This window comes from Bacillus pinisoli (assembly GCF_023036475.1).
GTDB classification, from domain to species: Bacteria; Bacillota; Bacilli; order Bacillales; family SA4; genus Bacillus_BS; species Bacillus_BS pinisoli.
Genome location: NZ_JAJQKI010000001.1, coordinates 345233 through 401960 on the forward strand (window position 1 = coordinate 345233; position 56728 = coordinate 401960).

General features: G+C 36.9%; 65 protein-coding genes, 1 pseudogene and 2 riboswitches (2 of these 68 cut by a window edge). Of the genes and pseudogenes, 17 read left to right on the forward strand and 49 right to left on the reverse strand.

The genetic code is table 11. From position 1 onward, the window contains the following. The 3 genes in view from LT143_RS01800 to LT143_RS01810 are tightly spaced (at most 60 nt apart) and all read left to right on the forward strand, a layout consistent with a single transcriptional unit that may run on beyond the window. Window positions 1-679 carry the 3' portion of a YheC/YheD family endospore coat-associated protein gene (locus LT143_RS01800; RefSeq protein WP_246938891.1) on the forward strand. 488 nt of this gene lie to the left of the window's left edge, so the window shows 679 of its 1167 coding nt (coding positions 489-1167); its start codon lies beyond the left edge, outside the window; the stop codon is at window positions 677-679. 60 nt (window positions 680-739) lie between these two features. Next, window positions 740-952, forward strand: a complete 213-nt coding sequence (locus LT143_RS01805) for a YheE family protein (protein WP_246939152.1) — start codon at window positions 740-742, stop codon at window positions 950-952. 49 nt (window positions 953-1001) lie between these two features. Further along, entirely contained in the window at window positions 1002-1181 is a 180-nt protein-coding gene (locus LT143_RS01810) for a hypothetical protein (protein WP_246938892.1), read from the forward strand. Between the two features lie 97 nt (window positions 1182-1278). On the opposite strand, the gene LT143_RS01815 is transcribed toward LT143_RS01810, so the two are convergent. Continuing rightward, window positions 1279-1455, reverse strand: a complete 177-nt coding sequence (locus tag LT143_RS01815; RefSeq protein ID WP_246938893.1) for a hypothetical protein — start codon at window positions 1453-1455, stop codon at window positions 1279-1281. 298 nt (window positions 1456-1753) lie between these two features. Beyond that, complete coding sequence (locus LT143_RS01820; protein WP_246938894.1) at window positions 1754-2077, reverse strand: hypothetical protein; 324 nt, start codon at window positions 2075-2077, stop codon at window positions 1754-1756. 251 nt (window positions 2078-2328) lie between these two features. On the opposite strand from LT143_RS01820, the gene LT143_RS01825 reads away from it, so the two are divergent. Continuing rightward, window positions 2329-3219: a PucR family transcriptional regulator gene (locus LT143_RS01825; protein ID WP_246938895.1), complete on the forward strand. Its 891-nt coding sequence runs from the start codon at window positions 2329-2331 to the stop codon at window positions 3217-3219. Between the two features lie 122 nt (window positions 3220-3341). Beyond that, window positions 3342-4439 (forward strand): ABC transporter ATP-binding protein, encoded by a 1098-nt coding sequence (locus tag LT143_RS01830; RefSeq protein ID WP_246938896.1) that lies wholly within the window; start codon window positions 3342-3344, stop codon window positions 4437-4439. Window positions 4440-4484: 45 nt separating this feature from the next. On the opposite strand, the gene LT143_RS01835 is transcribed toward LT143_RS01830, so the two are convergent. Further along, window positions 4485-4727, reverse strand: a complete 243-nt coding sequence (locus LT143_RS01835) for a hypothetical protein (protein ID WP_246938898.1) — start codon at window positions 4725-4727, stop codon at window positions 4485-4487. Between the two features lie 331 nt (window positions 4728-5058). Here LT143_RS01835 and LT143_RS01840 point away from each other — a divergent pair, with 331 nt between their 5' ends. Both LT143_RS01840 and LT143_RS01845 read left to right on the forward strand, forming a co-directional pair. Then, window positions 5059-5271, forward strand: a complete 213-nt coding sequence (locus LT143_RS01840) for an alpha/beta-type small acid-soluble spore protein (protein ID WP_246938901.1) — start codon at window positions 5059-5061, stop codon at window positions 5269-5271. 95 nt (window positions 5272-5366) lie between these two features. Next, window positions 5367-6689 carry an alkaline phosphatase gene (locus LT143_RS01845; protein ID WP_246938903.1) on the forward strand — a complete coding sequence of 441 codons (1323 nt, stop codon included), beginning with the start codon at window positions 5367-5369 and terminating at the stop codon, window positions 6687-6689. A gap of 42 nt (window positions 6690-6731) precedes the next feature. Here the strand turns inward: LT143_RS01845 and phnE (LT143_RS01850) are convergent, their stop codons facing one another. The 6 genes from phnE (LT143_RS01850) to fumC all read right to left on the reverse strand — a co-directional run bounded on the left by phnE (LT143_RS01850) (window position 6732) and on the right by fumC (window position 12539). Beyond that, window positions 6732-7520, reverse strand: coding sequence for a phosphonate ABC transporter, permease protein PhnE (gene phnE, locus LT143_RS01850; protein ID WP_246938905.1), 789 nt, complete (start codon window positions 7518-7520; stop codon window positions 6732-6734). Then, a complete protein-coding gene (phnE, locus tag LT143_RS01855) occupies window positions 7520-8329 on the reverse strand; it encodes a phosphonate ABC transporter, permease protein PhnE (protein WP_246938907.1) in 810 nt (269 codons plus the stop codon). The genes phnE (LT143_RS01850) and phnE (LT143_RS01855) overlap by 1 nt, the downstream gene beginning before the upstream one ends. Next, on the reverse strand, window positions 8301-9098 hold the full coding sequence (gene phnC / locus LT143_RS01860) for a phosphonate ABC transporter ATP-binding protein (RefSeq protein ID WP_246938909.1): 798 nt from the start codon (window positions 9096-9098) through the stop codon (window positions 8301-8303). The genes phnE (LT143_RS01855) and phnC overlap by 29 nt, the downstream gene beginning before the upstream one ends. 118 nt (window positions 9099-9216) lie before the next feature. After that, window positions 9217-10149 (reverse strand): phosphate/phosphite/phosphonate ABC transporter substrate-binding protein, encoded by a 933-nt coding sequence (gene phnD / locus LT143_RS01865; RefSeq protein WP_246938911.1) that lies wholly within the window; start codon window positions 10147-10149, stop codon window positions 9217-9219. 112 nt (window positions 10150-10261) lie between these two features. Further along, window positions 10262-11050 (reverse strand): inositol monophosphatase family protein, encoded by a 789-nt coding sequence (locus tag LT143_RS01870; RefSeq protein WP_246938913.1) that lies wholly within the window; start codon window positions 11048-11050, stop codon window positions 10262-10264. A gap of 100 nt (window positions 11051-11150) precedes the next feature. Beyond that, on the reverse strand, window positions 11151-12539 hold the full coding sequence (gene fumC / locus LT143_RS01875; RefSeq protein WP_246938915.1) for a class II fumarate hydratase: 1389 nt from the start codon (window positions 12537-12539) through the stop codon (window positions 11151-11153). 121 nt (window positions 12540-12660) lie between these two features. Here fumC and LT143_RS20350 point away from each other — a divergent pair, with 121 nt between their 5' ends. Next, on the forward strand, window positions 12661-12789 hold the full coding sequence (locus LT143_RS20350; RefSeq protein WP_272495653.1) for a hypothetical protein: 129 nt from the start codon (window positions 12661-12663) through the stop codon (window positions 12787-12789). A gap of 85 nt (window positions 12790-12874) precedes the next feature. Here the strand turns inward: LT143_RS20350 and LT143_RS20685 are convergent, their stop codons facing one another. The 7 genes and pseudogenes from LT143_RS20685 to LT143_RS01905 all read right to left on the reverse strand — a co-directional run bounded on the left by LT143_RS20685 (window position 12875) and on the right by LT143_RS01905 (window position 20493). Next, window positions 12875-13822, reverse strand: a complete 948-nt coding sequence (locus LT143_RS20685; protein WP_418909791.1) for a methyl-accepting chemotaxis protein — start codon at window positions 13820-13822, stop codon at window positions 12875-12877. After that, window positions 13814-14566: pseudogene (locus LT143_RS20690) on the reverse strand (cache domain-containing protein); the annotation flags it as partial. The pseudogene LT143_RS20690 and the gene LT143_RS20685, both read right to left, overlap by 9 nt. Before the next feature lie 26 nt (window positions 14567-14592). Next, on the reverse strand, window positions 14593-14934 hold the full coding sequence (locus LT143_RS01885; protein WP_246938919.1) for an STAS domain-containing protein: 342 nt from the start codon (window positions 14932-14934) through the stop codon (window positions 14593-14595). Then, window positions 14924-15361 (reverse strand): ATP-binding protein, encoded by a 438-nt coding sequence (locus tag LT143_RS01890; RefSeq protein WP_246938921.1) that lies wholly within the window; start codon window positions 15359-15361, stop codon window positions 14924-14926. Before LT143_RS01890 ends, LT143_RS01885 begins: the two co-directional genes overlap by 11 nt. Before the next feature lie 11 nt (window positions 15362-15372). Beyond that, a complete protein-coding gene (locus LT143_RS01895; RefSeq protein ID WP_246938923.1) occupies window positions 15373-16566 on the reverse strand; it encodes a GAF domain-containing SpoIIE family protein phosphatase in 1194 nt (397 codons plus the stop codon). Window positions 16567-16720: 154 nt separating this feature from the next. Further along, a complete protein-coding gene (locus LT143_RS01900; RefSeq protein ID WP_246938925.1) occupies window positions 16721-18736 on the reverse strand; it encodes an ABC transporter ATP-binding protein in 2016 nt (671 codons plus the stop codon). Then, entirely contained in the window at window positions 18733-20493 is a 1761-nt protein-coding gene (locus LT143_RS01905; protein ID WP_246938926.1) for an ABC transporter ATP-binding protein, read from the reverse strand. Before LT143_RS01905 ends, LT143_RS01900 begins: the two co-directional genes overlap by 4 nt. A gap of 590 nt (window positions 20494-21083) precedes the next feature. Here LT143_RS01905 and LT143_RS01910 point away from each other — a divergent pair. Continuing rightward, on the forward strand, window positions 21084-21563 hold the full coding sequence (locus LT143_RS01910) for a hypothetical protein (RefSeq protein ID WP_246938927.1): 480 nt from the start codon (window positions 21084-21086) through the stop codon (window positions 21561-21563). A gap of 224 nt (window positions 21564-21787) precedes the next feature. Here the strand turns inward: LT143_RS01910 and thiE are convergent, their stop codons facing one another. The 16 genes from thiE to modB all read right to left on the reverse strand — a co-directional run bounded on the left by thiE (window position 21788) and on the right by modB (window position 35708). After that, complete coding sequence (gene thiE / locus LT143_RS01915; protein ID WP_246938928.1) at window positions 21788-22420, reverse strand: thiamine phosphate synthase; 633 nt, start codon at window positions 22418-22420, stop codon at window positions 21788-21790. Then, complete coding sequence (gene thiD / locus LT143_RS01920) at window positions 22420-23226, reverse strand: bifunctional hydroxymethylpyrimidine kinase/phosphomethylpyrimidine kinase (RefSeq protein WP_246938931.1); 807 nt, start codon at window positions 23224-23226, stop codon at window positions 22420-22422. The genes thiE and thiD overlap by 1 nt, the downstream gene beginning before the upstream one ends. A gap of 10 nt (window positions 23227-23236) precedes the next feature. Continuing rightward, complete coding sequence (locus LT143_RS01925) at window positions 23237-24256, reverse strand: thiazole biosynthesis adenylyltransferase ThiF (protein WP_246938933.1); 1020 nt, start codon at window positions 24254-24256, stop codon at window positions 23237-23239. Further along, window positions 24253-25020 carry a thiazole synthase gene (locus LT143_RS01930; protein WP_246938935.1) on the reverse strand — a complete coding sequence of 256 codons (768 nt, stop codon included), beginning with the start codon at window positions 25018-25020 and terminating at the stop codon, window positions 24253-24255. The genes LT143_RS01925 and LT143_RS01930 overlap by 4 nt, the downstream gene beginning before the upstream one ends. Window position 25021: 1 nt before the next feature. Continuing rightward, window positions 25022-25225: a sulfur carrier protein ThiS gene (thiS, locus tag LT143_RS01935; protein WP_246938937.1), complete on the reverse strand. Its 204-nt coding sequence runs from the start codon at window positions 25223-25225 to the stop codon at window positions 25022-25024. Beyond that, window positions 25209-26348: a glycine oxidase ThiO gene (thiO, locus tag LT143_RS01940; protein WP_246938939.1), complete on the reverse strand. Its 1140-nt coding sequence runs from the start codon at window positions 26346-26348 to the stop codon at window positions 25209-25211. Before thiO ends, thiS begins: the two co-directional genes overlap by 17 nt. Further along, complete coding sequence (gene tenI / locus LT143_RS01945; protein ID WP_246938941.1) at window positions 26332-26958, reverse strand: thiazole tautomerase TenI; 627 nt, start codon at window positions 26956-26958, stop codon at window positions 26332-26334. The genes thiO and tenI overlap by 17 nt, the downstream gene beginning before the upstream one ends. 166 nt (window positions 26959-27124) lie before the next feature. Beyond that, window positions 27125-27904 (reverse strand): energy-coupling factor transporter transmembrane component T family protein, encoded by a 780-nt coding sequence (locus LT143_RS01950; protein ID WP_418909787.1) that lies wholly within the window; start codon window positions 27902-27904, stop codon window positions 27125-27127. A gap of 12 nt (window positions 27905-27916) precedes the next feature. Next, window positions 27917-29371, reverse strand: coding sequence for an ABC transporter ATP-binding protein (locus LT143_RS01955; RefSeq protein ID WP_246938945.1), 1455 nt, complete (start codon window positions 29369-29371; stop codon window positions 27917-27919). A gap of 14 nt (window positions 29372-29385) precedes the next feature. Then, on the reverse strand, window positions 29386-29967 hold the full coding sequence (locus tag LT143_RS01960; protein WP_246938947.1) for an ECF transporter S component: 582 nt from the start codon (window positions 29965-29967) through the stop codon (window positions 29386-29388). Window positions 29968-30000: 33 nt separating this feature from the next. Beyond that, window positions 30001-30678, reverse strand: coding sequence for a thiaminase II (gene tenA / locus LT143_RS01965; RefSeq protein WP_246938949.1), 678 nt, complete (start codon window positions 30676-30678; stop codon window positions 30001-30003). Window positions 30679-30937: 259 nt separating this feature from the next. Beyond that, a riboswitch (TPP riboswitch) is annotated at window positions 30938-31044 on the reverse strand. 68 nt (window positions 31045-31112) lie between these two features. Further along, on the reverse strand, window positions 31113-31427 hold the full coding sequence (locus LT143_RS01970; protein WP_246938951.1) for a YbjQ family protein: 315 nt from the start codon (window positions 31425-31427) through the stop codon (window positions 31113-31115). Beyond that, window positions 31408-31605, reverse strand: coding sequence for a hypothetical protein (locus LT143_RS01975; protein ID WP_246938953.1), 198 nt, complete (start codon window positions 31603-31605; stop codon window positions 31408-31410). The genes LT143_RS01970 and LT143_RS01975 overlap by 20 nt, the downstream gene beginning before the upstream one ends. Window positions 31606-31924: 319 nt before the next feature. Next, window positions 31925-33397, reverse strand: coding sequence for a SulP family inorganic anion transporter (locus LT143_RS01980; protein WP_246938955.1), 1473 nt, complete (start codon window positions 33395-33397; stop codon window positions 31925-31927). Between the two features lie 311 nt (window positions 33398-33708). Continuing rightward, window positions 33709-34929: an EAL and HDOD domain-containing protein gene (locus LT143_RS01985; protein WP_246938957.1), complete on the reverse strand. Its 1221-nt coding sequence runs from the start codon at window positions 34927-34929 to the stop codon at window positions 33709-33711. 119 nt (window positions 34930-35048) lie between these two features. After that, window positions 35049-35708 carry a molybdate ABC transporter permease subunit gene (gene modB, locus LT143_RS01990; protein WP_246938959.1) on the reverse strand — a complete coding sequence of 220 codons (660 nt, stop codon included), beginning with the start codon at window positions 35706-35708 and terminating at the stop codon, window positions 35049-35051. 172 nt (window positions 35709-35880) lie between these two features. Here modB and LT143_RS01995 point away from each other — a divergent pair, with 172 nt between their 5' ends. Beyond that, complete coding sequence (locus tag LT143_RS01995; protein ID WP_246938961.1) at window positions 35881-36687, forward strand: EcsC family protein; 807 nt, start codon at window positions 35881-35883, stop codon at window positions 36685-36687. 65 nt (window positions 36688-36752) lie between these two features. Here the strand turns inward: LT143_RS01995 and sugE are convergent, their stop codons facing one another. Then, complete coding sequence (sugE, locus tag LT143_RS02000; RefSeq protein WP_246938963.1) at window positions 36753-37076, reverse strand: quaternary ammonium compound efflux SMR transporter SugE; 324 nt, start codon at window positions 37074-37076, stop codon at window positions 36753-36755. 88 nt (window positions 37077-37164) lie between these two features. Further along, a riboswitch (guanidine-I (ykkC/yxkD leader) is annotated at window positions 37165-37260 on the reverse strand. 478 nt (window positions 37261-37738) lie between these two features. Between sugE and LT143_RS02005 the strand changes: the two genes are divergently transcribed. Both LT143_RS02005 and LT143_RS02010 read left to right on the forward strand, forming a co-directional pair. Further along, window positions 37739-39028, forward strand: coding sequence for a hemolysin family protein (locus tag LT143_RS02005; RefSeq protein WP_246939155.1), 1290 nt, complete (start codon window positions 37739-37741; stop codon window positions 39026-39028). Between the two features lie 406 nt (window positions 39029-39434). Continuing rightward, window positions 39435-40460, forward strand: coding sequence for a PTS sugar transporter subunit IIC (locus LT143_RS02010; RefSeq protein WP_418909792.1), 1026 nt, complete (start codon window positions 39435-39437; stop codon window positions 40458-40460). 107 nt (window positions 40461-40567) lie between these two features. Here the strand turns inward: LT143_RS02010 and LT143_RS02015 are convergent, their stop codons facing one another. The 3 genes from LT143_RS02015 to LT143_RS02025 form a co-directional block, all read right to left on the reverse strand. Beyond that, window positions 40568-40903 (reverse strand): hypothetical protein, encoded by a 336-nt coding sequence (locus tag LT143_RS02015; protein WP_246938967.1) that lies wholly within the window; start codon window positions 40901-40903, stop codon window positions 40568-40570. 77 nt (window positions 40904-40980) lie between these two features. Further along, complete coding sequence (locus LT143_RS02020) at window positions 40981-41190, reverse strand: hypothetical protein (RefSeq protein ID WP_246938969.1); 210 nt, start codon at window positions 41188-41190, stop codon at window positions 40981-40983. A gap of 62 nt (window positions 41191-41252) precedes the next feature. Further along, window positions 41253-41534, reverse strand: coding sequence for a hypothetical protein (locus LT143_RS02025; protein WP_246938971.1), 282 nt, complete (start codon window positions 41532-41534; stop codon window positions 41253-41255). A gap of 142 nt (window positions 41535-41676) precedes the next feature. Here LT143_RS02025 and LT143_RS02030 point away from each other — a divergent pair, with 142 nt between their 5' ends. Next, a complete protein-coding gene (locus tag LT143_RS02030; protein WP_246938974.1) occupies window positions 41677-41979 on the forward strand; it encodes a hypothetical protein in 303 nt (100 codons plus the stop codon). Between the two features lie 128 nt (window positions 41980-42107). On the opposite strand, the gene LT143_RS02035 is transcribed toward LT143_RS02030, so the two are convergent. The 5 genes from LT143_RS02035 to LT143_RS02055 form a co-directional block, all read right to left on the reverse strand. Next, window positions 42108-42911 carry a phosphotransferase family protein gene (locus LT143_RS02035; protein WP_246938976.1) on the reverse strand — a complete coding sequence of 268 codons (804 nt, stop codon included), beginning with the start codon at window positions 42909-42911 and terminating at the stop codon, window positions 42108-42110. 435 nt (window positions 42912-43346) lie between these two features. Further along, window positions 43347-43778, reverse strand: a complete 432-nt coding sequence (locus tag LT143_RS02040; RefSeq protein WP_246938978.1) for a hypothetical protein — start codon at window positions 43776-43778, stop codon at window positions 43347-43349. 120 nt (window positions 43779-43898) lie between these two features. Further along, a complete protein-coding gene (locus LT143_RS02045) occupies window positions 43899-44315 on the reverse strand; it encodes a DUF3888 domain-containing protein (RefSeq protein WP_246938981.1) in 417 nt (138 codons plus the stop codon). 96 nt (window positions 44316-44411) lie between these two features. After that, a complete protein-coding gene (locus LT143_RS02050; protein WP_246938983.1) occupies window positions 44412-44900 on the reverse strand; it encodes a hypothetical protein in 489 nt (162 codons plus the stop codon). Between the two features lie 104 nt (window positions 44901-45004). Next, window positions 45005-45382: a hypothetical protein gene (locus LT143_RS02055; RefSeq protein WP_246938985.1), complete on the reverse strand. Its 378-nt coding sequence runs from the start codon at window positions 45380-45382 to the stop codon at window positions 45005-45007. A gap of 142 nt (window positions 45383-45524) precedes the next feature. Here LT143_RS02055 and LT143_RS02060 point away from each other — a divergent pair, with 142 nt between their 5' ends. Continuing rightward, window positions 45525-46301 (forward strand): hypothetical protein, encoded by a 777-nt coding sequence (locus LT143_RS02060; RefSeq protein WP_246938986.1) that lies wholly within the window; start codon window positions 45525-45527, stop codon window positions 46299-46301. A gap of 438 nt (window positions 46302-46739) precedes the next feature. On the opposite strand, the gene LT143_RS02065 is transcribed toward LT143_RS02060, so the two are convergent. From LT143_RS02065 to LT143_RS02075, 3 genes are all read right to left on the reverse strand, one after another. Then, entirely contained in the window at window positions 46740-46898 is a 159-nt protein-coding gene (locus tag LT143_RS02065; protein ID WP_246938988.1) for a hypothetical protein, read from the reverse strand. Between the two features lie 177 nt (window positions 46899-47075). Next, window positions 47076-48272 carry an efflux RND transporter periplasmic adaptor subunit gene (locus LT143_RS02070; protein WP_246938990.1) on the reverse strand — a complete coding sequence of 399 codons (1197 nt, stop codon included), beginning with the start codon at window positions 48270-48272 and terminating at the stop codon, window positions 47076-47078. A gap of 9 nt (window positions 48273-48281) precedes the next feature. Further along, on the reverse strand, window positions 48282-48959 hold the full coding sequence (locus LT143_RS02075) for a hypothetical protein (protein WP_246938992.1): 678 nt from the start codon (window positions 48957-48959) through the stop codon (window positions 48282-48284). A 263-nt stretch (window positions 48960-49222) separates the two neighbouring features. Between LT143_RS02075 and LT143_RS02080 the strand changes: the two genes are divergently transcribed. The 3 genes from LT143_RS02080 to LT143_RS02090 are packed head-to-tail and all read left to right on the forward strand — an operon-like array spanning window position 49223 to window position 52355. Further along, window positions 49223-50902: a DUF6044 family protein gene (locus LT143_RS02080; protein ID WP_246938994.1), complete on the forward strand. Its 1680-nt coding sequence runs from the start codon at window positions 49223-49225 to the stop codon at window positions 50900-50902. 18 nt (window positions 50903-50920) lie between these two features. Further along, the gene (locus tag LT143_RS02085; protein ID WP_246938996.1) at window positions 50921-51958 is read left to right on the forward strand and encodes a glycosyltransferase family 2 protein; all 1038 of its coding nucleotides are present in this window, start codon (window positions 50921-50923) and stop codon (window positions 51956-51958) included. Beyond that, the gene (locus LT143_RS02090) at window positions 51912-52355 is read left to right on the forward strand and encodes a GtrA family protein (protein WP_272495654.1); all 444 of its coding nucleotides are present in this window, start codon (window positions 51912-51914) and stop codon (window positions 52353-52355) included. Before LT143_RS02085 ends, LT143_RS02090 begins: the two co-directional genes overlap by 47 nt. Before the next feature lie 23 nt (window positions 52356-52378). Here the strand turns inward: LT143_RS02090 and LT143_RS02095 are convergent, their stop codons facing one another. The 5 genes from LT143_RS02095 to LT143_RS02115 form a co-directional block, all read right to left on the reverse strand. Further along, window positions 52379-53302: an AEC family transporter gene (locus LT143_RS02095; RefSeq protein ID WP_246939000.1), complete on the reverse strand. Its 924-nt coding sequence runs from the start codon at window positions 53300-53302 to the stop codon at window positions 52379-52381. A gap of 85 nt (window positions 53303-53387) precedes the next feature. Further along, entirely contained in the window at window positions 53388-54914 is a 1527-nt protein-coding gene (locus tag LT143_RS02100) for a tripartite tricarboxylate transporter permease (protein ID WP_246939002.1), read from the reverse strand. Between the two features lie 12 nt (window positions 54915-54926). Continuing rightward, window positions 54927-55382, reverse strand: a complete 456-nt coding sequence (locus LT143_RS02105) for a tripartite tricarboxylate transporter TctB family protein (RefSeq protein ID WP_246939005.1) — start codon at window positions 55380-55382, stop codon at window positions 54927-54929. Between the two features lie 60 nt (window positions 55383-55442). Next, window positions 55443-56492, reverse strand: a complete 1050-nt coding sequence (locus LT143_RS02110) for a tripartite tricarboxylate transporter substrate binding protein (RefSeq protein ID WP_246939006.1) — start codon at window positions 56490-56492, stop codon at window positions 55443-55445. A 147-nt stretch (window positions 56493-56639) separates the two neighbouring features. Continuing rightward, window positions 56640-56728: the 3' end of a response regulator gene (locus LT143_RS02115; protein ID WP_246939007.1), read on the reverse strand. 595 nt of this gene lie beyond the right edge of the window; only the last 89 of its 684 coding nucleotides appear in the window; its start codon lies beyond the right edge, outside the window; it ends in the stop codon at window positions 56640-56642.

Genomic DNA, 56728 nt, shown 5'->3' on the forward strand with positions numbered 1-56728 from the left:
CTCACAAAACCCAGCGTTATTACCACACTTACCAGAAACGAGAATTCTATCAAAGCTTGAAGACTTTCAATACATGGTGAAAAAATATGAACAGATCTACTTAAAACCAAGCAAAGGTAAAAAAGGGAAAGGAATATATGTAATTAACAAAAATGAACGCCAACTATGGAATGTGAAAACAGTCCAGGATTCACATCTAAACTTATCAATGGATACTCTTCTGGATGATTGGGTTCTTCCCACCATTACAAAGAACTATATTATCCAGCAGGCCATTTCTCCTTTGAAATGGAATGGTGCCAGGTTCGATTACCGAGTTCTCGTACACCGAAAGAATCAAGAGGAGTTTATCGTTAGTGGAATTGGGGTTAGACAGTCACAGCTGCAAGACGTCACCACGCATGTACCGACTGGTGGAAAAATCATTTCCTTTCATGATCTTCCTTATCAAAAGGACAAAGAAGTAATTACTTGGTTGGCAAATGAGGTTGGGCGATCTTTAGCACAGCATCTCCACATTGGAGAGTTTTCCATTGACATAGGCAAATGTAAAAAGGGAAATTTATATGTCTTTGAAGTAAATTCAAAACCCATGGTTTTTGATGAAGATGATATTAGAAGAAATGGGTTGACGAATCTTATTTCGTATTTTGGCTTCCTCAATGAAAGCAGTAAGTAGTAAACAACGTTAGACATTCATGTTATGCTAGAGTTAAAACTAATCAAGGAAGCGATTGCCATGTTATCTCATTTCACGTATAAACCTTTATTCAAGGATCAATCCTTACCCGGATGGATGATTCGCTTTTACTTTAAAGGTAATTTCTATGAAGCAACTTATCAAAAAGATGGAACGATACTCTGGAAGGACGCTACTCCATCGGCTGATGATTTAGAGAAAGTCATTTCTCAAATACATGAGCTCATGCTTTATCATGTTTATGATTCTTAAGGATGAAACCTCTTCATTTTACACAAGTTATGAATGAGGAGGGATACTCATGAAATTTAGAGATGATCTTAAAAATGAAGGAAAAGATATTGCCTATCTGGATGTAGATCGTATGATTAATGAAGGATTATCGGGCGGTTCTGTCCATCAACGAGGAGATATGGCAAATATTGAACCAACCATTGACTTGCCAAAAGAAGAGCCCCCACATTCAAATAATGTGCAGTAAAAGTGAAATAGCTTGGATCCCAAGCTATTTTTTGTTCTACTTGCATACATATACCTATTAAGCTGCACTTCATTTACAAAACTATTTAACTTTAGTTTCATTTGTTGTTTTGATTTGTTTTCCCTCTGAAATTTTGATGATACCGATCGATCATTAAGCCTTGGAAATGTCTAAGGACTACATGATAATCTTCAGGACCGCTCTTATTTATTGATTTCTTGCCGACGCTCTCATGTTGAATTTTTTTAATTCTAATGACCTCTCTCATTCCCATACACCTCTTCCCTTTTACTATTTTATATGTGTAATTATCGTGATAAGTAACTAAATTACTTATAAATGATTGATATGCCTAGTACATATATGTATAAATTGTGTTAAAAGAAGTGTTCATTACTTATTAATCAGATCAACTGAAAAAGAGTGCGTTTCATTACACTAGTTATTAAAAAGTAGTATGCATAACAAATAATAACCCGAACTTTAAGGTGAAGGTTTCATTTAATCACCTAATAGTTCGGGTTAATAAATAGCCGGGAATATGCCCCAGCCTCAATCATTATTCATCTATATTATCGAGGGCCAAATCCTGGGTAACCATAACCTGGTCCATATCCTCCGCCTGGATAGCCAAAGCCAGTTCCTGGATATCCTGAACCGTATCCAACGCCAGGGCCAAATCCTTGACCATAACCAGGTCCTCCATATCCTACTCCTGGTCCACCGAAACCTGGCCCGCCAAATCCACCATAACCATAATTGGGGCCATCAAGTAACTCTCCTCCTAGAAAGCCCAGTCCTGCTCCAATTAAACCTGTTGTTAAAGGACCAAAACCTCCTAGCCCTCCATGTCTTTGCTGCATAGGTGCTTGATACATTTGTCTATTTCGATACATTGAACAGTTCCCCTTTCTGTCTATCGTACTGTTTTCACCTCTACAGCCTATGGAGAAAAAGCTTATTTCGATTGGGCTAATAAACCATTCGCATATTGATTAAGTAAGACGCCTAGTCTGAGTAAAGGAATAAAACTGCATTCTAGATATGTTTCGCAAGCTAAAGAGCAGAAAGATTTTTATTTCATTTTTGTAGTTGTTATAATAAGGCTAACAAGAATGAGTACTAAACAGGTAAAGGATAATGGACTATGCTTGATAAATTAAAAAGACAATTCCCTAGCTTGCTTGTTCATGAAGAAGTTCTATTTCATGATCAATACACCTATTTTCAGATGGATGACGGACAGTATCTTTCTATTGATAAAGAAGAACTATCCGAAAAGGATATTACTTTACTCTCAATATTTCTAACACCCATTTTACATACTCAAGAACAATCAACTGAAATAAATTTATGGAAGAACTACCTTCTTAGTAGGGACAATCCTTCCTATCAAAAATTACTAAATTTATATGATAAAAACAGTATGTTTCGCCTCATTCATTTTCACTTACATACGCCAGTTGAGCAAACACCATTCGAAGAAGCCGTTTCTTCTTTATCAATAAGCTCTCCTCTCGTTCTTTGGATATCAGAAAGTGGCGGTGTTTTGATTGAGCAGATTAAACAAGAATTTATATCTTTAGAAGACCTAAGGGATTTACAGAATGCAATAACAACTGACTTTTATACTGATTTACATCTATTCGTCGGGAAGCCATTTTCCATCTCAGAGTCTATTTCTCAGCAATACCACTGGGAATCTATAAGCTTTAAGCAGTCTAGAGAAATCATAAACAATCGTAACATCTATCGGTTTTATGAGATGATCCCTTATTCTCTTTTAAGGGAGTCTAATGAAGAGGCAAAAAACAAACTACAGTCCCTGTTACTCGGTATCCCAGAAAATGAACTTGAATCCATTAAAGTTTTTATTGAAAATGGGTTAAATGTCTCTCTTGCAGCAAAAAAACTTTTTATGCACCGTAACAGCCTGCAATATCGAGTAGAAAAGTTCATAGAGAAAACAGGAGTTGATATTAAATCGTTTGAAGGTGCCCTTGTTATTTATCTAGCTATTTTAGGTAGTAATCAGTAGCATTCGTCTTTATGCCCAAAATGAAAGCGTATTTTTTGTGCATGTTTTACATTCTCCTATTATCCTCAATTGGGTAGAATGAACGTAGATAATGAAACAAGTTTTAGGAGGATGACGATAAAATGGCTGAACTTCGTTTAGAAAATATTTATAAAATTTATGATAATAAAGTAACTGCTGTTACAGATTTTAATCTTCACATTCAAGATAAGGAATTTATCGTATTCGTTGGTCCATCAGGTTGTGGTAAATCAACGACACTTCGTATGATCGCAGGTCTTGAAGAAATCTCAAAGGGTGATTTTTTCATTGATGAGCGTCGTGTAAACGATGTTGCTCCAAAAGACCGTGATATTGCCATGGTATTCCAAAACTATGCCTTATACCCACATATGAACGTGTATGATAATATGGCATTTGGACTAAAGCTACGTAAAATTCCTAAGGATGAGATTGACCGTCGTGTAAAGGAAGCTGCTAAAATCTTAGGTTTAGAACAATACTTAGACCGTAAGCCTAAAGCTCTTTCTGGTGGTCAACGTCAGCGTGTTGCACTAGGACGTGCGATCGTTCGTGATGCTAAGGTATTCTTAATGGACGAACCTTTATCTAACCTAGATGCAAAGCTTCGTGTGCAAATGCGTGCTGAGATTACAAAACTTCATAACAGACTTCAAACAACAACTATTTATGTAACGCATGACCAAACTGAAGCGATGACAATGGCGACTCGCCTAGTTGTTATGAAGGATGGAATTATTCAGCAAGTTGGAGCTCCAAAGGAAGTTTATGATAAGCCAGAAAACATTTTCGTAGCTGGTTTTATCGGCTCACCTGCAATGAACTTCTTTACAGGTACATTACTTGACGGACAATTTAAAATTGGTGATGTTACTGTTAAAGTTCCTGAAGGTAAAATGAAAACTTTACGTGAGCAAGGTTATGTAAATAAAGAAGTGGTATTAGGTATTAGACCTGAAGATATTCACGATGAGCCTGTATTTATCCAATCATCTAACGATACAAAAATTACAGCTAAAATCGAAGTGGCCGAGTTAATGGGTGCAGAGACGATGCTATATTCTAGTCTCCATGGTTCTGACTTCGTAGCTCGTGTTGATTCTCGTACAGATATCAAATCTAATCAAGAAATCGAGTTAGCATTCGATATGAACAAATCTCATTTCTTTGATAAAGATTCAGAGCTAAGAATTAGATAGGTACTAACAAAAAGCCTGTGAGTTTTATGAACTCACAGGCTTTTGTTATTCCTGTATAAACACGACTTGATCTTCAACACATTGTGAACAGAACAAAAGGTGCGGACATTGGTTCAACTGCAATGTTTGTCCATATCCATCTATTTGCTTCATTCCGTCAATCTCCATATAAGGGCTATAGTCATCAAAGTAATCCATCACTCTCCCCTTATCTTCCATCACTCTTTCACACTTCGGACAGGATGCTGTTGAAGCTTCCAACCCATTACATAAAGGACACACTCCCATTTTCATCAACCTCATTTTCATGGAAAATTTTGAACGTATATTTATGTGTAATTTACAGATGCTAAAATCAATCACCTTTACTGATAGTTTCACGGTTCTCACATCATATTATGTACCAAATAAAAGTAAAGGATTTGGAAAGAATTTCTTAATAAAAAAGTTGAATAATTAACTCAAAACGAAACATACTAACAAATGTAAACACAACAAAGCAACAAACTTCAACACTTACTCATTGGGTTAGAGCCTGGCGGCGACGGACATGCTCCGTATCTGGTTCAATTCCAGCTAACCCAACCAAAATAAATTCTATGAGGAGATGAATTACATCATGGCATCTAACAACAACAGCTCAAACCAACTATTAGTACCAGGAGTACAACAAGCACTTGATCAAATGAAGTATGAAATCGCTAACGAATTTGGTGTAAACCTTGGTGCAGACACTACTGCTCGTGCTAACGGTTCTGTAGGTGGAGAAATCACTAAGCGTTTAGTATCAATGGCTGAACAACAACTTGGTGGTTCTTACCAACAACGCTAATAACAATTAAATAACATGGCTAAAATCCCAAGCTTAGGCTTGGGATTTTCTTTTGAGCTTGATTGAAAAACATCGAAACGAAAGGAACAAAAACTATGCGATTTATCTCTCTTTTTATAGCTATATTAACTATTTGTTACTTCCCTGCAAACCCAATTTCCCATGCAAAGTCTACATCAGAAATACGGAATATTATATTGCTTATAGGTGATGGGATGGGACCACATTATACATCAGCCTATCGATACTATAGAGACAATAAAGCTACTCCTGAAGTAGAAAAGACTTCCTTTGATCTATTTTTAGTAGGAATGCAAATGACTTATCCACTTGATCCAGATGAGAACATTACCAATTCAGCAGCTGCTGGAACCGCACTCTTTACTGGACATAAAACATATAACAATGCTATTGGCGTTGATCACCTAGGAAACACGTTAAAAACTGTGTTAGAGAAAGCAAAGGAAGAAAATAAATCAACTGGACTCGTCGTCACTTCTCAATTGACTCATGCGACTCCTGCTTCTTTCGGAGCCCATAACCTTCATCGAAAAAATATGAAAGACATCGCTGACCAGTATTTTGATGAAAAAATTAATGGAGTTCATAAAATAGATGTGCTACTGGGTGGAGGGAAGAACTACTTTCATCGCAAGGATAGAAATCTCATTCAAGAATTTAGAAAGGATGGATATAGTTATGTAACAAATTCACATGAACTATTGCAGGATCAGAGTAATCAAGTACTTGGCCTATTCTCTGCTGAAGAAATGCCTAAAATGATTGACCGTCATGCAAATATTCCTTCATTAAGAGAAATGACCATATCCGCAATTGATCGATTAAACCACAATAAAAATGGATTCTTCCTAATGGTCGAAGGCAGTCAAATCGACTTTGCTGGTCATGATCAAGATATTGTGGCAGCTATGAGTGAGATGGAAGATTTTGAAGAAGCGTTTAAAGCTGCCATTGAATTCGCTCAAGTAGACCAACATACACTAGTAATCGCTACAGCTGACCATTCTACTGGCGGTTTTACAATCGGGGCTAACGACATATATAATTGGTTTCCAGAACCAATAAAAGCCGCTAAGCGCACTCCTGATTATATAGCAAAGAAGATACTTCAGGAGAATGAAGTAGATGAAATTTTAGAAGATTATATCGACTTCACCCTGACTAAAAAGGAACTTAAAGCAATTAGAAAAGCGGCAAAATCAAAGGATATAGATCGTGTCGATCAAGCCATAGAGGATATTTTCACTGCTAGAACGAATACAGGATGGACGACTGAGGCCCATACTGGTGAAGATGTACCTATATACGCTTATGGGCCATACTCTGAACAATTACATGGGCAGATAAATAATACCGAGATTGCTAAGTTACTTTTTAATGTCTTAGAAAACAAATAAAAAAAGGTGTTAAATTCCTCTCAGAATTTAACACCTTTTTCCTTATACAATTCTTCTTCTAATTTTTCCAGAAATTAAGTCCATGATGGTTACGACAATAATGATGATAATTAACATCATCCCTACTTGCTCCCAGTTACGTTGCATAGATGCAATAATTAGTGGAGCACCGATTCCTCCTGCTCCTACAACCCCTAGAATCGTAGATGATCGAACATCAATCTCATAACGATACATAGCGTATGAAGAGAATTCTGGGATTACTTGTGGAATAACACCATACCACATGACCTGTATTCGATTCGCACCATTTGCTTTTAACGCTTCGATTACCTTCATGTCAATGGATTCAATAACTTCTGAGTAAAGCTTTCCAAGCATTCCGATTGAGTGAATTCCTACGGCTAACACCCCTGCATAAGGACCCATCCCAACAGCTGCTACAAATATAATTGCTAACATAATTTCTGGGAAAGCACGAATTCCATTTAGTATCCATTTCCCTAGACCTGACACCTTAGACATATTTCTAGCCGCTAAAAACCCAAATGGAACAGCCAGTACGGTAGCAATTAAGGTACCTGCATAAGCAATTGCTACAGTTTCAAACATGTAATATAGATATTCTGGGACTTTCGCTAAAACTTCTGGATCAAAGAAAGGCTCCCAGAAAAGACGTTTAAAAATAACTCCTGGACTAAGGGAAGATCCACGATAAGTTAAATCTGTCATCGTTAAGGCAATGTAATATAAATAAATTAATACAAGAGATATAAGGATTACTTTCCACCAATTTTTCTTCGGTGGTCTAATTTCTCGAATGCTACTCATTACACTAATCGCTCCCTTACCCGGTTACTTACAAAATCAATGATTGTAACCGCTATAAACGTCATGATAACAATCGTTGATACGTTACCAAAGTTAAAAAGCGCTAATTGGTGCTTTAAGATTAATCCAATACCACCAGCTCCAACAAACCCTAGTACGACTGAGGCACGAACATTAATCTCTAGAACATACAGAGAATAGGAGACATAATGCGGTAAGATTTGTGGCATCACACCGTACCAAATAACTTGTATAATATTTCCCCCTGTCGCACGAATAGCTTCAAGTGGGTTGGGATCAATTGCTTCAATCGTTTCACTTATTAATTTTGCCAAGATCCCCAGTGAGAAGATAAACAAGGCAGCAACCCCTGCTAATGCACCGATCCCAATAAAAGCTACTAAAATAACAGCAAGAATTAGTTCAGGAATTGTTCTGAGAATATTTAATAAAAATCTTACAGTGGAATAAAAGCCTTTTTTATTATTAATGTTTGAAGCAGCTAAAAAGCTTAGTGGCAGTGCAAATATAGCTGATAATGATGCACTTAATAAAGCAATATTCCAAGTCTCAATTAAACTTGATAATACTTTATTTACATAACCCCAGTTAGGAGGGTATAAGTCTTTCACAATAAAGTCAATAACAATTGGCATGCCTTCGATCACACGATTTGGGTATGCTTCAGTAAAATATGCTGAAAAGATATAAAATCCAATTACCACTAACAAAATGTTTGTGGTCAATAGCTTCGTACGAGCAGGAATTAATGGAATCTTTTTACTCAGTGGCTGTGGCTGCTTCGTCATTGCTCACACTCCCACGTAAATCATCTTCTTTAATCTTTCTACCGTATATTTGTTCAAATGTTGCTTCTGTTACAGTTGAAACCGGTCCATCAAAAACAATCTCTCCGTCTCTCATACCGATAATACGATCTGCATATTCCATAGCCATATCAATAAAGTGAAGATTAACAATCGTTGTAATGCCATCTTCTCTATTAATTTTCTTTAAGTCCTTCATTACGATATGTGATGTCGGTGGGTCTAAACTTGCAACCGGCTCGTCAGCAAGAATATATTTGGGTTGCTGTGTTAATGCACGAGCAATACTAACACGCTGCTGCTGTCCACCACTTAGTTGATCAGCTCTTGAGTATGCTTTACTTTCAATTCCTACTCTCTCTAAGCTTCTTAAAGCTAATTCTTTGTCTTCTTGTGGGAATAAGCCTAAAATGCTCTTTAGAGTACCTGTGTGACCTAGTCTTCCAGTTAATACGTTACGTAGGACAGACATTCTATTTACAAGATTGTAGTTTTGGAAAATCATCCCAATATTCTTACGGATTTCCTTTAACTCGCGATCTTTAAACTTTAGAGTATTCTTTCCATCTATTAGCAACTCTCCATCAGTCGGTTTAACCAATTGGTTAATACTTCTGATAAAAGTGGATTTTCCAGCTCCAGATAAACCAACTACTACAATAAACTCACCAGGATTGATCGTAACGTTAATATTCTTTAAACCTTGATGACCATTCGGATAAGTTAATGAAACATTCTTGAATTCAATCATCTCATTACTCCTTTTTCATAAATATGGTGGCAACCACCACTTTGTAAGCGTACTCCGTAAATAGTGAAAAAAGAGAGAAGATAAATCTCCTCTCTTTGAGACAGATATTAATTTTATATTATTGTTCTAATTGATCTTTAAATTTAGCGTATACATCACGAACAATGTCATATTCTTCGTCAGTTGCTTCTGCAATTCCATCCCAAGTATATACTTCGTTCATAACAGCAAGAACTTCCGGCTTGTCATTGATTGCTAGGAATGCTTCCTTGATCTTAGCTTTCATGTCTTCAGACAATCCTTCACGTACAGAAACACCGTCGTTTGGAATTGCTTCAGTATAACCAATAACCTTTACTTTATCCATTACATCTGGATGATCTTTTTCAAGGATAGTACGAGCATCATCGAAAGTTGTAGCGAAATCAGCTTGACCTTCAAGTACTGCTAATACAGCATTATCATGTCCACCAACCGCAGTTTGTGTAAAGAATGTGTTTAAATCTTCAACACCCAAATCCATTAACTTAGAAGCCGGGAATAAGAACCCAGAAGTTGATAAAGTATCACCAAATGCCCAAGTTAATCCTTCTTTTGCAACTAAGTCTTCAACAGAATTTAAACCAGAATCAGCACCAGCAATGAATTGTGCTTTGTAAGTATCTGAGCCATGACGAATCGCTTTAACTAGAACTTCAACGTTCGCACGATCAACAGCTTGTACATATCCAAATGGATTTGTAAAACCGATGTCAATTTGTCCAGTTCTCATACCTTCAACTAGACCAACGAAGTCAATCATAACTTCAGCTTTAACAGGTACTCCAAGTTGTTCAGTTAAGTATTCTTCTAAAGGCTTAACGTTATCAGCGATTTGGTCAGCCTCTTGAGAAGGAATGAATCCCATTGTTAGTTCTGTTACTTCTTCTTCTCCACCAGTTGTGCCTTCGCCTTCACCAGCAGTACCTTCTTCTTCAGAAGCTCCGCCACCACAAGCAGCTAAAGAAAGAACTAAAAACATTGCCATGAATAAAGATAAAAACTTTTTCATTACGTTTTTTCCTCCTAATTGGTTGTTCTTGCGATTCCATTATAACCTACACTTTTTTAAATTTCGACAATATTTTAATAATATTCATGAAATCTTTACATTTTTTTCATTTTTATGACAGAAACGTTACAATCTCATCTAAAACGTTCGGGTTTGAGAAAATGGTAACTGTGGGTGTAAAAGCATTTACAGTCTTATTTTCTAAATCTACCGTTACCCCACCAACTTCTGATAAAATAACCATCCCACCCGCAATATCCCAAGGAGATAATCTAAAATCAAAATATGTATCCAATCTACCACAAGCTACGTATGCAATTTCAAGCGCAGCAGAGCCTATATACCTTGTTCCTCGTGCCTGTCTAATAATTTGCTCAAATAATAAGTGATTTACTCTTTCATTCCTTATTAACCAAAGTTGATTGATGCTAATCATGGCTTCTTCAAGTGTTCTTTCTTTTTGCTTAGGTAATAGATGCTCATTTAAATAAGCACCTTGACCAACTTGAGCATGAAATAATTCACCAGCAATAGGGTCATAAACAATACCTATTTTAGGTTGCCCTTTTTCATACACCCCTACTGAAATGGCAAAATTCTTCTGTTGTTGAACAAAATTCGTGGTCCCGTCAATTGGATCTACCACCCAAACAACCTCATTGTTGTAATCAAACACCTGATCACTTGCCATCCCTTCTTCTCCTAATAAGAAATGACTTGGATACGTTTCTTTAATTCTATCAATAAAAAATTTCTCGATTTGCCTGTCTTTCTCGGTTACTAGATCTGCTGCCGAGGTCTTATATTCAACTTGAAAGGATTCCTTCGTTGCTTTTCTAAGGATATCCCCTGCTTCTAACGTCCACGATTTTGCTGATTGATATACCTGATCCCAATTCATGAGTACTACCTCCAAAGTAAATTTAAAGTTACTCTATTATACACTAATGATTGGATCAGCTATTTGAAAAGAGCCAAAAAAAAGAGTAATGGGGTTTCCATTACTCTTTAGGAGATACCATTTCCTGTGGCACAATAAGCCGATCGAACTCTTCTTCAGACAGTAATCCTAATTTTTTTGAAGCTTGTTTTAGGGTCAAATTTTCTTCGTAGGCTATTTTAGCAATTTTAGCGGCATTTTCATAACCAATATGAGGATTTAATGCCGTTACAAGCATGAGTGATTCTTGAAGATATTTCGCAATGACTGGTTCGTTTACTTCAAGACCGGACACACATCGCTCGTTAAAAGAATGTATCGCGTCCGTTAGCAACCGAACTGATTGAATAAAATTATAAATGATCACCGGTTTAAAGACGTTCAGTTCAAAGTTTCCCTGACTCGCAGCAAATCCGATCGTACTGTCATTTCCGAAGATTTGACAAACCACCATCGTCATCGCTTCACTTTGGGTTGGATTCACTTTACCTGGCATAATAGAGCTCCCTGGTTCATTAGCAGGAATGATTAATTCACCAATTCCACATCTAGGTCCACTTGCGAGCCATCTTACATCGTTTGCAATTTTCATCAGATCTGCCGCAAGTGCCTTAATGGCTCCATGTACATAAACGAGTTCGTCATGACTAGTCAATGCATGATATTTATTTGCAGATGATACAAATGAAAAACCAGTTTCTTTCCCAATAAACTCCGCAACTAAGTCCCCAAATTTAGGGTGTGCGTTTATTCCAGTACCAACTGCTGTTCCACCTATGGCTAGATTTTTTAATTGCGCAGAAGATTGTGTGATCATTTCTGTTGACCTTTCAAGCATCGTTACCCATCCGCTAATTTCCTGTCCAACAGTCAAAGGAGTTGCATCCTGAAGATGAGTTCGACCGATCTTGACGATCTCTTGATAGGCTACTTGTTTTGAATATAAAGTGTTTCGCAGCTTTTCTATACTAGGTAATAACTGATTTTGGATTAGAGCCATCGCTGCAATATGCATGGCAGTCGGAAAGGTATCATTAGAACTCTGGGACATATTAATGTCATCATTTGGGTGTAATCTTTCATTGCTCCCTTTACTATGAAGAAGTTCATTTCCTCGAAATGCAATGACCTCATTCACATTCATATTGGTTTGGGTCCCACTACCTGTCTGCCAAACGACTAATGGAAAGTGGTCATCTAATTGACCGCTTATCATTTCATCAGCTGCTTGCTGAATAGCTTCCTTCTTCACTTCTCCTAATTTACCAAGTTGATAATTTGCTAGCGCCGCACATTTCTTTAAAACCGCAAAAGCTTTTATCACTTCAGCAGGCATTGTTTCTACACCAATTCGGAAGTTTTCTCTACTTCTTTGAGTTTGTGCTCCCCAATATTTATCTTTAGGAACTTTAATCTCTCCAATCGTGTCTTTCTCAATCCGGTACTCCACGTCATCTCCTCCATTTCGTACTGTTTTCCTTCATCATTTCAACCTTATGAACACATCAGAAAAACATACACTCTTTTTACCTTATTACCATATATTAACCTTGAGAGGGAGGGATTAAACCATGGAAGCGGTTGATTGGAAGCTAATCAGTTTTCTAGTGTTAACCATTTGGCAGGAACATGAACTACGTTTTAAAAGACAAGCTCATTCCTTCTGGGTCAATCTAAAATACAATCGTATAAAAGGTTAAACAAGCAATAAAACCCATAAAAAAACACCACAGTTTCCTGTGGCATTTTTATAATGACTGTATTCATTCGTTTTTTTACGTAAACTTATAGTGTAAATGCCTTTAGCTTACTTTGTAATTCTTCTGCCGTTTTAGCCAGTTCATTTGCACTTGATGCTACTTCCTGAATCGTTGCAGTTTGCTGTTCAGTTGATGCAGCTGCTTCCTCTGTAAATGCTGCTGCTTCTTCAATAATCTCATTCATTTGCTGTGTTGAACGTAACACACCTGAAATATGATCATTGATCACATCTAAAACAGTCTTCACGTTAGTTACACCGTTCTCCGTATCTTTCACATTTTGAACAATCTTTACTAGAGCTTGTCCACCTCGTTGAATCATTCCCACCTGTTCCTTAACAGATTCAAGGTTTGTTTCCATTGTATTAACCGTTACTTTTGTTTCCGATTGGATGTCTTCAATAAGCTCTGTGATCTTACTTGCTGCATGATTGGACTGTTCAGCTAGCTTTCTTACTTCAGAAGCAACTACGGCAAAGCCTTTTCCATGTTCACCCGCTCTAGCTGCTTCAATCGCTGCATTAAGAGCAAGTAGATTTGTTTGGTTGGAGATCTCCGTAATGACAGTAATGATACCACCGATTTCCTCAGAACGTTTACCTAGTTTTTGAATTGAATCCGTTGCAAACTCAACTGTATTTGTTACCTTACTTAAATGCTGAATCGCTTCGTTGATTGCATCATTTCCTTCATTCGCTTCTTTTGTTGACTGACTTGCATTTCTAATGGTTTCATCAACAGTCATCTTTCCTGAATTCACTTGACCGACTGCTAGCTCCATCTTTTCTAATATACTTTGAATCTCTTCTGACTGACGATTTGTCCCTGTAGCAATACTACTTGTAGTCTTTGCGATTTGTGCACTCATTTCACCTGTAACTTCCGCACTTGCTGCAAGCTCTTCTGACGTTGCTGCTACTTGTTCGGAAGTAGAAACAACTGTAGAGATTAATTCCTTCAGGTTATCGACCATTTGATTAATAGAAGTTGATAGATCGCCCACTTCATCCTTTAGGTTTGTTTTTAATGGTTCTACAGCTAGATTACCAGTTGCGACTTCTTTAGCTACTTTTGTTACTTGTAATAGTGGTTTTACTTGATAATGTACCAACCCTAGAATAATCAGCGCCATTACAAGAACTTCCACAACACCAAATAGTATAAGTTCAGTTCTGAAGTTAGATGTCACCGTATCGTATTGCTCAGCAGAATGTCCAACAAACAGCATACCAATCGTTGCTCCTGTGGAATCTTTTATCGGCTCATAAATAGTAACCAATTTCTTTCCTACTACAATTGCTTCACCAGTAAAGATCTTTCCACCTTTTAACGTCTCAGCTGCTACTTCCTCCGATACTTGAGTTCCAACAGCTCTAGTTCCATCTTCTTTTTTAACCGTAGTCGCAACACGTGTATCATTTTGGAAGATCGTTACCGCATTTCCCGTTAACGCTCCAATCTCATCAACCAAATCGAAGTTGTCATTTAATACAGTCGATCCTTTATATAGCTTTCCTTCTTTAACAGACCATTCTCCTGGATAAGTTTTATCTATTAATCCTTTTGTCAATTCTAGGTTACTATTTAAATTTTCTTCAGCAACATTAAGAATTTCATTTTTGAGGCTAGTTACTGCATCGTAAATTAAAATCGTTGCACCAATTGTAAACAAGACAATGAATAATAATGTGAACTTTTGTTTAATACCTAGACGCATCCTACGCTCCCCCTTAATTAGACGCTTTAGTCGTTAGTAAATTTACTGCATTTTGTAATGATGAAGATGGTATCAAGCTTTGCAATTCTAAATAACTCATGAATAAATGTATCCTCAATGACTAAAGCCACTTTATTGACAGGGTTATTGATGTGCTTAAAAAAAGTGACAAACACACCCATTCCTGTACTATCAATATCAGTAAGATCGGTAAGATCAAATACATAGTGATCATTTTTTACATCAACGTGCTTAAATAATTCTTCTTTAATAGATTGCGTGCTTCCATATTGCAGTTTTCCTGAGATTTTAAAAACTTGTAAACCACCTAGTACTTGATGTTCAAATGTATTGAGATTATTGGTCATAACAATGAACTCCTTCCTTCCTCACTTTAATTTCAAATGCTCCATCATTCTTGTATTCCATTTTGATATCATCAACCATATGCTCTATCATTAGTAAGCCTCGTCCATCTTCACTACTTACGATATCTTCTAATGATCTACCTTGTACCTGATGTAGTTCATCTGGATGTATTCCCCCTGCATAGTCAGACACCGTAATATCAATACCTTGTTCATATTGTGAGATTTTTAGTTTGATAGAATATCGGAAGGCAAGGTCACCGTATCTCCGAAATGATGCTTCTAACGAATTAATCAAGAGCTCATGTGCAATAAAGGCAAGGGAACGATGAGAGTCGGTGTATTTCTGCAGATACTCGGTCGCCTTCGTGTCAAATAATTCAATAGAGCGTAATTGACATGGTAGTTCTAATTCAAAAGTACACATATTAACCATCCTTATTTGTTATTGGCTTGTATGGATAAAACGCAAATATCATCTGGATGTTTATCTATTGCTGAAATCTTTTTTTTCACATATTGGGTAATTGAATCCTTGTTTTGTTCTATTTCCTCTTTGAGAGTGGTCAGGACGGTTTTGTTATCATGTGTTAATAAATCCAATAAACCATCGGTATAAAGTAGAATTTTAAAGCCTTCATCGGATAATGGTATTGACTCGCTCCTATCCGGGAAGTCTTCCACTATTCCTAAAGGCATGTTAGCGCTAGTCAAAGAATTTACCTGTTCGTTCTGTATGATGATTGCTGGAGGATGACCTGCATTCATAAAGGTAAGGGTTCTTTGCTTTAGGTCAATAACGACATAGACTCCTGTAACAAATCCTCCGAAGTCCTTTGTACCACTAAAAAAATCAATTACATCTGAATTAAGCGCATTCATCACTTCATAAGGTGTTTGAAACTCTACCATATGTTTCTTAAGCTGTGAAAACACCATCATTCCTATTAATGCAGAAGATACATCATGACCCATAACATCGAGAATAATGACACCGTATTTTCCTTCATCAAGCTTTTGCCAATTAAACAAGTCGCCTGATAAATGACAAGATGGTAGATGGATACTCTCTACTTGAATTAATTCCTGTTGTAATGGTGAAGCAAACAAACTTTTCTGTATCTTTTGTGCTAGTTGAAACTCATTTTCCGTTTGAATCTCGTGTTCTTTTAGCTCACTCATCAGTCGTTCAAGTTCAATAGAATTGGAGATTAGACTTGAGAATCCTTGCAATATTTTTGTATGCTTTTCTTCTAGGATATGAGGCATAGGATCCAGTGCACATAAGGTTCCAAATAAAGATCCATTATCTTTGAAAATTGGAACACCAAGATAAGAACCAATTGAAAATAAATGAGTTACTTTCTTGTCTTTCACTAAAAGAGAATTCATTGCATCCTTTATTAGTAAAGGTGTCTCATCCCTTGCTACCATACTGCAGTATGACTGGTCTAAAGCGTCCTGAAAATTTTCAGGAATTGTACATCCTCCCACTTTATTGAACTTATCTAGTATGGCAAAGGTCTCATTTGACGTGGTTGCTATAAAGAAAGTACGCGCAGGAATTGTTTCAGCTAATAACTGGAACACTTGATGAGCTGCCTCAACGAATTTCTGTTTAATATGCTTCATGATTTATCTCCGATTTGTTAGACGTCGTTTCTTAGTCATGTGTTCATTACTTTTTATATCGGTTACACTCTCTATTTTCTTTATAGGATTTTCGACATATTGCAACAAAAATCTACACACGAAAAAAAGGAACCCTATTGGATTCCTTTCTTTTCTATCCGGCAAGATTTGCTCCTTGTTGCAGCTGATACATTTGATAGTAGCGACCGCCCTTTGCCATTAACTCGTCGTGACTTCCTTGTTCCACAATCTCTCCTTTATCAAGGACAAGAATTTGATCTGCATTCTTAATTGTAGATAAGCGATGAGCAATAATAAAAGTCGTTCTACCCTTCTTTAATACTTCTAGTGCTTCTTGAATAATGGCTTCTGTTTCCGTATCGATTGAAGCGGTGGCTTCATCTAATATCAGGATTGCCGGATCAAATACTAAAGCTCTTGCAAACGAGATTAACTGACGTTGTCCAGCTGACAATGTACTTCCTTTTTCTAACACAGGTTCATCATATTGATTCGGTAGATTTTCAATAAACTTAGTCGCACCGACATCCCTTAAAGCTTTCGTCACCATTTCTCTCGTTATACCTGGTGCTTCTAAGCTCACATTTGTGGCAATCGTTCCTGTAAATAAGAAAGGATCTTGAAGAACAATGCCCATATGTTTCCTTAGCTGTTGCTTCGATAGTTCCTTCGTATCCTTGCCATCTATGAGAATTCTACCTTCCTGTATATCATAAAAACGGAACAATAAATTCATAATGGAGCTTTTACCAGAACCCGTGTGCCCGACAAGTGCTACAGTCTCACCTTGATTCGCTTTAAAATGAATATTCTTTAACACATTTTCTCCATCTTTATAGCCGAAACTCACATGCTCAAACGTAACATTCCCTTTGTATCTAGGCATAGTTGAATCGGCTACATCTACACCTTCTTCATCTAAAAGTTCAAACACACGCTCTGACGCAACCAATGCTTGTTCTAGAAGGGCTAACTGATTAACCATACCTGTAATAGGTTGGAATAATCGATTCAAATAATCAACGAATGCATATAGTACCCCTAATGAAATGACCGTCCCTATCTCTAAAGAAGCTCCTCCAAAATACCAAATCAATGCTACAAAAGCTAGATTTCTTAAAACAAAAACTAAGTTATGAGAAGTCATAGCGTTTAAGCTTAACAATTTATTTTGAAAGGTAAAATACTTATAATTCATCTCTTCAAATTCTTGTCTTGTTTCCTTTTGACGTTTGAAGGCTTGAATAATGGTCATTCCTTGAATGGATTCGTTAATCATTCCATTTATATCACTTAACGTTGAACGAATGATATGATTATACTTTGAAGCGTATTTACGATACACAATTATCCATACAATCAGTATCGGCACAAGTATTAAACAAATCGTTGCAAGTTTTACATCAAGTAAAAATAAAGCAATGTAGATTCCAGTGATATAAATAATACTTGTAAAAAATGTTGATAATACGGTAACAAATAAATCGCGAATTGCCTCTGTATCATTCGTTACTCTTGAGACTACTTTTCCGGCAGGTAGATTATCAAAGTATTGAATAGGTAAACGTTGAATCTGCTTAAATACATCCTTCCTCATCTTCTGAATTATACGATTAGAGGAGATCTGTAGTAATAAACGTTGACCGTACTGAAAACCTGCGGATATCACCACTAATACGAAATAAGCACCAATTAACCACAAGATGTTATCAATTTCTGGTGCATAAAAGGAAAGCAGTTTATCTACTGTTAACTTCACAGCCGGGTAATTCGCAATATTGTCTCCTCTTTTAATGGTAAGCTGTCCATTGGAGAATGTTCTCTCTCCATCAAATTCAATAGGAGAAGCGACAAAATAATAACTGCGGCCGACTTGAACAATGCGTACTTCTTTTCCTTTTTGTTCATTTTCAGAAAAACGATCCTCACGCTTATAGTAGGTCCCTTCATATAGAACAGTGTCCGAATCTTCTATATTTGTGACAAACCATGGTTTTTCTATGCCTAAAATATGCTTATCAATGATCTGTTTCGCAATAAATGGACCAGTTAGTTCAGCTGCTACTGCAAAAGATAACATGATTAAAGCGAAGATAATTGTTTTCTTAAATTGGAGAGCATAATCCAATAATCGTTTTCCTATTTTCATATACTCACCTCCTGATTGACGATTGTAGATTCTACCTGTTGGCGTATAAACTGTTCTTTATACCAACCGTTTTGTTGAAGTAGGCTTTCATGTGTTCCTTCTTCTACAATTCTTCCTTCATTTAATACAATAATCCAATCTGCATGTTGTATACCTGACAAGCGATGGGTTGTAATAAGGGTTGTTTTCCCCGCTCGTTCTCGTTGGATATTTTGAATAATCGCTGCTTCCGTTTTTGCATCTACAGCAGATAAAGAGTCATCTAGGATCAAAATCTCGGGATTGATTAATAAGGCTCTAGCAATCGAGATTCGTTGCTTTTGTCCCCCAGATAAAGCAACCCCTTTTTCTCCTACCAGTGTTTGTAATCCTTCTGGTAACATATCTAAATCCTTTGTAAAGGCCGCTTGTTCGATGGCACGCTTCACTTCATCTGTTGTACTATCACTTTTACCAAAGGTGATATTTTCATAGACTGTCTTTGAGAATAAGATATGCTGTTGTGGCACATACCCAATCCAACCTTGTAAATGTTCAACTGGGATCCTTTCAATGGGTACCCCTGAAATTCGAATATCTCCTGTGCCAAGTGGATATTCACGTAATAATTGCTTAATAAGTGTTGTTTTTCCACTTCCTGTTTTTCCAACGATCCCAAGTGTCTCTCCTCTTTTAATGGAAATATTCACATCTACAAGATTCTGTACGTTCGACGATGGGTACTGGAATTGGACATGTTTGAATTCAAGATCCATTGGCTTCTCAACCTGAACTGGCTCTGGATGATCCTCAACATCTTGCTTATAAGCAAGTGTTTCAAGAACTCGGTCTAATGAAGCATTACCTCTTTGCATGATGTTAATTAATTCACCAATGGCAAACATTGGCCAGATGAGCATCCCAAGGTACACATTGAACGAGACTAATTCACCTAAGGTGACCGTTTGATGAAACACCAAGTAAGCCCCATAACCTAAACCAATTAAATAACTCATACCAACTAATATCTTAATAGTCGGTTCAAATAAAGCATCAATCTTTGCTACATCAACGTTCTTTTTATAGACGTCTTCTGTTAATACATCAAATCTTTTTTCATCTGCTTCTTCTTGTACGTACGCACGAATGACTCGCACTCCTGAAATTGACTCTAAAACATGATCATTCATATCACCAAATGCATCTTGGGCAACGGTGAATCGTTTGTGAATCCTTTTTCCATACACATTTATCGCTAACGCCATTAATGGAAGTGGAATTAAGGCAGCAAAAGTAAGCTTCCAGCTAATCAAAATTCCCATTGTCACCACAATTGTAATCATAAATACAAAGGAATCGACCATGGTTAGTATCCCAAAACCAGCTGTCTGGGAAATCGCCTTAAGGTCATTGGTTGCTCTTGCCATTAAATCTCCTGTTCGATTTCTCTCAAAAAAAGTCGGAGTCATCTTTAATAAGTGATTCATGAACCTTGAACGTAGTAGTCGTTCTACTATAAATGAACCTCCAAACAGCTTATACATCCAAATATAGGTCAGTCCATATAAGACAAATGTTAATATGAATAAGAATCCAATATACTTGAATAATTCATTACTTGTTAACGATCCAACGTGGATGGCATCAATAGCAACCCCTATTAATTTTGGAGGAATTACCTCTAAAATTCCTACAAAAATTAATAAGCTAATGGCCACTGTGTATCTTTTCCAATACTGCTTAAAAAACCAAGCGAGTTTCTTTAATACTGAAAACATTCCGGATACTCCTCTCTAGAAGAAACTATACTTTGATCTGTCATTATCCACTTTCCTTCTCTCCAGCAAAACAGATTAGTAAAATTTCAATCATTCTCATCTTCTTATCCTCCTAGGTTTTGTTAGTAGGGTTCTTTTCGTAACATGCTGTTATTATTAGAAACACATTTCCTACGAAAAGAACCTATATAAAAGATAGGCGTATACCTATCATTTATCCAATTTTAAAAATAAAAAAGACACATCCAAACAGGAATGTGCCTTTACATAAGAAAAAGGCGCAAGCCATAATAATGACCTCCGCCTTAGTACTTCTACTAAATAGAAACTATATGCATAAGTGGGTCACGTGATTTATTAAGTTATCGTTAAAAAACATAACATGAATCTTCATCATCGTAACCTCCACTTTCCAAATTTTACTTATCCTTGAGTTAGCTTAACACCATAAATTTAGGGTGTCAAACTAATTTTTATATTTTATACAGTTTATTCCAAATTATATTTTTAAAAACATCTATTTTAAATATATATTTTTCCTACTATTAGACCATTTTAATAATATGTAATGGAAAAGGGTGTGTAATGGGATGGAGGAAAGAAGTAGAAAGACAACTCCAATCGAAATGCTATGTTGGAGCATCGCCTTACCTGGGTTTGGGCAATTAATGAATAAAGACTACATAAAAGGAATTATATTTATTATATTGGAGTTTTTAATTAACCTTCAGGGTGGCATAAATATCGCAATTGTTTACAGTTTTCAAGGTAGAATTGAACAAGCTATAAACATCGTTGATTATCGTTGGATTATGTTTTATCCTTGTCTCTATGTTTTTGCCATGTGGGATGCTTATTATTCTGCAAAAAAGAAGGCTAAAATGACGAAAAAACCTTTTGAATCCATTCCATTCTCCTTCGCTGCTTACATCACTACGATAGGGGTCATCTTTTCCAATAAACCGATCTTATCCATTACATTCGGACCTATTTTTGCACCTATTATTTTCATATTTATTGGTTTTTTCCTTGGGGGTCTGGTTAGAAAAGTAATGCTAAAAGTATTTTAATGCTGAAGAACTGTATTAACTTTAAGCAAAAAGAACCTCTCATTATGAGAAGGCTCTTTCTATTAGGCTCTTTTCTAAAACTTTGTTGCTTTTCAACCTAATTTTATAATAAACATCCCTTTTCATACTATAAGACCGAAGTGATAATTATTAGAAAAGAGCAATTAGTTGCCAATTTAACGTGATAATTACATAATTAATAAGTTAACTCCTAAACGCTTTATCTAGGATAAAATTCTTTTCAAGTTTTCTGCTGCCAGTTTAGGGTTTTCTTGCTGGCTAATAGCCGATATAACCGCAATCCCATCTGCCCCTGCTTGTATAACAGCGTCAGCATTTGCTTCATGGATCCCACCAATTCCTACCATTGGAATGGAGAGTTGAGCATCCCTTAAGCTTTTAATGAGTGCAGGACCTACGACGTTTCTTGTATCCAGCTTTGTTTTAGTTGGGTACATGGGACCGACACCGATATAATCTGCGCCTGATTCAATGGCTTGTCTTGCTTCTTCTAAGTTATGACAGGAAACACCGATCATCATGTTACCCATTTTTGCTCTAACAGCGTCAATTGCTTCATCTTCCTGACCGATATGTACTCCATCTGCCCCAACAGCAACTGCTAGCTCGATATCATCATTCACAATAAAGGGTACATGATATTGTTGGCAAACAGTTTGTAACTTCTTTGCAAGTTTAACTTTTGCCTCTCCTACAAGCGATCCTTCACCTTTTTCTCTAAATTGAAAACATGTTACACCACCAAGGATGGCTTGTTCCAGTACATAAACTGGGTCTACACTACAATTATTGCTTCCCATCACAAAATAAAGTTGAAGTGATTCTCTCAGGTTCATCACAGGGACACTCCTTCAAGTCGATGTGCCCAGTGATTAGTTGGTCCATGACCACTCCCTATTTTCAAGTCATGTTGAATGGCTAACTGAATATAGTTTTTGGCATCCTGTACTGCTGCAAATACGCTTTTTCCTTTAGCAAGATTAGCTGTAATTGCAGCTGAGAATGTACAACCTGTACCATGCGTGTTTTTTGTTTGTAAACGAGGTGTACTTAACAGTTCGAAATTTGTGCCATCATAATACAGGTCAACAGCCATTTCCTCAAGTCCATGTCCACCCTTTATGATGACATGTTCTGCTCCTAAATCTTTAAGCCATTTCGCAGCTTCTTTACGGTCTTCAATCGTTTTAATGTTCTTTCCCGTTAGAACCTCAGCCTCTGGTATATTCGGTGTAATAATCGTTGCTAAGGGGATTAAATGATTTTTGACGGCCTCGACAGCTTCTTCTTGTAAAAGTTGTGCTCCACCTTTAGCTACCATAACAGGATCAACAACCAGATTTCTGAAACTGTACATACGAATTGCTTCTGATACTGCTTCTATGAGCTCACTACTGAATAGCATTCCCGTTTTTAAAGCATCCGGTGTCAAATCGTCCGCAATTGATTTTAGCTGACTCGTGATGGTTTCAACCGGTATGGGAAATACATCTTGAACACCAAGCGTATTTTGTGAAGTAATCGCCGTAATGGCGGTCATACCAAACACTTGTAGCTCTTGAAAAGTTTTAATATCTGCTTGTATTCCAGCTCCTCCACCACTATCAGAACCTGCGATGGTTAATGCTTTATATGTCCCCATTTGTTCACCTCTACCCTAAATAACGATGATAAATACCTTTTGCTTCTGCTATATCTTTTGTTCCGTGTATCAACACACGACCATCTTGAAAAATAACAAGTCGATGCTTTCCCGTATCAAATGAAAGTAAAAAAGGATTTCTTTCCACTTTTCCACCTGTGGCCTTCAATTGTTTTTCTATTGAAACCAGATCTCGAGCTGTTCCCTCTTGTGGCCTGATTTGGACCGTATCTCTTCCACATAACACAGCTGTCTTCACCTGATTTTCATAAGCGAGAAATGGATAAGTGGGATGCTCGCCACAAGACAAACAACCTGGGCGTTTTAATTTTCCAACAGAGATAGAAGTTGATTGGTTCGTCCATAAATCAAACGTGACAAGCTTTTTGCGAAGATGTTCAAAATCCTCTACTAGTATCTTTAACACTTCTGATGTTTGATAAGCTACGACCATTCCAACTGCTGGACTGATAATCCCTACTGTATCACATGTCATTCCACCCAGCGGTACTCGTTCTAATAAACAATGGAGACATGGAGTATCACCAGGTAAGATCGTGTAGCTAATCCCGTAACTCCCGACACAAGCACCATAAATCCAAGGAATTTTATACTTCTGAGACAGATCGTTCACGATTAACCTTGTATCAAAATTATCAGTAGCATCAACAATGACACTGACGTCTTGGACAAGTCGTTCAAGCTCTTGGACATTGGCATCTGCAACGATCTCCTCTACTTCGACTTCACTGTTTATATCTGTTAAACGTTGTTTAGCTGCCACAGCCTTCGGAAGTCTTTGCTCCGCATCTTTTTCGGTATAAAGCTGTTGACGTTGCAAGTTACTCCAATCAACATAGTCACGATCGACTAGTGTCACTTTTCCAACACCTGCTCTCACCAAAGCCTCAGCATTTGCACTTCCCAATGCGCCGGCACCTATTATTAAAACGTTTTTAGCATTTATTTTCTTTTGACCTTCGACTCCTATTGGAGAAAAAAGCTCTTGTCTTGAATATCGTTCACTCAAACAGTACTCAACCCTTCCATTGGGCTACTCGCTGTTGCATACCTTTTCTTAGGAATCCTTCCCGCTTCAAAGCCTAGTCTTCCAGCTTCAATGCCTAACTTCATTGCCTGTGCCATCTTGACAGGGTCCTGTGCAGCAGAAACGGCCGTGTTTAAAAGTACACCGTCAGCTCCAAGCTCCATTGCCAGTGCCGCATCAGCTGGAGAGCCGATACCTGCATCAACAATTACCGGAACCGTTGCTTGCTCAATGATAAGGCTAATATTTAACGGATTTATGATTCCCTGACCTGACCCAATTGGGGATGCTCCAGGCATAACAGCATGAACGCCCATTTCTTGTAGTCTCTTTGCTAAAATAACATCATCAGAGATATATGGTAGCACAATAAAGCCTTCTTCTAAAAGCATTTCAGATGCCTTTAGTGTTTCGATTGGATCTGGTAGTAACGTTGTAAAATCGCCGATCACTTCAACCTTAATCATGTCACAAAGTCCTGACGCCTTTGCAAGCTTTGCAATCCGAACCGCTTCTTCTGCAGTTTTTGCTCCAGCCGTATTAGGTAGAAGTGTGAATTTCTTTGTATCAAGTTTTTCTAAAAAGTTCGGTTGGTTCGGTTCATAAATATTCATTCGTCTAACAGCAAACGTTAAAATCTCTGCTTCTGAAACATCCACTGCTTCTTTTTGTATATCATAATTAGGATACTTCCCTGTACCTAATAATAAACGTGATTGAAAAGAATATGGTCCAATTTTTAACATATCATCCGCCTCCTACAAAATGTACAATCTCGATACGGTCGCCGTCTGCTAGCATGACTTTCGCGTGTGTTGTTTTTTCTAATATATTTTGGTTGTGTTCTACAATGACTACTTTCTCATGAAGCTGAAAATGCTTCAGTAGATCCCCCACATTTTTCACTTCAGTTGAAACAACAACTTCTTCTCCGTTAATTTGAAGCTTCATATAGTCCCCTCCTTGTTTGTAGATCCAGTGAAAAAGCCTGCATAGCAAAAGGCAATTCCTTTTGTTCAATCATGTCTGCTATCACTTCACCTGTAATTGGGCTTAACAATACTCCATTTCGGTAATGTCCCGTTGCCACAAACAGACCCGAAATAGTAGGATGTACGCCTAAATATGGCAGTCCATCTGTGGTTTGCGGCCGTATGCCAGCCCAAGCTCTTTCCCACTCTGCTTCCTTCAAAGCTGGGAGTATGGAAATAGCACGTTCTAATAACCAAGAAACACCATCTGCTGTTACTTTTTCATCAAAGGTATGAGGCACCATGGTGGCCCCAACTAAAATGCGCCCTTCTCGTTTCGGAACGATATAACAATCCTCTGCAAAGATTGTTTTTGTGATAAGAGGTAAAGCGGTTATGACTGAAAAACATTCGCCTTTAACTGGATACATGCCCAAATTGACATCTAGCTGTTTTAGGAGAAACGTCGACCAGGCTCCCCCAGCGATGACAACATTCTCACTATAGAATTCTCCTTGTAAAGCCTGAACCCCACGCACTCTCCCCTCCTCTATTAGGAGACCATGAACATCTGTAAACTCTAAATAATCTCCACCTAATGCAGAGGCACCTCGTGCGAAGCCACTTGCTAGTTTAAAGGCTGATACCTGTCCATCCCGGGGAGCGTACATTCCACCTATTACTTTTTCTGATAAGTTTGGTTCTACTTGTTGAATGTCTTCCCTAGTTAGCCATACCGCTTCTTCGCCAAGACTCCTTTGGAAATCGATGACTTCCTTTAATTCTTGAACTTTATCATTCGTATACGCAGTAGTGAGCATCCCTTTTTGGATGAGTTCAATATCAACACCTGTTCGTTCCATCAGCTCTTCATTTAGTGATGGAAACATATTTCTACTTTTCCTTGCTAAATCAAAAAGGGGGCCTGCTTCCGTTACCTCGGCTTGAGCAGCCAGCATTCCTGCTGCAGCACTAGATGCTTTACGATTGATTTCACCCTTTTCGATGACTAAAACGGACTGACCTCTTTTTAAAAGGGAATAGGCAATGGAATTCCCGATAATTCCGCCGCCTACTACGATTGTGTCATAATGCTTTTTCACGCTGTTCCTCCTTCCACTTCTGAATGATTTCATGATAAAGGCTGGCAGCACTAATTGGATCTTCTTGACCTAGAATTCCTGAAATGACAGCAACACCTGATGCTCCATGCTCTAAGACTGCTCTCGTATTCTCTGGCGTAATACCACCAATTGCGATAATTGGAATAGACGAACGATTACATACTTCTTTTAGCTGATGACAACCCCTTGGCTCTAATCCTGGTTTAGAGTTAGTCGAGAAAATATGCCCATACATAGCAAAGCTTGCTCCACCACTTTCTACTTGTAGCGCTTCTTCCCATGAATGAATGGAGCAGCCTACTTGCAATTGATGAAAATGATCTTTTACTACTTTAAGCGGAAGACTATGATAAGCCAGCTGAACTCCCGCTACACCAAGCGAAAGTGCTACATCCAGCCGATCATTCACAAATATCTTCTGTGCAGATATTCCCAAATCAAGTAAAAGTTGAATACCTTCGTAAAGCTCTATTGCCGTTTTTTGCTTTTCACGTATTTGGAAAATGTCCACATACGGATCTACTTGTTTAGCAATTTGAGAAAATTCTCTAAGTGTCATATTTCCGTTTGATACTAGATGTAAACCCAACTGCTAGGACTCCTTTTTAACGATAGTTTTTGAGAGTGGCTATGTTAAAGAGTAATGTTGATTTTTAGCACAGTTGATTGAAGGAAGGACGCGTGACTCCTGCGGGAGAGCAGGTCGAGGGAGTCCTGTCACGAAAATCAACACAACGTTTAACACAGTCTAAATGTTAATAACGAACATCCTGAATTGAGAAATAAGGATAATTAATGCCAATCATGTACGAGAGGATCACCAAAACAATAAAGAGAGTAACAAAGTAGAAATCTCGTGTTGAGAAGCCTACTTGATAGTAAAACGTACGTGATCCATTAGATTGAAATCCTTTTGCCTCCATTGCTACACCAATCCGGTGAGCTCTTCTAATGCTTTGTGAGAGCATAGGGATACAATACGCCTTTAATTTTGCAGGAATGGAAGCTAATCCTTTTTTACGATTAATACCTCTTACCTTTAATGCCTGGTGAATGACTTTAAATTCTTCAAACATGATTGGTATTAACCTGTAGCCCGCTAAAAAGCTATACGCATATTTAGGCTTTAATTTGGCTTGTTGCATCAGTGAATAGAACAAGAGAACTGGTTTTGTCGTTAAGGTAAACAATAAACCTAAGAATGCAAACACTAATGCTCGAAACCCAATATGAATCCCTCTAAAAAAACTCTCTTCTGTGATATGAATCAAGCCCCATTTAAACCAGGTCGTATCTCCTTTACCAAAAAAGATCATCGACGAGGCTGTGGACATAAACACAATAAGAAATGGCAGGAGAAAGAGAGCTACTTTCTTTAAAGGAAACCCATTAAAAAGAAAGAATACTAAACAAATTAGTAAAGTTAAGTTTAATAGAATATTAATGTTATGAATGGTAAGAACTTGTATAAATAATAATACGATTCCCATTAATTTTAATGTCGGATTTATTGAATACAACCATGTTTCTTTCATCTCTTCACCCATTTATACATGTATTGCGATTGATTCTTCGGATTTGTTTATCTGGATATCCTCTATCAATCTACCTTGTGAGATTACCCATTTCCTTGTGGCAAATTGCTCTACAATCTTTTCATCATGAGTAATCATGAGAATAGTGGCTCCTTTTTGCCTACTTCTCTCCAAATGTTCAAGAAGAGCAAACGTATTTTTACTGTCTTGGCCAAAGGTTGGTTCATCTAACAGGAGCAATTGTTGATCTTGCATGATCGTAGATGCCACACTAAGCCTTCGTTTTTGTCCCATTGACAGCTGATAGGGGTGTTTATCTCTATGCTCCTTAAGAGAAAATCTCTCAAGCATCTCTTCTACCTTAGCTTGCACATGTTTCTCCTCTGCCTCAAATAGGCGAAGTGAATGGGCGAGCTCGTCATAGACTGAATTGGTCACAAATTGAAATTCAGGATTTTGAAAGACATATGCTAATTCGGTAAATAGCTCTCTTTTCTTTGTTACTTCTGTCCCAAATAGATGATAGTCACCTTTTGTTTCTAATAATTGCATGAACCCTTGAAGCAAACTACTTTTCCCCGCCCCATTCTCACCAGTAATCGCAATCCATTCATGAGCAAACACATCAGCAGTTGGTAGATGAACAATTACTTCCTTCTTACGGTTCACTTCAAATTCTCTTACCGTGAGTATTGGAGAATGATTTTCCTGTTGGGAATAAGAACGTTGGTGTTGGTTCATATATTCATCCCATACCCCTGGATACCAGATACCGTGCTCTCTTAGCAATGGAAGGTGAGTGTTTACTATCTCATCCTTATGCCCATCTGCCAGGATTTCTCCAGTTGGGCTAAAGACTATTACTCTGTCAACTAGGTCCATTACATGTTCAATCTTATGTTCCACAATAATAAGTGTCTGATTATCCATTAAATTCTCAATTGTATTCCATACATCCTTTGTTCCCTCTGGATCTAACATGGCTGTAGGTTCATCAAGAAATAGCACATCTGGTTCAAGTGCAAGGATAGAAGCTATCGCCAGTCTTTGCTTTTGACCTCCTGATAGGGTTTGGATACTTGTGTGTAAATCGGGAAGTTGTAGACCTACCAAGTCCAGATATTCTCTTATTCGCTCTTTCATCTGCTCTCTTGGAACGTGCAGATTTTCTAACACAAATGCGATTTCTTCATCAACATATGGCATGCAAAATTGACTGTCAGGATCTTGAAACACATACCCAGATGAAATAGGTAGTTCTAATTTTTCAGCCTTCATTGGAACCTCAATGGATCTCGGAATAATTCCTGCTACTACTTGTAACAATGTGGATTTTCCACACCCAGACGGGCCAAGGAGGAGAACTTTCTCCCCCTTGTTGATCGTTACACATAAATCCTTAAACAGAAGTTCCTTTTCTTTAGGAAATTTCAAACGTAGATTCTCAACCACTATTGAAGGGTTCATGCTTCACACATCCCTTATTGATTTAATGCATCGTAGTCAGATTGGTTGGCTGATCGAACCAAGCTTGTTACCCCTGTTTTCTCAAGTGCTTTTACTAAGAAGTAGGCAAACACTCCAGTGAATAATATAGCTCCTATCATTCTAAACCCGATTAACATGCTTAAATTCCACAGTGCTAAATCTGAGATGTACCCTTTGTAAAAGTCCATAATAAATGAACCGACCGTAGAGCCAATCGCCGCTAAAATCACAACAAATAGGTCAAAGCGCTTATATAAGAATAAAAGGAATACTAATTCTGCTCCAAGTCCTTGGAATACCCCATAAATTAATACTTCGAGCCCATATTCAGACCCCATTAAAAATTCACCAGATGCCGCTGCCACTTCTGCTAGTAATGCTACTCCAGGCTTACGGATGATAAGGAAGGCAACTGTTGCTGCAATAAACCACATCCCATAAAGCAACTGATCCACATGTAAACCTAATGGTCCCGCTAAAGCGTATAGTGGACCCCATAATTTATAAACCACACCAAATACAATTGCAATTACGACTGTTATTAAAATATCTGTTAATTTTAAACCTTTTGACATTGTTTTCTCTCCCTTTTTACTTTCACGTTATGGTTATACAGTCGTTGCTTCTGTCACTGGCCACTCTTCTTGCTTATAAGCCATTTCCCAGAATGCAAGCTCATATTGACTACTAATGATAAAATTTTCTCTCATTCTTTCAAGATCAGCTTCAGACGCTTTTGCTGCAATTTCATCTAATCTATTAATCTGTTCTTCTACTAGCTCTCTAAACCAGTCTCCACCATAAGTCGCAATCCAATCTTGATAAATAGGCTCAACTGGAGTTGATCCTTGAAGCTTTTCCCCAATTTCGTAATATAACCAGTAACAAGGAAGTAAGGCAGATAGGATTTCTCCTAAATTCCCGTATCCCGCTCGGTACATATGCGAGGTATAGGCATAAGCAGTAGGGGCCGGTTTAAAGTTTTGCTTTTCCTCTTCGGTAATTCCCATTCGCATGGAAAAATTCCGATGTAGCTCTAGCTCTGCTTCGTATGTTCCTTGAGCATGAGCGGCAAATCTGGCTGTTGTATGTAAATCAGTTGCTTTTGCTCCTCCTAGTGCCTGAACTTTTGAAAAATGAGTTAAATAATAAGAATCTTGCAGAACATAAAATCGAAAACATTCTAACGGTAACGTTCCATCTGCAATCCCTTTCACAAATGGGTGTTGAAAACTGGCCTCCCAAATCGCATCTGCATCTTTTCTTAATTGTTCCGAAAATTTCATGGTTTCCCTCCATTTTTTACGGAATCATCCACTAGGTCAGAGCTTCAGTTAAAAAGCGGAAGCGGCCATTCAGCCCTGACAAGTAAATGTTCTGAAGAGAAGGAAATGGCGATCTTCCATTTTATTCTCTTCAGTTTAATTAACTCGAAGGGCTGGGTGCTGGAGTTGGATTATGATGCAAATGCCTAGCTATAAACTAGACCATTATGCAAAAAAACCACTTTTCAAAAAGAAAAGTGGTTTATCGTCAGAAGTAATTAGATTCCAACCTCCACTTCCCTACGCTGGTATAAGCCAGATCAGGTTCAAAGGGTCTTAAAGCCACACTTTAATCTCAGCCTTGTAAAGGCTCCCCCAGTGAAATCATTCGTTATTGTATTTTCGTTTTCATCATAACATCTTACGAATTTTTGTCAATAATTAAATCCTATGAACTATTCCACTACGACTGCTGTTCCATACGCAATTAATTCGGCAGCATTTTGCATAACTGCTGAGGTTTCAAGACGCATACCAATTATTGCATTGGCTCCTTTTTGCTCAGCATCCTTTACCATTCTGCCAATTGCCATTTGACGAGCTTCCTCCATCATCTCCGTGTATTCCTTAATTTCACCACCAACAATAGTTTTAAGCCCTGCGAGTAAATCTTTTCCAATATGCTTAGATTGAACAGTGCTTCCCTTCACAAATCCTATGTATTCTTTTACTTCCTTACCTGGTACAAAATCAGTAGTCGCGATAATCATTTTCTTCTTCCTCCTTTTTTTCTTTTAAACGTTCCTTTACAAGTAGTATTAACAAGAGTATTAATGAAGCAGCATTTAAACTAAAACAAATAATAGCAATGGCAAACTGATGTTGAATAATAAACAAAAAACCAGCTAACTGGGTCACAATTAATAAAAAGATTAAAAAATATTTCATCCTTACCACTCCCTATACAAGTATACGACTAAAATTTGGAAAGGTGGCATCGTTTGGAAATTTTTTTTAGGAATCCAATGGCCTAGCTAGGCATTTTTAAAGCATTAACTTCTTTTTAGAGAGTGATCTTCATTATTTAAGCTATTTTTTATTCTAGATAGGGCTATTTTCTTGAACTGAATACTGGAATTGCACAGTAGTGCCGAGCAATTGCACAGTAAAGTTGATTAATTGCATACAAACCCATGAAAATCGCACAAAACCCACTTTCGCCGCAACAAAAAAAAACACCTATCCAAAAGGATAGGCGTTTTATCTATTAATGTCCCGAAGCCTTCGCTCCTGGCTTATTATGAACAGCTAACTTCTCCACTAAAGAAGAGCTTGGTTCATTTAGACCCATGATCGTTACGATTTTTTCATTCTCTCGATACTTTATGACAATTTTGTCAATCGCAGCAACAGCTGAATCGTCCCAAACATGAGCTTGAGAGAAGTCAATTTCAATCTTATGTTGTTCGTCTTTGAAATTAAAGAACGTGAGGAGGTCTGTTACAGAGGCAAAGAAAACTTGCCCTCTTACTCTATAAATCTTCTTATTAAGTGCGTGATCTACTGTACTTGAGACTTGAACTTTTGAAATCTTCGCGACGAAGAAGATTGCACTTAGTAAAATACCGGCGAACACACCTTTTGATAAGTCATGTGTGAAAACGACGGTTACAACTGTGACCACCATAACAATCGTATCGGTTAACGGCACTTTTCTCATACTCATTAAAGAAGACCAGTCAAACGTACCGATTGACACCATAATCATAACACCGACTAAAGCTGCCATTGGAATTTGAATAACGATATTTCCTAACACTAAGATCAAGAACATCAAGAATACACCAGCAACTAAGGCTGATAATCTTCCGCGTGCACCTGATTTTACGTTAATGACGGACTGTCCGATCATTGCACAACCAGCCATACCACCGAAAAATCCAGCTACAATATTCGCAATTCCCTGTCCACGGCTCTCCATATTTTTATCACTTGTCGTATCTGTCATATCATCTACAATCGTTGCCGTTAGTAATGATTCAAGCAAACCGACCATAGCTAACGCAAGTGAATACGGGAAAATAATGCTTAATGTCTCTAACGTGAATGGAATATTAGGCATTGCAAACAATGGTAAAGCTTGTGTTAGTTCACCCATATCGCCAACTGTTCGAACGCCACTTCCTGTGTAAATGGCAATAATGGTAATCACGACAATGGCTACTAGTGGTGAAGGAACGACCCTTGTAAATCTAGGTAAAATATAGATGATTGCTAGAGCTCCAGCAACCATAGCATACATGACGATGCCTTCGCCTACGAAATGCGGAAGCTGTGCTGCAAAAATGAGAATCGCTAATGCATTTACAAATCCGACCATTACAGAACGAGGAATAAATTTCATAAATCTGGCAAGCTTAAGCACACCGAAGATTATTTGAAGTACTCCTGTTAAAATGGTAGCAGCTAGTAAATACTCAAGGCCATGATCGCGAACGAGTGTGGTCATGACAAGTGCCATAGCTCCCGTAGCTGCTGAAATCATCGCAGGTCTTCCTCCTACAAACGCGATCACTACAGCTATACAGAACGATGCATACAGACCTACCATTGGGTCTACTCCTGCAATGATGGAAAAAGCAATCGCTTCTGGAATTAAAGCAAGAGCTACAACGATTCCTGCTAAAATGTCACCACGTACATTTCCAAACCATTCCGTTTTTAATTGTTGTATATTCAAGATTGCACCTCTTTCAATTTCCTTTTTATTGACTTTCAACTCTCATGAAAGTCAGGGGCCGTTTGCAACATGAAAATAGTAACATAAGCAACCTATAATTAAAATCCTTATGTAAGCGCATACCGTTGTAAGTAAACTTCAATTTCCTCCACTATTCTCTGTTTTCCTCTGTCTCTCATAAAAATGAACCTCTAAAAAAAGAAAAAATATTCTAACAGACGCAAAAAATTTGCAAGCTAGCCGTATATGTAGCATCGGACGCTTGCAAAAAAGAAGTGCCAGTAGCACTCCTTCAACTAGTATTTATACTGTTATGAAGCTTGGACAATATCCACAATATAGGTAGACCATTCAACTGCTTTTGCATAGCAGTTCATGCTTTCTTCTTCTGAAATACCAAGCTTTTGGCTCAATGTTGAGAATGTGTCCCACTCTCCATTTTCAAGGGACTTCATTAACTCCAACGTATCTCCGTACACATTATTAGACCCAAGTAATGCATCTTTAATATCCTGTGAAAAAGGTAACACTTTTACGGCATCTTCCATCGGACGATGAAGAATTGTGTCTATTAAAGAAAACATACCTAATAAGAAAAATTCCGATTGATCCTTCCTAAGATGGAAAGATAGTAACTCTCCCATTTTAGCTCTTGATAGACAAAGCTCAATTGCTTGGAAAGAGACATCCTTCCCCATACTAGATAAAGAAATAATAGAGGTCCATTTGCGCACTTCTTTTAGTCCTAACAAGACAATTGCTTGTTTAAGAGACGTAATCTTCGTTCTTAATTGGAACCCTGCTGAGTTAATTAATTTCAGGAGTTTATAAGATAGTGATAGGTCTCTTTCTATTAATCTAGTTATGGCATCTATATCTGGTGTATCTTTACTGATTTCTTGGATAATCTCCAGATACACGTGAGAATAGGACGGAATATCTGTTGCTTTTATGACTGTAGGCTTACTGAAAAAGTATCCCTGAAAATAGTCATACCCTAATTTTACAGCTAGTTCAAATTCTTGTCTGGTCTCTACCTTTTCAGCAAGTAGTTTGATGTTAAACGTTCTAGCGATATTGATAAGTTTATAATGCTGCTCTGCCGATGCTCGGGGAAATTCAACCTTAATAATATCTGCAAGCTTTACTAGTTCCATGTATCGATCATCATATATAAAATCATCTAGCGCAATTGTATATCCTAGCTCTTTAAGCTTTTGGATTGCTTTTATAATTTCGGGTGTTGGTTGTATCGTTTCTAGTATTTCCACTACAACATACTCAGCAGGAAAATAGGCTGGGAATTCTTGAAGCAGAAGATTTTCAGTGAAGTTAATAAAACATTTCTTCTTATTCGCTATATTGTCTACACCAATTGATATAAAACTGTTCACTAATACATCAATCGTTGCCTTATCACCATCTAAATGGTTAAAGAAGTCTGCTTGACCATTTCTATATAGTAATTCATAACCTATTAACTGTTCGCTAACGTCAAGGATTGGCTGCCTCGCCACAAATACTTCCATCATTTATTGCTCCCCCTAGATGGCTCATTATCTATTATATTCTAGCATTTATTAGCAATAAATCCATCACTATTTTTAGTAATAATGGCCTATCTTACACTACTTTAGTATTATTGGAAGATTTAGTCTTTTCTTACTTTATACACCATGGCTAGCATCGTAAATGAAATGAAAATCATGACCACTACCCATAACCATGCTAAACGTAAATTACCAGTGTCCATAGCGATATAAATAGCCGTAGGAATCGTCTGGGTTTTACCGGGAATATTACCCGCCACCATTAATGTAGCACCGAACTCTCCTAGTGCACGAGCAAAGCTTAAAATAGCACCTGATACCACTGCTCTTTTCGCAAGCGGAAGGGTAATTCTCACAAATAGCGTTCGTTCTGATGCTCCGTCTACACGTGCAGCATCTTCAATTCCTTTATCCACTTCTTCAAATCCTGTTTTAGCTGCCTGGTACATTAACGGGAATGCTACCACAGTCGATGCAATGACTGCAGCCCACCAGGTGAAAACGAGAGGTTGATCAAATAGCCATTCCATCCATATACCAACAGGGCTACTGGCTCCTAATAGAAGTAATAGAATGAACCCTACTACAGATGGTGGTAAAACGAGAGGTAAAAGTAAAATTGTTTCAACGATCATTTTGCCTTTAAATTTTTTCCGGGCCATTAGCTTACCCACACTTATTCCAACAAAAAAGACAATTATGCTTGAAAGCAAGGCCACTTGTATTGACAGCTTTATTGGCTCAAAAAACTCTAATGTCATTCTATCATTCAATCCTTCAGTGTTTTTATTTCTGTAACCATTATTGTAACTGTAGTAAAGGTATTTTACTATGAAATTACTTATAAGTACTTTTTAGGTAAATTCTGATAAAAATTGTCGGATGAGACAAAATAGAAGTAGATCATTCTTTACGAGTGGAAGGGAGAAAATGATGGAGACAAAAGAAGAGCTTCAAGAAGCACTTTCTACCATTTTGAAATGGGAAGAAGAGCAAAAGGGATTATGGTTATGGGATCGAATTGGGAGACTGCCTTTTAAACTACTTGATAAAATGACACCAATCTTTATACAAAAGAAAATAAGTTTGCTATTGGATGAGCTAGGCCAATACATTCAGACAGGTGGTCAGTACCTGGTGAATGAACATCAGATATTTAAAAAATATACAAATGGCACTCCAGCTTATTTTCCAACTAGTATTCATGAAATTTCAAACCTCCCTCTCCTATCTATGAACAAGGTAAGTGAGGAGATTACTCAAAATCGTCAAACTTTAGCAACTGTTCAAGGTGCCACAACAGGCTTTGGCGGAATCTTCACTCTTGCTGTGGATATTCCTGTACTACTGGGCTTATCTTTGAAAACACTTCAGGAGATTGCCATCTCCTATGGATATGATCCTAAAGATAAGATAGAAAGAATTTTCATCGTGAAGTGTTTACAGTTTTCATCTGCAGATATAGTTGGAAAACAAGCCATACTTGAGGAACTAAGCGACTATTATCACAGAGATCTCCATCATCAAGAAATGGTATCACAGCTTCAAGGTTGGCGTGAGGTCATCTATACATATCGTGATCAATTTGGCTGGAAAAAGCTATTTCAATTAGTCCCTGTTGCCGGAATGATTTTCGGAGCATTTATCAACCGTTCCATGATACAGGATATTAGTGAAATAGGCCGTATGCTTTACCAAAAGAGGAGAATCACTGAGAGATTGCAGGTACAACCGGGATGAGTATTGGATATTCACAAAAGCTGCCTGAATGGCGGCTTTTCTAGTTATCCTGCATCCCTCTTTTATTAGTGGTTTCCGGACGTTACCTTTAACCCAATCATTCCAGATAAGATCAGGACAAGGAAAAAGATTCTTAAAAGTTGCTTAGGTTCATTAAATAGAATCATGCCGACGATTACCGCTCCAACCGCTCCGATTCCTGTCCAAATTGCATATGCCGTACCTAATGGCAATGTTTTTAGCGAAAGAGATAAAAAATAAAAACTAATGATCATCCCCACAACTGTAATTACAGTTGGAACTAATTTTGTAAATCCTTGCGAAAATTTTAATCCTATTGCCCAAACTACTTCTGAAATACCGGCAATTAGTAAATAAATCCATGCCATCTCCTACCAACTCCTTACTTTCTTATCATGCACACTTAAAGAAGAAACTTTCCTAAGAAAAAGAAAAGCCCGGGAGTATCCTTTTGGCAACTCCCGGGCTTTTATCCCTCCGTGTACATGAGTATTCTCATGCGTTTTCTCTCGGACCTGCCAGTTAAACTGCGGAACCCTAGAAAACCTTTTAGTCACTTGCAATTTATCATAAACTGAACTTGGCCGTCAAAGAACACGCACCATTTTACCTTTATCATAAGTACTTAACAGAGCCTTAGAAGTAGTTGTCTGAAAAGAAACAAAGTTTTAGAAAAGAACCTAATACATTGACGATTAAAACTAGATATTGTAAATTTAAAGTAACTAACATGAAAGGGAGGTACGCTCATTGGGAAGTTTTATAGATTAGAAGAATTCTATATTCGTGTCAAATCAGGGACTCCCAATTAGATTCAGGGTATTTTCTTATACAGTAGTAACACCACTAACACCCCACAATAAATCTCCCATTTGGACCTCTGATTTTACACACTCAACTATTCTTTTTCCGTTGTAGAATAATTCAAGCCTTAACAAAGTAAATATTAATAATAGTCTAAAAATCAGGAGGTGTAATCTTTATCAGTTTTCACTGATAAAGAGACTGCTTGGAAATATTTAATTTAATGATGGTGGCCTTACTAATTGCGTTAACGGGATTCTTTGTTGCTTCAGAGTTTGCAATCATTAGAATTCGTAGTACAAGAATTGACCAGCTTGTTTCAGAAGGAAACAAAAATGCATTAGCCGCCAAGAAAGTAATCACTAATCTTGATGAGTATTTATCTGCTTGTCAGCTTGGTATTACCGTCACCGCTTTAGGACTAGGATGGCTTGGAGAGGAAACTGTGGCGCATCTATTAGGCCCAGTATTTGCTTTACTTGACATTCCAAGTTCAATGTCAGCTATTCTTTCCGTAGCAATAGCTTTTACGCTTATCACTTTTTTACACGTTGTCGTTGGAGAATTAGCACCTAAAACCGTTGCGATCCAAAAGGCAGAAACAGTTTCATTACTTTTTGCAAAGCCATTAATTTTTTTCTATAAGCTTATGTACCCGTTTATCAAAACTTTAAACGGATCTGCACGCTTAATTACAGGAATGTTTGGTTTAAAACCTGCTTCTGAACATGAAATGGCCCACTCTGAAGAAGAACTTCGGATGATTCTTTCAGAAAGTTTAAAGAGCGGCGAAATTAATCAGTCCGAATATAAATATATGAACAATATCTTTCTCTTTGATAATCGTATAGCAAAAGAGGTTATGGTGCCTCGTACCGAAATCATAGGTTTTGAAAAAGATATGTCAATTGAAGAATGTATCCAAATTGCATCAATTGAAAATTATACGAGATATCCTATTTACGAAGGCGATAAGGACCATATTATTGGTATGGTCAATATGAAAGAAATATTAACGGAATATATTAAAGGTGAACGTAAAAAGTCTATTATTTCTCAATATATGAGACCTGTGATTCAAGTCATTGAGACGATTTCTTTACATGAACTGCTTGTTAAGATGCAAAAGGAACGAGTTCATATGGCTATCTTGATTGATGAATATGGCGGCACAGATGGACTTGTGACAGTAGAAGATATTATTGAAGAAATTGTGGGTGAAATTCGTGATGAATTCGACCATGATGAAGCGCCAGACATTCGAAAGATTGATCAAAATAAAACCATCATTGATGGTAGAGTCTTAGTTGAAGAGGTTAATACTCTCTTTGGACTTGAGATTGATGATACGGATGTTGATACGATAGGTGGATGGATTTTAACAGAGAAGATGGATGCTAAAATGGGTGACATCCTTCATGTCAATAACTTTGAATTCCACATCTTAGAGATGGAAGGCTTCCATATTAAGAAGATCAAAGTGGAAAGAAGCTTGCTTCAACAATCACCAGCATAAAGAGGGGATCTCCCCTCTTTTTTATTTTGTAGAGGGTTTGGTCGATATTCTCAGCTGTTTCGTTGATATAGTAAGAGTTTTGAGCGATAAAATTTAGTTTTCGCCAATATACAGCTCAGTTTAGCCTATATATTTTTTTTATCGCCAATAACAGTTTAGGCCAAATTATAGCCAGCCATTGGTGGTCGATAAACTTAACTTTTCGCCATTATCCAAGCCCAAGTGGTCAATATATTTATAAATTCGCCATAACTAAGCCTCGTCTGGACACTATACTCACTCCAATTTTTGTCTAATTGCCCTCAAGTCCACACTCATATTCTTTCTCTAAATTTGCTGTATACTCCGCTACACTATATAATTTAATCAACGTTTGTTTAATTTTGGTAAGGCGGTGAACTTATTGATTTCCTTTTTGAAAAAGAAAGATGTCTCTTTACGTCCACACGATTATTTCGTAACGGCTCTTAACTTTATGGCATTAGGCCTGTTCTCTACTTTAATCATTGGATTAATTATTGAAACGATTGGTAAGCAGCTTACATTTGCTCCTGCTTTATCCACCTTCTTAATGGATATGGGGAATCTTGCAAAAACCTTGATGGGTCCTGGCATTGGGGCGGCAATTGCATTTGGCCTTCGTGCTCCTCCACTCGTCATTTTTGCAAGCATTATAAGTGGAGCAGCTGGGGCTGCACTAGGAGGTCCTGCTGGGAGTTATGTTGCAGCCGTCATTTCAACAGAGTGTGGAAAGTTGATTCATGGCCAAACAAAAATCGATATCATCTTAACGCCCTTAACAACTATTTTTGTTGGGTTTGGAGTAGCGACCTTTATTGGTCTTCCTATCGGTACATTAATGACAAGTTTTGGGGAGTTGATCAATTGGTCAACGAAGCAGCAACCGCTTCTATTAGGAATACTTGTTGCCGTGCTGATGGGACTGGCGTTAACTGCTCCTATCTCAAGTGCTGCCATATCTCTCATGCTTGGATTAGAAGGTGTTGCTGCAGGGGCCGCTACTATTGGGTGTGCAGCGCAAATGATTGGATTTGCTACTAGTAGTTACCGTGAAAACGGAGTTGGAGGATTACTAGCAATCGGTCTTGGTACATCTATGCTACAGGTTGGTAATATCATTAAGAATCCGCTGATTCTCATACCCCCTACCGTTGCCGGAGCCTTGTTAGCACCGTTTGGAACGATTTTGTTCCCTATGTTCAACAATGCCGCGGGGGCTGGAATGGGTACGAGTGGTCTTGTTGGACCGATGATGACACTTTCTGTAATGGGCTTTACGACTAGTGTTTTTATAAAAATCTTACTCCTCCATTTTGTCGGACCAGCTCTCATCAGCCTCGGCTTATCTGAATGGATGCGAAAAAAAGGGTATATTAAATTCGGTGATTTGAAAATTAGTACGGAACGATAGAAAAAAGCTGATTGTTTTAAGTTATTCCGATACTGTGGAGAAAATCTATAATAACAGATGAAATAACTCACGATAACACACTATAAGCATCAACAACTACGCTTGGATTATTTTATCCGAGCGTTTTGTTTGTAGAGATTAGATTGTTTAACTAATGCCCCCTTTAGTTGAATAAATTTAAAATTAGAATAATAGATATAGATAACCAAAAGCGTTAGTATAGATAAAATGGATTTAACCCAAATAATCTTTTTACTTATATCAGCTTTCGCTTCAAGATAATTGATGTAAATCATAGTTAATATGAAGCCCATAAATGATAGTAGATACCCTGAACCACCAACAGCTTCAAGGTACCTTAATGTTCCTACAATTATTAATATATGACCTAAGGAACCTACAAACATATTTATATATAGAATACTTCTTTTGCTTTTATCCAAGATACTACTCCTTTTCTTATAAGGTTAAAATCCCCATTGTTAAACCAGAAAAACTCTTTACTAATGGTAGAAATCATCTATTTGAAATTGCTCTCTTGAACCTTCCTTTTGTGTTTTCTTTCAAGACCGTCTCCTAATAATAATAACAATGTTCCTATGACTATTAGAGTGATGACAGTTACCTTACTAAGTTCTGTTAGAATACCTAGAGCGTTTAAGATCAATGGAACAAAAAAAACAGTTAAACCCAAGATCTTCACTCCAAAATAATACATTCTACTAAGCATTTTAGTTCCCCCACAAAACTTCAGTTAGTTGATTTAGAAATATATAACTTTAAATCAGTATTTTAATATCCACTGTTAAACCAATAGATAATACCAATTATAAAATAAATGATCACTGTAATCGGTACCACAAGACTAAATAAAATTAGTTTCTTCTTCTCTTTATTCTCTTTCAAAGCATTATAGTGAACGGCTAATGAAATCATAGACACTACCATAGTCGCATTTTGATAAAAGGAAGTAATTTTATAAATTGGTTCATTGGCAATCAAACTGTAAATAACAGATATTAGAATAAAAATGGATGATAATATTGCTAAATGAGTGTTAGTAAATTTCTTCATATCCCATCCCCTTTTCTTAATCTTGTTGAACAAACCTGCCCGTTAGTTAATTTCTCTTATTATTTTATTGTGACATTTGCTATTATGTAATTATAGTTACTCATACTAAATTATATTAATTTTACAGGTGACAGGTGAAATAATGGAACTGATAATAAATGATGTTAAAAACTATGAACCTCTTTCTGGTGAATACATAATAACAAAAGACGAATGTTGTTACTTAATTCGGGACGGAAAAACAACTGGTCCTACAGCTTATGTTCAATGGGGAACAACGATAGACCGCGGAAAATTATATATGGCATATCAGGAGTCTTCACTTAAGGGACTAGTAATTAAGCTTAATAATGAACATCCAATAAAGATGGTTATCCGAGGCAGATGGAAAGTAACATTTATAGTTTTAAAATGTATGCTTTTGGGTTTACCAACATTAGATTAGCAGCTGCCAATTTCACTATACTCACTCTTTACTTCAACAACAAAGGCCAATGTTCCTGCTAGGATCAGTGGCCTATTACATTTTACAATCGCACCACATTAGTTGAAGAGCAAATGTGTTAAATTAAATTAAAAAAATTCATATAACCCGTTGGCAAAATATTCATATTCATTATTGTCTATTATCTTGTCTCCATAGCCTTCAAAAAATATCTGTTTATCTATTTCATTTTCAAAAGCATTTGGTTTGGGACGAATAGCTAATGAAATATCACTTCTTGGGTCTCCATAAGCTCCGCTACTCCAATCGATAACGCCAGTAATAACTCCATTTGATACCATCACGTTATCAATTGTAAAGTCCCCGTGAATAAGAGTATGTTTATATACTTTGGGCTTATTTGTTTTAATTTTCTTTAATAACTCTTTAGTTCCGTCAACCTTGTAGTTTTTCAAGTTATTTTCTGCTTTATATAAAATTTGGTCGATCCACGGTTGTTCTTTTATAAGTTCATTGGGACATGGGGTTGAATGAATTTGAGATAAGATTTTTCCAAAGTTAAATATTATTTCTTGACGTTTTACCTTACAAGTTTCGTTAAATAAAGCTGTTCTTAGAGTATCTCCTTCTACGAACTCAATGAGAGCCCAAGACTCCATTTCATCATCTTTTTCTAAAAATCCCTTTACCTTTGGTACAGGCAATTCAGTCTCTTTAATCAAACAATTTAAAATAGAAACTTCTGTTTTTAACATTGAACAAAACAATTTACCCTTTGTCCTTTTTAGGGCAAAAGATCCTTGCTCACTTTTGATTAATCCCACGTCAGAGGTGTAACCTTGGCGTGGAAAACTAATGGAAAAAATATTATTTAGACAATCCTTTATTGAAATTGGTATTTCATCAATAAGTATTGGTTTCAATTCTCTCATCCCTTATTAACTCTTATTCCACTAAACTGCTCTTTATCTACAGTATGAAAATCCACCGTATTCAACGTAAGTAAAGAAAGTAAAAGTGCTAGTTTTCTATCTTTGTGGAAGCAATATCTACAGTAAGTTTTTATAGTTTTTATAGTTTTTAAAGTATGCAACGATAGGACTTTACTTGGAGGGGTGGGTATGATAGGCTGGCTTGCCTATTGAAACACCTGCTTCAGCCTTTCAAGACTAATCATGCCCACAGAGGCTCCAAGTCAAGTCCTTAATCACTTATCTTTGACTACATGTACATAAAGATAAAAGGTGCTACAGATCAACATTTTATTGCAGGTACTGTAGATAAGGGTGCGTTAGCTTAATAACTTCCACAAAAAATGCACTTCTCCTTCTTGAAGAAATGCATCTTTTAGTATAGGGAATAGCAGTCTAGTGGTATCGAAACCAAACAAACCATCCTTTTTCCTTACTTTTTGCTAAAAATATTTGACCTTGGGCTAAATTAGCACCAGGTGCTTTTGGAAAATCTAAGCGTACAAGCCATGACTTTTCAGCAATTTCCTTGCCACAAAAGGTCTTGGCCATTCCAAAATAAGCTTCATCTTCATTCCCAACTGTTTTAGGAAAAGGTTTGGCAGTTACAATATTCCATCTTGTGTATAGGTCAGGAAAACCTTCTAATCCAGTTCCATAAGTTTTGGGTATTAGAGTAGTTAATGCTCTAATTATTTCTTCTCTATCTTTAATTGATGTTGCCTCTAATTCGCTTAGAACTGGACATTTTTCAGGTTGAGCGGAACCCAGAATTGGAGCAGAGATCATACTTGTAATTGTAATGGTCATTAAAGTTAACATTTTCATTTATGGAAAACACCTCAGTGATATGTTTCCTAGATTTAAGGAAAATAGTCCAATAAGAGGTACAAGCCAATAGAGGCTCCCATAACTTAAAAAGCAACCGTTGCTTTAATATAATACCAATTAGGCTGGACTACGACATTCATATTTTTCTTTCGGGTCATATTTTCTTACATTGTACTTCTGCATTACCCATTCGCCCTCTGTTTCCCAATCTTTTTTTAACGTAACTGTAAATATATCCATAAAATTATGTGGACCTGTAAATGTAACAAACTCAATCTTGGTTTCAAAAAGCCAAGAACCAGGATGATGAAGCTTTTTTATTTCAATAACCCTTTCACAAAAAGAGCCTATTTCAAAGGTTGTTCCGTAGTAATCATCTACAGCTGCAAGCATAGGTTTGGCTAACAAGTCTATAACTGCATCTTCTAATAAATTTTCTCTTGTTGTTTCTGTTTTGGTGGGTAAATTTGCATAAGTAGTAGTAGATAAGATTGTTAATATAACAAAGGTAAGGATTAGATATATTTTTTTCATTTAGATTACCTCCAAAATATATTGAAGGTATTTTCCCACTAGTAAAAATATATATCCTTGTTCCACTATCCTCTTCCGTTACTTCAATAAGCTAACCTATTCCTTAATTCCTAAAAGCTTTTTGCTTTGAGAAATTAAGTCTAAAAAACTTTCTTGGTTTTCAGCTTGAAAAAGTTTATAAATTGAAAATAATTCTACCCTTAAAGGGGAATTTTGCTGATTGAGTAAAGAATCTTCATTTCTCCAATAAGTAAACCAAGGCAAAGCTTCATTTTCTACAAATAATAGTATTTGATTCGCACATCTAGTAGTAGTTTCTATATCGTTATGAAACCTAAAGTTATAATGAATTGGATATTCGTTTTTATATCCGTTGGCTTGGATTCCATTCAATGCTACAAAGTCCAGACCGTCAAAAAGGAACCTAATGCCACTATAAACTCTAAAGGATGAATCAGACCTAAATTTATGTAAATGTATAAATTCAATTCTATCGTCATATAGCCTTGTATAAAAGGTGGGTTTAGTCCTACTAAATCCATATGCTTGTAACAAATCACCGAATTTACTTTGAACAATACTCATATTCTTTTTCTCAAGACATTTATCCTTCAATACTGTATTCACTCCTTACGTTAATCCACTAAACTTTCCCGTTAGCGAAATATGAACATGCTTATACAATCATGTTAATTCCCTCTTTTTGCTAAAAGGACATCTTGATGAAAATTTATCATCATTTTAAGAAACCAATTGTACCTGACTCTCACTTCACCTATGGTCTCTTTAACTTCGATATAATGATGGAAATCGTGCCTTATGTATAAAATATGTAATCCATCTTCTAACTTAAATACACTAAAGATGAAACTGACATCGGAATCATCGTATGTATCCTTGATTATTAAATTATAGCTAAAATCATTAACAACATTTACTTTTGTTAGTCGTAGTGTATTTAAATCCAGATATGTAACTTGTCCTCGCCCTAAATACTTATTTAAAGTTATGTAGGTTTCATTATTAATTTCTCTATTCGACCTTAGAACAATCTCACTGGTATTCAAGATCACACCTCCAAATCGTTCTTTTACTATACTTACCCGTTTGTCCAACAGTAACTAAGAATTTAAAAATCCATCCTTTATGAGATGTAATTTTCACATAACTATGTATTTAATTGTAAATAATATACTTGGGTGATTAAACATGAAATTAAAATTACATATGATACTAAGCTTTTTATTAGTTGTTACAGTTCTGTTCCCTATAAATTCAGCAGCGGAAGAGGTAAATAAGGATCGTGTTAGACAGCAATTTATTGATGCAATCTCCAAAAGTGACCAAGACAAATTGAGAAAACTAGTATTGCCAAATGTCAAAATTCCAGAGATAAGGGAAGATACCCCTATCAAAAGAATACAAGGATTACCTTCATCTAAAGAAGATACAATGGTCTTCATTGGCTACTTTGGAGAAGAAAAAGTAGAAAATAGTGATGAAGGGATTACAAGAATTGCATTTATTTGGGAGGTAACTGTAACTAATAATAGAGTTTCTAACATTGCAGTAGTATCAGACGCTGCTAACCCTTTTATGAACGAACTTAAAGCAACAAAAACCTATAGGAGCAAATATAATAAGACAGTCCTAGTTCCTTCCTATTTCCCAAATGATGTAACTCATGTAAAAAGCAATATCATCGATGATGAAATTGCGATAAAGTATAAGAGTAACAAAAGTATACTAGAGCTTAAAGCATCTCAACTCAAAAATCAGAGCTTAAACCCTAAAAATCAAGGGTTTGATAAAGTGAAGATTAAAAATAGCAACGAGGCATATATCCATGAACTTTCAGATGGTTATCAAATTGATTTTGTCTATGATGACCTTCATTATTCTGTCTGCTATAAGTTTAAAAACCAAAAAAAAGACCCAAAATCAAAAAATAAACTAATACAAGTAGTTAATTCGATGTTTAGATAAGAATTCGCAAGTTATTGATGCTCCTTATGGAGCATTTTTCATTGACTGTCAAATCTATACTCAATAATTGGAATAGGAGTAACTTCTCGAGTTGCGATTTCTTCATAGTTCATTGAATTCTTATTCTTATTTTAAATGACTGTTAGTTTTCTTCCTTCTAACAACAAAAACAGCCCCTAAATAAAGTCCTATTCCTATTAGATTCAAAATTAAATTACCTGTCCTGTTCAGGCTGTCTATTGTTAACCCAATTAATAAACTCCCGATCAAAATAAGTAAAATAGCAAGTAATAACCGCAATTCTTTCCATCCTTCTATTCGAACAACAATATAAATTCGTCTTTTCTTATTGAAGTAAACTTACCTTTAGTTTAGTAATTTTTATAAAGATAGCTTTGATCTATTCTTGGATTTACGCGCCCAAACACAGTAGTATATTTACATCATGAAAAACATAATTCCATTAATAAATACGATAGTTATAATTACCCCTACAACAAACTTTTTAACTGTAAATTGCATGCTTCCATTTTTCATTCCTCTATATACTAAAACCGATATAATTAAGATGAGTAAAGTAAATGAAATTGTCACCATTCCACCTCTATTCTATAAGCAACTTCTTCCAATCTTCTAATCCAAATATTCATTGCCAATTAACGCTGATAAAAAAATACAACAGACCAAATCTTTTGCGATTTGGTCTTAATTAGTATTCTATTTTATATATCTCTCCACCGAAACGGAACTACTTATAACTTGTTTCAGCAGCTTTTAATTTGCGAACATTGCTCTTAATACGAAGGCAGTTGCTTTTTTCTTTTTGATTTCCTTTAACTGTGAAAAATCACCGAATACTTCTTTTGCGGGCATGACAAATGGAAGATCTGACTTTAATTTTGTAGGCTTACTTACGATTAGATGTTCATTCGTAATTCCACTTATAACCTCGGTTTTTCCTTTGTTTTCTAGCCCAATCTCAATCTCTACCTTTTTTACTTTTCCATTCTCAAGTACGTACACAAAAGGTTTTTTTCCTTTGACGATCGTCTTACTCGGGAGTAGCTGTGTTTGTAGACTTTCACTTTCCACAATCTCAACCTCAAGGTGATGAGCAAATAGTAGTGGGTTTTCCTCCTCCGTCACCGTTACAGAGAAAGGAAAATAGCTCGTCTCTTCATGAAGTGAAGGAGCTTTTATAGGAAATTGTGATATCTCACTGATCGTACCAAGGATCGGCTGTTCTCCTTGGGGAATATAGACCTTCTGACCAACCTCTATATGTTCAAGATCACGTTCTGTTAACTCCCCTTTGATGACATAAGGATACGTTATTATTTTCATAATCTCATCCTGACCATTTGGCGAGACCGATTTCACAATTCCGTCGCTTGTACTAACAATGGTCTTTGTATCAATTTGTGATTCGACTCGATTCAATTGTGATTCATAGTCTTCTATGTCCATTTCTAACAGCTCTTCTTGGAATTCAAGCTCTCGGATTTGACTATCAATTAAGGCTTCATTTGCTTCTGCCTGAGCTTCTTCCCACTCTGATTCAAATTCGGTTGGAAATTGAACCCTTTTAAGAGCTAGAATATCACTCTTAATCTTCGTAATTTCTGCTTCTGCTCGATCTATTTTACTTTCCAACTGATCAGTTAGCTCGATATACTCACTCGTACTATACCGTAGGAGCTCTGTTCCAACGGTAACCTCATCTCCTTCACTTACAAGGATTTCATCGATGGTCCCGAGCTGTTGTTGATAAGATATGACTTGTTCTTCGAGTGACGTAACGACTCCCCTTTTTATATGAGATATTCGAATATCCCCTTCTTTTGACTGTTCAAACTGATGAACCTTTTCTACCTTGTACACTTTTTCATTATATTTTTGATAGAGATATAGATTTCCTACAATGATGCTTGTTGTTAGTAAAATACTACATGACCAAATCCATTTCTTCATGTCTTCCTCCTACAAACCTAGTAAAGAATCAATGTTAATGACAGAGATTCCAGCTGCAATAATAGCCAATAGCAGATGAATTCCTACTACAATTAACCCGATCTCTAGTTTTTTTCTAGATGTAACAGATTTAAGAAGGAGCGTTATATACAGTACCCCACCTAAATAAACCAAGTTTATATGACTTAGTATGTGTATGAATAAAGGATGATCTAATAGAATTTGCCCGACAATTCCAAGAGAGAGGGGTGAAGAGATTGATGGTATTCCAAAAAAATAAAATAAACCTAATTCTATCGCTTGATTTAAAAGTAAGAACCAGACAAACAGTAAATGAATGTGTACGAGTACTCCCCATTTAATTTCTCTCATGAATAAATAACTCAGTGAAGAGGATAATAAAACATACAAAATAGGAAGTATTAGCCCTTTTAAACCTAATCCGAGGACGTGGTAAAATTGAAGTGCTTCAATTTCCTTCATGGAGGTTTGATTTACTAGTTTTGAGATTTCCTCTGTATGGTATCCAGCTAAACCTAGCAGAGTTGAAAGTAATAGACTCATCCCCACTAATAATGAGGTTTTAAGTAAAATAGGTTTTATTAATACTTGCTCTTGTTCAGAGACCTTTTGTATATAAGCTTTTGATTGAAAGATTCCACGAATAACATGGACATTTGACTCCATTTCACAACCTCCAACAAATTTCAACAATTTCCTATTTCAAGTATCATATCATAGTTATTTTTCATATTTTGGTAGATTATGTCGAATCCTTATAATTCTTTCCTACCATTTTGTAAAGGTTTTTTACATTCTATTACATCATTCAGCACTATAGCGAAAGCATGATTCTATCCACATACAGCCCTTTGTAAATATTTTATATGGATAAATTCTCCTATATATACAAATCTTATATACAACATTATTTTTGAGGTGTCGTTTAAATGGGTGTCAAACCTAAGTTTGTTCAGGAAAAAGTACTCTTATCTTTAGCATTTTTCATCATGGCATTGTATGTTTCCCCTCTTTTTATATTAGGAGAAAACGCACATATTAGAGTCCACGATAACTTAGATTCAAACCTAGCCTGGTACAAGGTCTTAAAGGAAAGTGGCCAAATTTTTGGCGGTATGAATTCGGTCGTCCCACAAGTTATTAATGGCATCTCCAGAAACACCTATGGTACCGAGTGGAGTGGAATTGTTTGGTTACATGCTCTTTTCCCGACGATGATTGCGTATGCACTAAGTCAAACGATTACACGTGTTTTTGCTTTTATTGGAATGTACTTATTGCTAAAATCTCATTTTCTTAAAGGGAAAGAATGGGTCTTCATAAATATTGGAACGGCATTAGCCTTTTCATTAACACCATTTTGGCCATCCGGAATGCTAAGCACTCTAGGAATGCCGTTAGCATTATGGGCATTTCTTAATATCCGCAATGGTCAGCATTCCTGGAAGAACTATGTCGTACTCACGCTTCTGCCTTTTTATTCAAGCATCGTGCTTGGGTTTTTCTTTTTTCTTGTAGCAATTGGTGTCTTCTGGTTCATTGATTGGATTCGTACAAAGAAAATGAATATACCTTTTTTAGTCTCCATTGTTTACATGACGTTCGTTTATTTAATCGTAGAATATCGTCTCGTTTACTCCTTTCTATTTTCTACGGATCCAAATTCAAGAGATGAATACTTTCATGCCCGCCTTTCTTTATGGAGAGTTGTGCGATTGACCTTTAAGAACTTTGTCCTTGGGCATACCCATGTGATGACCGTGCATGGCTTGATTATTCTTCCCGTTCTCTTGTTTGGCGTGTTTATCATTATTAAAAAGAAATTATGGAAACAGGAAAAGCTGTTTCTATACTTACTAGCTCTTAATTTCGGTTTATCAACTTGGTATGCCTTTTGGTTTTATAAAGGGTGGTTACCTTTAACTCAGCGTTTCCACTTCATGGATACCTTTAATTTTGCTCGATTCCATTTCCTAAGACCACTTGTGATCTATGTGAGCTTTGCTTTAGGGTTAAAGATCTTACTGACCTATACGAGAAATTCCAAAGGGTTAGTTATTTTTATGATCATTGGTCAGCTTCTTGTGTTAGGAGCATTTAATGATGAAATGATTTATCGGAATAAACCCTCAGTTAAGGAGTTCTTTGCAGAAGAATTATTTACAGATGTTAAACAGTATATAGGCCTGCCTGTTGAGGATTATCGGGTAGCATCCATTGGTATTCATCCCGCAGTTTCCCAATATAACGGCTTTTTCACATTAGATACGTATAACAATTTTTACCCCTTAACGTATAAGTATCAATTTAGAGAAGTGATTGAGAATGAACTAGAAAAAAATAAAACAATTAAAAGATATTTTGACGAATGGGGTGGCCGTTGTTACATCTTTACCTCCGAGCTTGGAAAGCATTATATGTTTTCAAAGCATACAAAGAAGAAGCTTGAACATTTAGAGATTAACACAGAGCCCCTAAAAGAAATGGGTGGAAAATATATTTTCTCTGCTGTACCGATTTTAAATGCGGTAGAAAACAACCTTCATTTAGAAAGAACGTTTGAACATGACCAGGCAGAATGGAAGATTTATTTATACAAATTACTTTAACCATCAGGAGGTACGTTTGTGCAGACACCAACTTTGACGATAGTTGTACCATGTTATAACGAAGAAGAAGTACTACACGATACGATAACTCAATTAGATCAGCTTCTCAGTGGGATGATTCAAGAGGAACTCCTTTCAAGTACCAGTAAAGTTCTATTTGTAGATGACGGAAGCAAGGACCAAACCTGGAACATGATTTTCAAAGCGAGCATTCGCAATCCTATGATGAAAGGCTTAAAACTTTCTCGGAATGTAGGTCATCAAAATGCACTTTTAGCTGGATTATTTGCAGCCAAAAACTGTTCAGACTGTGTGATATCCATTGATGCTGACTTGCAAGATGATATCGAGGTAATTCGTGAGTTTATTAAAAAGTTTCAAGAAGGTCATGAGATTGTGTATGGCGTAAGAGGGAAACGCGATACAGATACATGGTTTAAACGGAGCACAGCCGAATCATTTTATAAGCTCATGAATAGGATGGGGGTTCATCTCGTTTACAATCACGCCGATTACAGACTTCTAAGTAAAAGAGCCATTGAAGAACTTGAGAATTTTAGTGAGGTGAATCTCTTCCTTAGAGGAATTGTGCCACTAATTGGCTTTCAGTCTACCTCGGTATATTATGACCGAAAAGAACGAATGGCTGGTGAGACAAAGTATCCATTACGAAAAATGCTCTCATTTGCTTTTGATGGAATTACCTCCTTTTCTGTTACTCCAATCAGAATGGTTTTATTACTAGGAATTACTTCGTTCCTAGTGAGCATGGCATTTGGTATTTACTTCTTATCTTTAAAGTTCTTTGGAGATACCGAATTAGGGTGGACTTCTCTCATTACATCCATCTGGTTAATTGGTGGTTTACAGTTAATTGCAGTTGGATTAATTGGTGAATACATCGGAAAGATTTACAAAGAAACAAAACGCCGACCCAAATTTATTGTTGATATTGATCTACTAAATCTTCCTATTCCAAAGCAGTTACGAGAGACAGAGAGGGACGAACATGAATCAAGGTCTATTCCATTATCTACCCTTCCTGAAACGAACTAACTCATTCACTCGATTTCTTCTAGTCGGCGTGGTCAATACTTTAGTAGGGTTATCTCTCATCTTCATCCTTATTAAACTCGGGATAAACTACTGGACAAGTACGTTTTTAGGAAACAGTATGGGGGCTATTATTAGCTACTTTTTAAACCGGAGCTTTACTTTTGATAGCAGGGTTTCTCTGCAAAAAGGTGCCCCCTCTTTTATCCTAGTTATACTGATTTGCTATGTTGGATCCTATACCGTAAGCAAGTGGTTCATCTCGTTGACGGGAGCACCACCTTATCTACCTAGCTTTTTAACCGAACAGGATTTAGCCGTGTTGGCAGGAGCTTTGCTATATACTCTTTCTAATTATATAGGGCAGAAATATATTGTTTTTTCAAAGGCTGTTTCTTAACAGAGACGTGACTAGTCTTAGGCCTAGTAAAAAATCGTAGCTAGAGAAACGACAATTGTAACCGTAACACTACTTAATAGAGTCGATATGAGCACAGCCTGTGCAGCAAATTCAGGTTCATTATTGAATTCTAATGCCAATAATGAACTGTTTCTTGAAGTAGGAAATGCACTTGCGATGAATAAAGCTTGAGCTGTAACGCCTTCCCATCCAAGTAACTGTAAGAGCAAAAAAGCTAGAACGGGACCTATGATAAGCCTTCCAACCACAGCGAAAAGTAGTGCCTTAAAAATCCGTTTAATTTTCAGATAAGCAATTTGAGCACCTAATGTTATAAGAGCAATGGCAAGAAAGGCATCTGATATATTCTTTACAGGCTGCCAAATAAAGGCTGGAATCTCCATTTGTACACCTTTTAAGACCATGGCAAACAGTAAGGCGTAAATGATGGGTTGCTTCAGGATTTCCTTCATTGTTCCTTGCCTTTTTTGACTCTTACCTACTGAATTGAACAAACCGTATGTAAAGGTAACGATATTTTGGTAAGCAGATACAATAACCGCAATTGATAGCCCGATTGGGTGTTGATAAAATACTAATTCACTAACAGGTAAGCCGAAGTTACCAGCATTACTAAGCACCATACTATTTTTAAAACTCGCTGACAATCCACCCTGTAATCTCTGCATTCTCGCTAATAATTGACTAACCACTATTAACAAACTTGTATTGATTAGTAAAAATAAAATAATTTTTGAAAAGAGAGTGAAGGTAATGTCACCCTCATAAATATTTGTAAAACATACGGCTGGAAGAAGGAAATACGTATTTATCTTTGATAGGGTCTGTAAATCAAAGGAGAACTTTCTCTGAAGAAATACACCAATTGCTACTGTAAAAAAGATTGGAAACATGATATTAATGACGATTAAACGAAAGACATCCATTTGTGTTCCTCCCCCAGTCATCGAAAAAGAGTAGATCAAATCATCTACTCCTTTGTCTTTAGTAAGACCTCTATGGCCTTAACCATCATCCTTCTTCATTGATGACAACGCTCTTCCCTCTTAGCTTTAATAAGAAAGGTATTAACATCCAAAGCGTCGCGATGATTAAAAATACAAGTGATAATGGGCTTGTCAGAAAGATCATATAATCACCGTTTGAGATCGTTAATGCTCTTCGTAAGTTATTCTCAATCATCGGGCCTAATACGAGTCCAAGCACTAGTGGTGCGACAGGATAATCATGTTTCGTTAATAAATATCCAAACACCCCACAGCCTAACAGTAAATATAAATCAAACGTAGTGAACTGAACGGCATATACGCCAAAAATCGAGATCGCAATAATAATTGGTAACAAGTACTTGGCTGGTGTTTCAATAATCTTAGCGAAAACCTTTACTAGAGGCATATTTAATACTAACAACATCAGATTTCCAATAAACATACTAGCAATTAAGCCCCATGCTACATTCGGATGATCTGTAAAGAATAATGGACCTGGTTGGATGTTATACATGATAAGCGCACCCATTAAGATCGCAGTTGTACCTGAACCTGGAATACCTAATGTTAATAACGGAATCATCGCTCCGCCTGATGCAGCATTGTTTGCTGCTTCCGGTGCAGCAACTCCCTCAATTGCACCTTTTCCAAACTTCCCAGGGTTCTTGCTTAGTTTCTTCTCTGCAATATAGGAGAAGAAGGAAGCTAAAGTTGCTCCAGCCCCTGGTAGAATCCCGATAAAAAATCCAAGTAGAGAGCCACGAACAATTGGTGCCGAGCTATCTTTTAAATCTTGCTTCGTCGGCAGTACTCTTCCTACTTTTGCAATTTCTCCTCCTTCAGCATCCTTCTCTAAGATTGTTTTGAATACCTCTCCAAGTGCAAATAATCCTACCGCAATCGTAAGGAATTCTATTCCAGAATAGAGAATTGGCTGATTGTAGGTAAAACGTGCCACACCTGATACCACGTCCATCCCAATCGTTGCTAAGAGTAACCCCACAACAGTCATGATTAATGCTTTTGTCATTGATTTACCCGCTAATCCACTAACCGCACATAAACCTAATATCATTAATGAAAAATATTCAGCAGGACCAAACGATAAGGCAATATCTGATAGTGGCTCTGCTAACGCTACAAGTCCTATTAAAGCAACAAGTCCTGCTGCAAATGAACCAATGGCTGCAATAGACAAGGCAGCTCCCGCACGTCCTTGCTTGGCCATTTGATAACCGTCTAAAGTGGTTACAACGGAAGAGGATTCACCTGGAGTATTCAATAGAATGGATGTCGTAGACCCACCGTACATAGCTCCGTAATAAACCCCGGCTAATAGAATAATAGAGCTTGCCGCTGCAGATTCAGGATCAAGCCCTGAAGTCAGTGATGCTGTTACAGGAATTAATAGAGCAACACCGCTCATTGGTCCAATCCCTGGTAAAACACCGACTGCTGTCCCAATTAATACCCCAACAAAAGCAAAGACGAGATTATGCCATTGTAACGCGACAGCAAACCCATTCGCTAAAAATTGTAAAGTTTCCATTTCATCCACCCCCTAACTAAACCAGATTGGAAACCCTGGTAAAGATCCTTTCAACACTTCAACGAATAAATAATAGACGCCAAAAGAAAAAGCAGCTGCAATGATGATTGTCTTGATCCATCCACCCTTTTGCATCACCTGAAAGCCTATTACTAAAAAGAGAAAAGTCGTGATGACATAGCCTAGCACTTCTAAAAGAGCGGCATATAAAACAGCTGAAATAAAGATTACTAGAAACCGAACATAGTCAGGTTTTTCCTTACCTCTTTGAGTAGCTTGATAACGAAACGTTTCATAGAATAGCCTTAAACTTAATAAAACCAAGATCATCCCTAGCACTTTTGGGAACATATCCGGTCCAACGTTACTTCCATAGGAGCTAGCTGAAATCTTATTACTTTCAAAAATAAAACCAGCCCCAATAATGATGAAAAGGAAGCTTGTATAGCGGTCAAATGTTTTACTCATCATTACTCCCCCCTAATAAAAGATTATGGAGAAGTGGGATCCTTCTCCATAAGAGTTAACCTATTTTTGCATACCAAGAGCCGTTAATAACTCTGTGATTACCTGTTCTTGATTCTCTAAGAAACTATTGAAGTCATCTGAACTCTTGAATTCACTTTCCCAGCCATTTGCTTCAAGCTCTTTTAACCAAGATTCGTTCGTAGAAAGCTCAGTTAATTTTTCTTCCCAGTATGCTTGTTCAGCATCTGTCATTTCCTTTGGACCGAAGATACCTCTCCAGATTGTGAAGTCTGCGTCAACCCCAGCTTCTTTTAAAGTAGGAACTTCTGCAAGATCTCCTGCTAAACGTTCAGTTGAAGTTACAGCAAGTACACGAACCTTACCAGCTTTCAAGTATTCCCCTACAGAAGAAGCATCTGTCGCGATAAAATCAGCATTACCACCAAGTAATGCAGCGATTGCTTCTCCACCACCGTCATAAGAAACATACTTTACTTGCTTCGGGTCTACTCCGTATTTAAATGCAGGTAGGACTGCTATTAAATGATCCATGGAACCTGGTGATGATCCACCAGCTGCCGTAATTTTCGTTGGGTCATTTTTAATAGCTTCTAGTAAGGATGCTAAATCATTATATGGAGAATCTGCATTTACAACGATTGCTCCATAATCCTTTGTTAATTGTGCTAAAGGAGTTGTGTCTTTATAACCGAAAGGACTGTTACCTTCCTTTTTTAGGTTGTTTATTAAAATTGGTGGTGAGCTAATAAATAGCTTATATGGATTCTTTGTATCCTGAGTCGCATATTCTGCTAGGAAAACAGCTCCGCCTCCACCTGGCTTATTTTCAACTGTAATGGTCTGATCAACTAGTTTTGTTTCTCCAAACACTTTTGCAACTGCACGTGCTGTTAAATCCCATCCACCACCAGCTCCAGATGGCGCAACAACTGTAATTGGTTTTGTTGGATAATCTGATGAAGCTTCTCCAGAATTAGAATTGGATGAGTTTGAACCTGAATTGGACGAAGTTTCTTGAGTTGTTCCTCCACAGGCAGCTAAACTTAAAACTAGTAAACTAATAAATAAAACAGAAAGTACTTTTTTCACCTTAACATCCCCCTTTTAATCTATCTTTTAACGAAAGAAAAGACAGCGTTGTAAGCGCTGTCTTAAAATTATCAGAACATTAATTATTTTTATAGTATTTGGTCATAAGTTCAAAAAAACTTATTACGGTCATTTTGTTCATAAAGTTCACAGAAGGAAATACTTTCGCTCTGGCCTTCCAACATGACCATAAATCAGCTGGGCATTGATCTTCTTTTGGAGGATTAAATACTCTA

What these genes read in the sequence shown, in the direction of transcription:
- LT143_RS01805 (WP_246939152.1), top strand. Translation starts at nt 740, where the DNA reads ATGTTATCTCATTTCACGTATAAACCTTTATTCAAGGATCAATCCTTA.
- LT143_RS01810 (WP_246938892.1), top strand. Translation starts at nt 1,002, where the DNA reads ATGAAATTTAGAGATGATCTTAAAAATGAAGGAAAAGATATTGCCTAT.
- LT143_RS01815 (WP_246938893.1), bottom strand. Translation starts at nt 1,455, where the DNA reads ATGGGAATGAGAGAGGTCATTAGAATTAAAAAAATTCAACATGAGAGC.
- LT143_RS01820 (WP_246938894.1), bottom strand. Translation starts at nt 2,077, where the DNA reads ATGTATCGAAATAGACAAATGTATCAAGCACCTATGCAGCAAAGACAT.
- LT143_RS01825 (WP_246938895.1), top strand. Translation starts at nt 2,329, where the DNA reads ATGCTTGATAAATTAAAAAGACAATTCCCTAGCTTGCTTGTTCATGAA.
- LT143_RS01830 (WP_246938896.1), top strand. Translation starts at nt 3,342, where the DNA reads ATGGCTGAACTTCGTTTAGAAAATATTTATAAAATTTATGATAATAAA.
- LT143_RS01835 (WP_246938898.1), bottom strand. Translation starts at nt 4,727, where the DNA reads ATGGGAGTGTGTCCTTTATGTAATGGGTTGGAAGCTTCAACAGCATCC.
- LT143_RS01840 (WP_246938901.1), top strand. Translation starts at nt 5,059, where the DNA reads ATGGCATCTAACAACAACAGCTCAAACCAACTATTAGTACCAGGAGTA.
- LT143_RS01845 (WP_246938903.1), top strand. Translation starts at nt 5,367, where the DNA reads ATGCGATTTATCTCTCTTTTTATAGCTATATTAACTATTTGTTACTTC.
- phnE (WP_246938905.1), bottom strand. Translation starts at nt 7,520, where the DNA reads ATGAGTAGCATTCGAGAAATTAGACCACCGAAGAAAAATTGGTGGAAA.
- phnE (WP_246938907.1), bottom strand. Translation starts at nt 8,329, where the DNA reads ATGACGAAGCAGCCACAGCCACTGAGTAAAAAGATTCCATTAATTCCT.
- phnC (WP_246938909.1), bottom strand. Translation starts at nt 9,098, where the DNA reads ATGATTGAATTCAAGAATGTTTCATTAACTTATCCGAATGGTCATCAA.
- phnD (WP_246938911.1), bottom strand. Translation starts at nt 10,149, where the DNA reads ATGAAAAAGTTTTTATCTTTATTCATGGCAATGTTTTTAGTTCTTTCT.
- LT143_RS01870 (WP_246938913.1), bottom strand. Translation starts at nt 11,050, where the DNA reads ATGAATTGGGATCAGGTATATCAATCAGCAAAATCGTGGACGTTAGAA.
- LT143_RS20350 (WP_272495653.1), top strand. Translation starts at nt 12,661, where the DNA reads ATGGAAGCGGTTGATTGGAAGCTAATCAGTTTTCTAGTGTTAACCATT.
- LT143_RS20685 (WP_418909791.1), bottom strand. Translation starts at nt 13,822, where the DNA reads ATGGTCGATAACCTGAAGGAATTAATCTCTACAGTTGTTTCTACTTCC.
- LT143_RS01885 (WP_246938919.1), bottom strand. Translation starts at nt 14,934, where the DNA reads ATGACCAATAATCTCAATACATTTGAACATCAAGTACTAGGTGGTTTA.
- LT143_RS01890 (WP_246938921.1), bottom strand. Translation starts at nt 15,361, where the DNA reads ATGTGTACTTTTGAATTAGAACTACCATGTCAATTACGCTCTATTGAA.
- LT143_RS01895 (WP_246938923.1), bottom strand. Translation starts at nt 16,566, where the DNA reads ATGAAGCATATTAAACAGAAATTCGTTGAGGCAGCTCATCAAGTGTTC.
- LT143_RS01900 (WP_246938925.1), bottom strand. Translation starts at nt 18,736, where the DNA reads ATGAAAATAGGAAAACGATTATTGGATTATGCTCTCCAATTTAAGAAA.
- LT143_RS01905 (WP_246938926.1), bottom strand. Translation starts at nt 20,493, where the DNA reads ATGTTTTCAGTATTAAAGAAACTCGCTTGGTTTTTTAAGCAGTATTGG.
- LT143_RS01910 (WP_246938927.1), top strand. Translation starts at nt 21,084, where the DNA reads ATGGAGGAAAGAAGTAGAAAGACAACTCCAATCGAAATGCTATGTTGG.
- thiE (WP_246938928.1), bottom strand. Translation starts at nt 22,420, where the DNA reads ATGAACCTGAGAGAATCACTTCAACTTTATTTTGTGATGGGAAGCAAT.
- thiD (WP_246938931.1), bottom strand. Translation starts at nt 23,226, where the DNA reads ATGGGGACATATAAAGCATTAACCATCGCAGGTTCTGATAGTGGTGGA.
- LT143_RS01930 (WP_246938935.1), bottom strand. Translation starts at nt 25,020, where the DNA reads ATGTTAAAAATTGGACCATATTCTTTTCAATCACGTTTATTATTAGGT.
- thiS (WP_246938937.1), bottom strand. Translation starts at nt 25,225, where the DNA reads ATGAAGCTTCAAATTAACGGAGAAGAAGTTGTTGTTTCAACTGAAGTG.
- LT143_RS01950 (WP_418909787.1), bottom strand. Translation starts at nt 27,904, where the DNA reads ATGAAAGAAACATGGTTGTATTCAATAAATCCGACATTAAAATTAATG.
- LT143_RS01955 (WP_246938945.1), bottom strand. Translation starts at nt 29,371, where the DNA reads ATGAACCCTTCAATAGTGGTTGAGAATCTACGTTTGAAATTTCCTAAA.
- LT143_RS01960 (WP_246938947.1), bottom strand. Translation starts at nt 29,967, where the DNA reads ATGTCAAAAGGTTTAAAATTAACAGATATTTTAATAACAGTCGTAATT.
- tenA (WP_246938949.1), bottom strand. Translation starts at nt 30,678, where the DNA reads ATGAAATTTTCGGAACAATTAAGAAAAGATGCAGATGCGATTTGGGAG.
- LT143_RS01970 (WP_246938951.1), bottom strand. Translation starts at nt 31,427, where the DNA reads ATGATTATCGCGACTACTGATTTTGTACCAGGTAAGGAAGTAAAAGAA.
- LT143_RS01975 (WP_246938953.1), bottom strand. Translation starts at nt 31,605, where the DNA reads ATGAAATATTTTTTAATCTTTTTATTAATTGTGACCCAGTTAGCTGGT.
- LT143_RS01985 (WP_246938957.1), bottom strand. Translation starts at nt 34,929, where the DNA reads ATGATGGAAGTATTTGTGGCGAGGCAGCCAATCCTTGACGTTAGCGAA.
- modB (WP_246938959.1), bottom strand. Translation starts at nt 35,708, where the DNA reads ATGACATTAGAGTTTTTTGAGCCAATAAAGCTGTCAATACAAGTGGCC.
- LT143_RS01995 (WP_246938961.1), top strand. Translation starts at nt 35,881, where the DNA reads ATGGAGACAAAAGAAGAGCTTCAAGAAGCACTTTCTACCATTTTGAAA.
- sugE (WP_246938963.1), bottom strand. Translation starts at nt 37,076, where the DNA reads ATGGCATGGATTTATTTACTAATTGCCGGTATTTCAGAAGTAGTTTGG.
- LT143_RS02005 (WP_246939155.1), top strand. Translation starts at nt 37,739, where the DNA reads ATGGTGGCCTTACTAATTGCGTTAACGGGATTCTTTGTTGCTTCAGAG.
- LT143_RS02020 (WP_246938969.1), bottom strand. Translation starts at nt 41,190, where the DNA reads ATGCTTAGTAGAATGTATTATTTTGGAGTGAAGATCTTGGGTTTAACT.
- LT143_RS02025 (WP_246938971.1), bottom strand. Translation starts at nt 41,534, where the DNA reads ATGAAGAAATTTACTAACACTCATTTAGCAATATTATCATCCATTTTT.
- LT143_RS02030 (WP_246938974.1), top strand. Translation starts at nt 41,677, where the DNA reads ATGGAACTGATAATAAATGATGTTAAAAACTATGAACCTCTTTCTGGT.
- LT143_RS02035 (WP_246938976.1), bottom strand. Translation starts at nt 42,911, where the DNA reads ATGAGAGAATTGAAACCAATACTTATTGATGAAATACCAATTTCAATA.
- LT143_RS02040 (WP_246938978.1), bottom strand. Translation starts at nt 43,778, where the DNA reads ATGAAAATGTTAACTTTAATGACCATTACAATTACAAGTATGATCTCT.
- LT143_RS02045 (WP_246938981.1), bottom strand. Translation starts at nt 44,315, where the DNA reads ATGAAAAAAATATATCTAATCCTTACCTTTGTTATATTAACAATCTTA.
- LT143_RS02050 (WP_246938983.1), bottom strand. Translation starts at nt 44,900, where the DNA reads ATGAGTATTGTTCAAAGTAAATTCGGTGATTTGTTACAAGCATATGGA.
- LT143_RS02060 (WP_246938986.1), top strand. Translation starts at nt 45,525, where the DNA reads ATGAAATTAAAATTACATATGATACTAAGCTTTTTATTAGTTGTTACA.
- LT143_RS02065 (WP_246938988.1), bottom strand. Translation starts at nt 46,898, where the DNA reads ATGGTGACAATTTCATTTACTTTACTCATCTTAATTATATCGGTTTTA.
- LT143_RS02070 (WP_246938990.1), bottom strand. Translation starts at nt 48,272, where the DNA reads ATGAAGAAATGGATTTGGTCATGTAGTATTTTACTAACAACAAGCATC.
- LT143_RS02075 (WP_246938992.1), bottom strand. Translation starts at nt 48,959, where the DNA reads ATGGAGTCAAATGTCCATGTTATTCGTGGAATCTTTCAATCAAAAGCT.
- LT143_RS02080 (WP_246938994.1), top strand. Translation starts at nt 49,223, where the DNA reads ATGGGTGTCAAACCTAAGTTTGTTCAGGAAAAAGTACTCTTATCTTTA.
- LT143_RS02090 (WP_272495654.1), top strand. Translation starts at nt 51,912, where the DNA reads ATGAATCAAGGTCTATTCCATTATCTACCCTTCCTGAAACGAACTAAC.
- LT143_RS02095 (WP_246939000.1), bottom strand. Translation starts at nt 53,302, where the DNA reads ATGGATGTCTTTCGTTTAATCGTCATTAATATCATGTTTCCAATCTTT.
- LT143_RS02100 (WP_246939002.1), bottom strand. Translation starts at nt 54,914, where the DNA reads ATGGAAACTTTACAATTTTTAGCGAATGGGTTTGCTGTCGCGTTACAA.
- LT143_RS02105 (WP_246939005.1), bottom strand. Translation starts at nt 55,382, where the DNA reads ATGAGTAAAACATTTGACCGCTATACAAGCTTCCTTTTCATCATTATT.